46 protein-coding genes and 2 pseudogenes (1 of these 48 running past the window's edge) are annotated in these 57671 nt (G+C 38.7%); 28 read left to right on the top strand and 20 right to left on the bottom strand.

The annotated features are described in order from the left end of the window. Nucleotides 1-164, bottom strand: the start of a protein-coding gene (locus ACFILD_RS05895) for a TlpA disulfide reductase family protein (protein ID WP_273790090.1). Its footprint begins 532 nt before the window's first position; only the first 164 of its 696 coding nucleotides appear in the window; the start codon lies at nt 162-164; the stop codon falls past the left edge of the window. A 32-nt stretch (nt 165-196) separates the two neighbouring features. Between ACFILD_RS05895 and argH the strand changes: the two genes are divergently transcribed. From argH to ACFILD_RS05865, 6 genes are all read left to right on the top strand, one after another. Next, nucleotides 197-1597 (top strand): argininosuccinate lyase, encoded by a 1401-nt coding sequence (gene argH, locus ACFILD_RS05890; RefSeq protein ID WP_273790089.1) that lies wholly within the window; start codon nt 197-199, stop codon nt 1595-1597. A gap of 51 nt (nt 1598-1648) precedes the next feature. Then, entirely contained in the window at nt 1649-1828 is a 180-nt protein-coding gene (locus ACFILD_RS05885; protein WP_375637319.1) for an LPS translocon maturation chaperone LptM, read from the top strand. 8 nt (nt 1829-1836) lie between these two features. Then, a complete protein-coding gene (gene lysA / locus ACFILD_RS05880; protein ID WP_375657998.1) occupies nt 1837-3117 on the top strand; it encodes a diaminopimelate decarboxylase in 1281 nt (426 codons plus the stop codon). 126 nt (nt 3118-3243) lie between these two features. Then, complete coding sequence (locus ACFILD_RS05875; RefSeq protein WP_375664882.1) at nt 3244-5673, top strand: TIGR02302 family protein; 2430 nt, start codon at nt 3244-3246, stop codon at nt 5671-5673. Nucleotides 5674-5895: 222 nt separating this feature from the next. Then, nucleotides 5896-6666 carry a class I SAM-dependent methyltransferase gene (locus ACFILD_RS05870; protein WP_273790085.1) on the top strand — a complete coding sequence of 257 codons (771 nt, stop codon included), beginning with the start codon at nt 5896-5898 and terminating at the stop codon, nt 6664-6666. A 280-nt stretch (nt 6667-6946) separates the two neighbouring features. Continuing rightward, complete coding sequence (locus tag ACFILD_RS05865; protein WP_375630682.1) at nt 6947-7078, top strand: DUF4102 domain-containing protein; 132 nt, start codon at nt 6947-6949, stop codon at nt 7076-7078. Nucleotides 7079-7578: 500 nt separating this feature from the next. Here the strand turns inward: ACFILD_RS05865 and ACFILD_RS05860 are convergent, their stop codons facing one another. From ACFILD_RS05860 to tsaD, 3 genes are all read right to left on the bottom strand, one after another. Further along, nucleotides 7579-8259: a response regulator transcription factor gene (locus tag ACFILD_RS05860; RefSeq protein WP_273790084.1), complete on the bottom strand. Its 681-nt coding sequence runs from the start codon at nt 8257-8259 to the stop codon at nt 7579-7581. 894 nt (nt 8260-9153) lie between these two features. Further along, entirely contained in the window at nt 9154-9588 is a 435-nt protein-coding gene (locus tag ACFILD_RS05855; RefSeq protein ID WP_273790082.1) for an EVE domain-containing protein, read from the bottom strand. A 586-nt stretch (nt 9589-10174) separates the two neighbouring features. After that, nucleotides 10175-11269 (bottom strand): tRNA (adenosine(37)-N6)-threonylcarbamoyltransferase complex transferase subunit TsaD, encoded by a 1095-nt coding sequence (tsaD, locus tag ACFILD_RS05850; protein WP_375664881.1) that lies wholly within the window; start codon nt 11267-11269, stop codon nt 10175-10177. A 286-nt stretch (nt 11270-11555) separates the two neighbouring features. On the opposite strand from tsaD, the gene ACFILD_RS05845 reads away from it, so the two are divergent. The 4 genes from ACFILD_RS05845 (at nt 11556) to ACFILD_RS05830 (ending at nt 16984) form a co-directional block, all read left to right on the top strand. After that, nucleotides 11556-12740, top strand: a complete 1185-nt coding sequence (locus ACFILD_RS05845; protein ID WP_375663351.1) for a COG4223 family protein — start codon at nt 11556-11558, stop codon at nt 12738-12740. 11 nt (nt 12741-12751) lie between these two features. Continuing rightward, nucleotides 12752-14311 carry a heme biosynthesis protein HemY gene (locus tag ACFILD_RS05840; protein ID WP_375637327.1) on the top strand — a complete coding sequence of 520 codons (1560 nt, stop codon included), beginning with the start codon at nt 12752-12754 and terminating at the stop codon, nt 14309-14311. Nucleotides 14312-14457: 146 nt separating this feature from the next. Further along, complete coding sequence (locus ACFILD_RS05835) at nt 14458-15204, top strand: glutamine amidotransferase (RefSeq protein WP_273790078.1); 747 nt, start codon at nt 14458-14460, stop codon at nt 15202-15204. 793 nt (nt 15205-15997) lie between these two features. Then, nucleotides 15998-16984: a DUF2125 domain-containing protein gene (locus tag ACFILD_RS05830; RefSeq protein WP_375664880.1), complete on the top strand. Its 987-nt coding sequence runs from the start codon at nt 15998-16000 to the stop codon at nt 16982-16984. A gap of 1310 nt (nt 16985-18294) precedes the next feature. On the opposite strand, the gene ACFILD_RS05825 is transcribed toward ACFILD_RS05830, so the two are convergent. Further along, entirely contained in the window at nt 18295-22959 is a 4665-nt protein-coding gene (locus ACFILD_RS05825) for an NAD-glutamate dehydrogenase (RefSeq protein WP_375664923.1), read from the bottom strand. 311 nt (nt 22960-23270) lie between these two features. On the opposite strand from ACFILD_RS05825, the gene ACFILD_RS05820 reads away from it, so the two are divergent. The 4 genes from ACFILD_RS05820 to rpsP all read left to right on the top strand — a co-directional run bounded on the left by ACFILD_RS05820 (nt 23271) and on the right by rpsP (nt 26471). Next, nucleotides 23271-23927, top strand: a complete 657-nt coding sequence (locus ACFILD_RS05820) for a carbonic anhydrase (protein WP_273790076.1) — start codon at nt 23271-23273, stop codon at nt 23925-23927. 230 nt (nt 23928-24157) lie between these two features. Further along, a complete protein-coding gene (gene ffh, locus ACFILD_RS05815; protein WP_375659824.1) occupies nt 24158-25726 on the top strand; it encodes a signal recognition particle protein in 1569 nt (522 codons plus the stop codon). Between the two features lie 24 nt (nt 25727-25750). Then, complete coding sequence (locus tag ACFILD_RS05810; protein WP_273790075.1) at nt 25751-26080, top strand: chorismate mutase; 330 nt, start codon at nt 25751-25753, stop codon at nt 26078-26080. A gap of 16 nt (nt 26081-26096) precedes the next feature. Next, nucleotides 26097-26471 (top strand): 30S ribosomal protein S16, encoded by a 375-nt coding sequence (gene rpsP, locus ACFILD_RS05805; protein WP_273787601.1) that lies wholly within the window; start codon nt 26097-26099, stop codon nt 26469-26471. A gap of 136 nt (nt 26472-26607) precedes the next feature. Here the strand turns inward: rpsP and ACFILD_RS05800 are convergent, their stop codons facing one another. Beyond that, nucleotides 26608-26823: a DUF1674 domain-containing protein gene (locus ACFILD_RS05800; RefSeq protein ID WP_375664879.1), complete on the bottom strand. Its 216-nt coding sequence runs from the start codon at nt 26821-26823 to the stop codon at nt 26608-26610. An 83-nt stretch (nt 26824-26906) separates the two neighbouring features. Between ACFILD_RS05800 and htpX the strand changes: the two genes are divergently transcribed. The 3 genes from htpX to ACFILD_RS05785 all read left to right on the top strand — a co-directional run bounded on the left by htpX (nt 26907) and on the right by ACFILD_RS05785 (nt 31175). Then, nucleotides 26907-27953: a zinc metalloprotease HtpX gene (gene htpX, locus ACFILD_RS05795; protein WP_375664878.1), complete on the top strand. Its 1047-nt coding sequence runs from the start codon at nt 26907-26909 to the stop codon at nt 27951-27953. Nucleotides 27954-28000: 47 nt separating this feature from the next. Continuing rightward, nucleotides 28001-29365 (top strand): RsmB/NOP family class I SAM-dependent RNA methyltransferase, encoded by a 1365-nt coding sequence (locus ACFILD_RS05790; protein ID WP_375662792.1) that lies wholly within the window; start codon nt 28001-28003, stop codon nt 29363-29365. A gap of 64 nt (nt 29366-29429) precedes the next feature. Then, nucleotides 29430-31175: a heparinase II/III family protein gene (locus ACFILD_RS05785; protein WP_375643052.1), complete on the top strand. Its 1746-nt coding sequence runs from the start codon at nt 29430-29432 to the stop codon at nt 31173-31175. A 930-nt stretch (nt 31176-32105) separates the two neighbouring features. Here ACFILD_RS05785 and ACFILD_RS05780 read toward each other — a convergent pair. The 3 genes from ACFILD_RS05780 to ACFILD_RS05770 all read right to left on the bottom strand — a co-directional run bounded on the left by ACFILD_RS05780 (nt 32106) and on the right by ACFILD_RS05770 (nt 35729). After that, nucleotides 32106-32258, bottom strand: coding sequence for a DUF1127 domain-containing protein (locus ACFILD_RS05780; RefSeq protein ID WP_273790070.1), 153 nt, complete (start codon nt 32256-32258; stop codon nt 32106-32108). A gap of 349 nt (nt 32259-32607) precedes the next feature. Then, a complete protein-coding gene (gene purH, locus ACFILD_RS05775) occupies nt 32608-34227 on the bottom strand; it encodes a bifunctional phosphoribosylaminoimidazolecarboxamide formyltransferase/IMP cyclohydrolase (protein ID WP_375659682.1) in 1620 nt (539 codons plus the stop codon). A 719-nt stretch (nt 34228-34946) separates the two neighbouring features. After that, nucleotides 34947-35729, bottom strand: a complete 783-nt coding sequence (locus ACFILD_RS05770) for an SURF1 family protein (protein WP_375664877.1) — start codon at nt 35727-35729, stop codon at nt 34947-34949. Between the two features lie 297 nt (nt 35730-36026). Between ACFILD_RS05770 and rpmB the strand changes: the two genes are divergently transcribed. From rpmB to ACFILD_RS05755, 3 genes are all read left to right on the top strand, one after another. Beyond that, a complete protein-coding gene (gene rpmB, locus ACFILD_RS05765; RefSeq protein WP_273787609.1) occupies nt 36027-36344 on the top strand; it encodes a 50S ribosomal protein L28 in 318 nt (105 codons plus the stop codon). Nucleotides 36345-36465: 121 nt separating this feature from the next. Next, nucleotides 36466-37149: a VUT family protein gene (locus ACFILD_RS05760; protein WP_375662793.1), complete on the top strand. Its 684-nt coding sequence runs from the start codon at nt 36466-36468 to the stop codon at nt 37147-37149. A 1143-nt stretch (nt 37150-38292) separates the two neighbouring features. Next, on the top strand, nt 38293-38487 hold the full coding sequence (locus ACFILD_RS05755; protein ID WP_375630741.1) for a HaeIII family restriction endonuclease: 195 nt from the start codon (nt 38293-38295) through the stop codon (nt 38485-38487). Between the two features lie 48 nt (nt 38488-38535). Here ACFILD_RS05755 and cobT read toward each other — a convergent pair whose 3' ends face one another. The 3 genes from cobT to ACFILD_RS05740 form a co-directional block, all read right to left on the bottom strand. Continuing rightward, entirely contained in the window at nt 38536-40431 is a 1896-nt protein-coding gene (gene cobT / locus ACFILD_RS05750; RefSeq protein ID WP_375664876.1) for a cobaltochelatase subunit CobT, read from the bottom strand. A 14-nt stretch (nt 40432-40445) separates the two neighbouring features. Next, nucleotides 40446-41426: a cobaltochelatase subunit CobS gene (gene cobS, locus ACFILD_RS05745; protein ID WP_273790065.1), complete on the bottom strand. Its 981-nt coding sequence runs from the start codon at nt 41424-41426 to the stop codon at nt 40446-40448. 201 nt (nt 41427-41627) lie between these two features. After that, the gene (locus tag ACFILD_RS05740; protein WP_273790064.1) at nt 41628-42248 is read right to left on the bottom strand and encodes a J domain-containing protein; all 621 of its coding nucleotides are present in this window, start codon (nt 42246-42248) and stop codon (nt 41628-41630) included. 124 nt (nt 42249-42372) lie between these two features. Between ACFILD_RS05740 and ACFILD_RS05735 the strand changes: the two genes are divergently transcribed. Continuing rightward, complete coding sequence (locus ACFILD_RS05735) at nt 42373-42645, top strand: BolA family protein (RefSeq protein ID WP_375622119.1); 273 nt, start codon at nt 42373-42375, stop codon at nt 42643-42645. A gap of 18 nt (nt 42646-42663) precedes the next feature. Here the strand turns inward: ACFILD_RS05735 and ACFILD_RS05730 are convergent, their stop codons facing one another. After that, complete coding sequence (locus ACFILD_RS05730; RefSeq protein ID WP_375630711.1) at nt 42664-43632, bottom strand: tyrosine recombinase XerC; 969 nt, start codon at nt 43630-43632, stop codon at nt 42664-42666. 3 nt (nt 43633-43635) lie between these two features. After that, complete coding sequence (locus tag ACFILD_RS05725; RefSeq protein ID WP_375630713.1) at nt 43636-44457, bottom strand: SapC family protein; 822 nt, start codon at nt 44455-44457, stop codon at nt 43636-43638. Between the two features lie 131 nt (nt 44458-44588). Between ACFILD_RS05725 and rimM the strand changes: the two genes are divergently transcribed. The 7 genes from rimM to ACFILD_RS05690 all read left to right on the top strand — a co-directional run bounded on the left by rimM (nt 44589) and on the right by ACFILD_RS05690 (nt 50704). Then, nucleotides 44589-45146 (top strand): ribosome maturation factor RimM, encoded by a 558-nt coding sequence (gene rimM / locus ACFILD_RS05720; RefSeq protein WP_375637343.1) that lies wholly within the window; start codon nt 44589-44591, stop codon nt 45144-45146. Nucleotides 45147-45429: 283 nt separating this feature from the next. After that, a complete protein-coding gene (gene trmD, locus ACFILD_RS05715) occupies nt 45430-46128 on the top strand; it encodes a tRNA (guanosine(37)-N1)-methyltransferase TrmD (RefSeq protein WP_273790059.1) in 699 nt (232 codons plus the stop codon). Between the two features lie 209 nt (nt 46129-46337). Next, nucleotides 46338-46778, top strand: a complete 441-nt coding sequence (gene rplS / locus ACFILD_RS05710) for a 50S ribosomal protein L19 (RefSeq protein ID WP_273790058.1) — start codon at nt 46338-46340, stop codon at nt 46776-46778. Between the two features lie 474 nt (nt 46779-47252). Next, complete coding sequence (sdhC, locus tag ACFILD_RS05705) at nt 47253-47654, top strand: succinate dehydrogenase, cytochrome b556 subunit (protein WP_375662794.1); 402 nt, start codon at nt 47253-47255, stop codon at nt 47652-47654. Between the two features lie 18 nt (nt 47655-47672). Continuing rightward, nucleotides 47673-48059 (top strand): succinate dehydrogenase, hydrophobic membrane anchor protein, encoded by a 387-nt coding sequence (sdhD, locus tag ACFILD_RS05700; protein WP_273790057.1) that lies wholly within the window; start codon nt 47673-47675, stop codon nt 48057-48059. A gap of 6 nt (nt 48060-48065) precedes the next feature. Continuing rightward, nucleotides 48066-49910 carry a succinate dehydrogenase flavoprotein subunit gene (gene sdhA / locus ACFILD_RS05695; protein WP_273790056.1) on the top strand — a complete coding sequence of 615 codons (1845 nt, stop codon included), beginning with the start codon at nt 48066-48068 and terminating at the stop codon, nt 49908-49910. A gap of 14 nt (nt 49911-49924) precedes the next feature. After that, entirely contained in the window at nt 49925-50704 is a 780-nt protein-coding gene (locus tag ACFILD_RS05690) for a succinate dehydrogenase iron-sulfur subunit (protein ID WP_273790055.1), read from the top strand. Between the two features lie 1234 nt (nt 50705-51938). Here the strand turns inward: ACFILD_RS05690 and ACFILD_RS05685 are convergent. The 6 genes and pseudogenes from ACFILD_RS05685 to ACFILD_RS05660 form a co-directional block, all read right to left on the bottom strand. Further along, a pseudogene (locus tag ACFILD_RS05685) lies at nt 51939-52744 on the bottom strand (integrase); the annotation flags it as partial. Between the two features lie 1121 nt (nt 52745-53865). Continuing rightward, nucleotides 53866-54927 (bottom strand): P-type DNA transfer ATPase VirB11, encoded by a 1062-nt coding sequence (gene virB11, locus ACFILD_RS05680; RefSeq protein WP_273790054.1) that lies wholly within the window; start codon nt 54925-54927, stop codon nt 53866-53868. Continuing rightward, nucleotides 54902-56059 (bottom strand): type IV secretion system protein VirB10, encoded by a 1158-nt coding sequence (gene virB10, locus ACFILD_RS05675; RefSeq protein ID WP_375659826.1) that lies wholly within the window; start codon nt 56057-56059, stop codon nt 54902-54904. The genes virB11 and virB10 overlap by 26 nt, the downstream gene beginning before the upstream one ends. After that, nucleotides 56059-56868, bottom strand: a complete 810-nt coding sequence (gene virB9 / locus ACFILD_RS05670; RefSeq protein WP_273790052.1) for a P-type conjugative transfer protein VirB9 — start codon at nt 56866-56868, stop codon at nt 56059-56061. The genes virB10 and virB9 overlap by 1 nt, the downstream gene beginning before the upstream one ends. A 13-nt stretch (nt 56869-56881) precedes the next feature. Further along, on the bottom strand, nt 56882-57583 hold the full coding sequence (locus ACFILD_RS05665; protein ID WP_273790051.1) for a virB8 family protein: 702 nt from the start codon (nt 57581-57583) through the stop codon (nt 56882-56884). After that, nucleotides 57580-57671: pseudogene (locus ACFILD_RS05660) on the bottom strand (TrwH protein); the annotation flags it as partial. The pseudogene ACFILD_RS05660 and the gene ACFILD_RS05665, both read right to left, overlap by 4 nt.

Raw genomic sequence — 57671 nt, 5'->3', positions numbered from 1 at the left:
TTTATTTCTTGTGCTTGTGCTGCTGAAATGAAATTGAAAAGAAAAAACTCTCTTTTGGTATCGTAGTTTATGGTTGCGTATAAACTCAATGCAATGATAAAGAATGCAAGGGAAAGTTGCCTTTTTTTATTGTTTTTTTTGCTGATGAAAATTTGAAAAATCATAATTTTGTCCTTTGGATGGGTGTTTTCAGAATATGACAGATGAGAAGTTAAAGAACCAAATGTGGGGTGGTCGGTTTGCGGCAGGCCCTGCTGCAATTATGGAAGAAATTAATGCTTCTATTGATTTTGATCAAAAACTTTATCGACAAGATATTGAAGGTTCTCTTTCTCATGCAGCTATGTTAGCGCAAACGAAAATCATTTCACAATCAGATTATGAAAAAATTGTTCATGGTTTGAAACTTATTCGCCAAGAAATTGAAGACGGTAAATTTGTTTTTTCACGAAAGCTTGAAGATATTCATATGAATATTGAAGCGCGGCTGAGCGAATTGATAGGTCCTGTAGCTGGGCGTTTGCATACGGCGCGTTCACGCAATGATCAAGTTGCTGTTGATTTTCGCTTGTGGGTACGTGAAGCAACGCAAAAGATAGCACAAGCTTTAAAAGGATTGATAGAGCAATTACTTATTCGCGCAGAACAACATGTTGATACCTTTATGCCAGGCTTTACGCATTTACAATTGGCTCAACCCGTAACATTGGGTCATTATATGATGGCTTATGTTGAAATGTTTGGTCGAGATTTATCGCGGATGCGTGATGCTCTTGAGCGAATGAATGAATCGCCTTTAGGAGCGGCTGCTTTAGCGGGGACAGGCTTTCCAATTGACCGTTTTATGACAGCAAAAGCGCTAGGCTTTCGCGAACCTACACGCAATTCAATTGATAGTGTTTCAGATCGTGACTTTGCATTGGAATTTTTAAGCGCTGGCGCTCTTTGTGCAACACATCTTTCACGTTTAGCAGAAGAAATAATTCTTTGGTCAAGTGAACAGTTTTGTTTTATTCATTTATCAGATGCTTTTTCAACGGGTTCGTCTATTATGCCACAAAAGAGAAATCCTGATGCGGCAGAGTTAGTACGAGCGAAAGCAGGTCGATTGAATGGTGCGCTTATGGGATTGTTAACGGTGATGAAAGGATTACCGCTTGCTTATTCAAAGGATATGCAAGAAGATAAAGAATATGTGTTTGATGGGGCTTTGAGTTTGGAATTATCACTAGCAGCAATGACAGGGATGATTGCTGATTTGAAAGTGAATAAAAAAGCCATGAAACAAGCAGCGGATTTAGGGTATGCAACAGCTACAGATTTTGCTGATTGGCTTGTACGCGAATCAGAGATTCCTTTTCGCGAAGCACATCACATCACAGGGTGTGCTGTGGCATTGGCAGAAAAAAAACAGTGTCGCCTCCATGATTTATCATTAGATGAACTTCAAGCAATTTGTCCTGATATCAATGCGACACTTTTTGATGTTTTGACCGTTGAAAAATCTGTTGAAAGTCGCAAAAGCTTTGGGGGAACAGCGCCTTCAGAGGTTTTTCGGCAAATTGCGTATTGGAAAAAGCGTCTCGTGAGCGCTTGAGTGATTGTATTTTAAAGGTAAAAAAGAGATCGAGATGAGGAAAGAGGACAGATGAAAATTATATTAAAGGGGGTGATGATTGTCCTTTTTGGGGGCTTGGGTATCGTTGGGTGTGGGCGTAAAGGGTCATTAGAGTTACCTCCTTCAACAGGAGTGAATTCTTCACAAGGAACTTTTGTTCCTCAAGGCAAAACAGATAAACCTTTTATTCTTGATAGGTTGATACAATAGGGATTTTTATGCGTTTTTTTTCTTATCATCAGGGTGTGCTCCACGCTGAAGGTCTTTCGCTTTTGGAACTTGCGCGGAAAGTTGAAACACCTTTTTATTGTTATTCAGCTAGCGCAATCGTTGCACATTTTAAAGATTATCAGAATGCATTTCATGATATGCCGAGTTTAATTGCTTATGCGGTTAAAGCGAATTCCAATCAAGCGGTTTTACAACTTTTAGCTAACAATGGAGCGGGAGCTGATGTGGTCTCAGAAGGGGAATTACGGCGTGCACTTGCTGTTGGTATTCCTGCGCAGAATATTGTTTATTCTGGTGTTGGTAAAACAGTGAAAGAAATAGATTTTGCTCTTGCACAAGATATTTATTGTTTTAACGTTGAATCAGAGCCAGAACTTGAACAATTATCGGCGCGGGCTGCTGCGCTTTCAAAAACGGCTCGTATTTCTTTACGTATTAATCCTGATGTGGATGCTAAGACTCACAAGAAAATTACAACAGGTAAGTCTGAGAATAAATTTGGTATTCCACTGTCTTTGGCGGGTGATGCATATAAAAAAGCAGCCCAATTGCCCGGTCTTCATGTGTGTGGTGTTGATCTCCATATTGGCAGTCAAATTTGTGATTTAAAACCGTTTGAAGATGCATTTGTTATTGTTGCAGATTTTGTGCGTCAATTACGGAATAATGGTTATGCGATAACCCATATCGATATTGGGGGCGGGCTTGGTATTTCTTATGGTTATGAGCAGCATCCAGTACCTTCTCCTTTTGAGTATGCAGCACTGGTAAAGAAACATATTGCGCCTTTAGGGATCAATATTATCTTAGAACCTGGGCGTAGTATTGTTGGTGAGGCTGGTGTGTTGGTGACATCGGTTGTGTATTTAAAAAAGGGGGAAGGACGAAATTTTGTTATTGTTGATGCGGCGATGAATGATTTCATGCGTCCAACGCTTTATGATGCGTGGCAAAATGTAATGCCAGTGAAAAAAACACCAGTAGATGCCCCTCTGATTAATGCTGATATTGTTGGTCCTATTTGTGAAACTGGTGATTATTTAGGCTTGGAACGTTCTTTACCAGTGTTGAAAGCGGGTGATGTTTTGATGTTAACAGGAGCAGGGGCTTATGGCGCAGTGATGGCAAGCACTTATAATAGTCGACTTTTGGTGCCGGAAGTTTTGGTTCAGGATACGCGTTATGCAGTCATTCGTCCACGCCTTGATTATGCACAATTGATAGGCTGTGATCATATTCCAGATTGGATTGAGCCCAAATTAGATTGAGCATTATTAAATATTTTGGGTCTTATTTTTACTAAACTTTGATGAAACAATTTATTTTCTAGAAATTGTTTTGTATGGGGTTTATGATCTTAATGCACCACGATAAAAGGGGATAAATGCTTGTTTATGAAAAATAAAAACATCAAAGGTTTTGCAATGAAGCTTTTGTGTGTGCGCATTTTGATGTGGGGGATCCTTTCATTTGAACGGATGTGGGTACGGTTGTTGCCATTTTTCCTCGTTCTTAGTCTCTTTTGTTCGTTTAGCTGGTTGGGACTTTTTGGCATTTTGGGCTATTGGTCACATTTGCTCTTACTTGGGGTTATACTTGTTTGTGCTGGGGCGAGTTTGTTTTTTCTTATTCGTTTTCGGTTTCCCACAATGCGGGAAGTAAATTGCCGCCTTGAACGCGTCAATGATCTTAGACACCAGCCTTTGAATATTCAGACAGATCGTTTATGTTCTGAAAATGATGAAGATTTTAGTGCTGTTATTTGGCGTGAACATCAACGCCGAATGGCAAAGCAATTATACCATTTAAAAACTGGATTTATCTCTCTTAATAGTGCGGATTATGATCCTTTGGCTTTGAGGGCTTTGTGTGCTCTTCTTTTTGTGTGCGCTTTTAGTTTTTCTTTTGGTTCACAAGGGGGGCGTTTGGCTGATGCCTTTGATTTTCGTCCTGTCGTTGATGAAAAACTCATGCGGATTGATGCTTGGGTAACACCCCCAGCTTATACCGGTGTGGCACCGATTTATTTGACAAAAGATGAGAAAACACAACTAGAAATCCCTGAAGGGAGTAATGTTGTTGTGCGTGTTGTCAATGGAGCTGGTATTACAGTAAAAGCAAAGTCTGTAGAAGATGGGAGGGAAGTTTCGTTTTTAGAGAAAACGGAACAAACAGCTTTGAATGATCCAATCGTTCATTTTGAAACACATTTAAAGCATTCAATAAATTTATTTGTATCATCACGTCGTAAAAAACAGCAGTGGCATTTGCAGATAATTAAGGACAAGCTTCCGACAATTCATTGGCTGGAAAAACCAGGGAGGATTTTAACGGGATCGTTGGAGTTACGATATGTGGTGGATGATGATTATGGTGTGACAAAGGCTTTTGTTGAAATAGAGCCTTTTCTTCCTCAGAATAAAAGTGCTTCTTCTCTTTATAATGCTCCGGAAATAGAGCTTCTTCTTCCGCGTGGTGGAAAGGGGAAAATGCGAATGGTGCAGGATATATCAGCGCATCCATGGGCAGGTTCGCAAGTCAAAATTACTTTGGTGGCAGAAGATGGTGCGGGGCAGAAAGGGCGTAGCAAAACTTTTGTTATGATATTACCACAGCGTGTTTTTTCGAATCCTGTTGCACGCGCAGTGGTTGAATTGCGTCGTCTATTAGCGCTTGATGCTTCTGTGAAAGAGCGTGTATTGGATATGCTTTCTGCTTTGCTTGTGCGTCCAGAAAAGGGGTTGCAAAATGCATCGCATTTTATTGTTCTACAAAGTGCGTGGACAAGACTTTCTTTAGCACAAACAGACGAGGATTTGCGCGATGTGGTGGATTATTTATGGCAAATTGCTTTGGGTATTGAAGATAATCAGCTTGAATCCGTGCAAAAAAAGTTAAAACAAGCACAAGCTGCTTTACGTGATGCACTGCGTTACGGTGCTTCAGCGGCAGAAATTGAACGGCTTATGGCAGATTTACGTCAAGCTATGGATGAGTATATTCGTGCTTTGGCTGAAAAAGCACCGGATAGTCAAGTTTCTAAAAATTCTAAAAGCTCAAAAAGTCCTAATCTTTCTGAATCTACATTACAAGAAAAGCTAAATTTAATTGAGGAAATGGCTAAAACGGGCTCTTCTTTAGCAGCTGAACAACTCTTGGCGGAAGTTGAACAGACGCTTGATCATTTGCATGTGCAAAAAGGCAATCAAAATGAGGGAGAAAAAAGCCAATCTGCACAAATGAAAGAAAAGATGGACCAGCTTGGAGATTTAATGCGTCGTCAGCAAGAAATTCTCAATGAAACACATCAGTTAGAGATGGAACAAAAACGCGGAGAAGATGTGCCAGAAACACAAAAAAAATCTTTAAAAAAACGTCAAGCTGAATTGCAGTCTGAATTATCAACATTAGAAAAAGAATTATCAGAACAAGGATTTGAAACAGGGGGCGCGTTGAAAATGGCAGAAGAAAAAATGAATTCTGCGGAAAATGCTCTTGATAATGGAAATCATCAGGTATCTATACAAAATCAGTCTGATGCTTTGGAATCTTTGAGGCAAGGTGCACAAAATGTTTTGAAAAAAATGCGCGAAACACTCAAAGAAACGGGAGATGATCAAAATGCTGATTCTGGTCCTAAAGATCCGTTAGGACGTCCACTTTCTTCAAAAACAGATGAAGAACAAGAAGGCGAGGCACTACCACAAGAAAGTGATCAAATGCGTACGCGGCAGATTTTGGATGAAATTCGCAAACGTCTTGGTAAAGAGCATCTTTCAGAAGAAGAAAAAAACTATCTTGAAAGATTGCTTCATTTTAATTAACCAGTGTTGGCTTTTTTCTTAATTGATGTCAAAAACAGTGTATGAAGAACCTCTATGGAGTTCATCTCCCAAAAAATGATTAAAGCGCTTGTAAGGCAATAATTATCCTGCTGTACTGATTTTTTGATCATTTAAGTTTAAAATATGAAATATTAAAATGTTCGCTATTGCGGAAAAAGAGCAGAAGTCCATATAAGTTTGGTATATGAAAATCTGTAATGTTTGAAATTTGTTTCTACATGGTATGTTGAGTTGGATATCGTTACGCTGAAAGATTTTTATGCTTCTGCACTTGGGCTGCGTGTGCAAAAGACGCTGTGTGACCAATTGAATTTATGGTGGCCTGATCTTACGGATAAACGGATTATGGGGTTGGGTTATGCGCTTCCTTATCTTTCTACATTGCGTGAACGTGCCCAACAATGTTTTGCTTTTATGCCAGCTTCTCAGGGTGCTTCGCCTTGGCCTTGTGCTGAGCAAGTTGCTACAGCGCTTGTTTTTGAAGAAGATTTGCCACTTCCTGATGCGTCAGTTGACTGTATTTTATTGGTACATGCATTAGAATATACAGAAAATTCGTTTGAAACGTTGAATGAAATATGGCGTGTTTTAGCACCCAATGGCCACTTGATCGTTATTGTACCTAATCGCTCTGGCTTTTGGGCGCGCAATATTACTACGCCTTTTGGTTATGGCGAACCCTATAGTCGGCAACAAATTACTCGTTTGTTCGAAAAAACAAATTTTGTTTCTGGGCCAATACAAGAAATTGTACATTATATGCCCTCTACGGGTTATGTTTCGCGGTTGTTCTCATTTTTTTATGAGCCATTTGCACGCTATCTTTTGCCTTATTTTGGTGGACTCTTAATGTGTCAGGCACAAAAACGTGTTTATCAGGGTTTGCTCGTACAGCGTCGTCAGTCGCGACGTATTTTTATTCCTGCGTTATCACCACAAGTGCGAAATATTTTAATTTATAAAGATAATTAATCATTTTGCCATTGGCATAAGAACCGCAAATATAGAAGGATTCTCTTATTTCAATTTTTTGCATTTACAATTAAAAAATATTCTTTTGTACATTATATGTGGAATTGGCATGTAAATAAAAAATCTCAAGTATCTATATACCGAACCATATTTCATGAATAGTGGAAACATTTTAAGAGAAAAAATGCTGGTATCTTCGTAAGCATAAAAATAGCAGAGTCCAAGGGATCTTGCATAATATGGTTCATGGTGGTTAAAAACTGTACAAGGAAGGATTAAAATGCTTCTTATGAACCATCTCTCAAGTGTCAAGGGCTCCTCTGCAACATTGAAATCTAACAAAGTGTGTGATGGTGCCGGCTTGTTCTTTTATAAGGGTAAAGATGGTGGTGCTCAGTGGCTTTATCGTTAGGATAAACATTTAGCGTTATATCATTAATTATACAACCTCTTAAGAGGAGATAAAATCATAAAGAATGGAGGAAAACTATAAAGATAAAAAACATCTCTCAATTTAGGCTAGTGAATATGAGATAAAGCATTGCGTGGAGCGGTTTTTCTGAAAAAAATAATCATAAATAGCACTCATCTAAAGATGATAGTTATGATCAAGAATGTTGCTAAAAGGTATCACGATTATTTATATGCGGAACATATTAAAAATTTTAGAAAGAACAAAAGCATGTGAAACAGAAGTTACAAAGTATATCGTGAGGTTTGAAAGCATTTTTGTTTCTGGTTCTCATGTTGAATATTTCGTTTTTTATTCATAATGTTATATATTTTGTTATAAGAGTGCAGATAAGAGTAAGTTTTATGTAATAGCATTTGAATTATACGCAAAGTTTTTTTCATCTCGTTTCTGTTTTCATTTAGGATATTAAAATTATTTTTGAAACAGTAAATCTCGAATTAAAGATTTAAACGGTAACCATTTTGATCTGTCATGAGAATTTGTGCATTGGAGGGATCGTTTTCGATTTTTTGTCGCAAACGATAGATGTGGGTTTCTAAAGTATGGGTGACAATATTTTCATTATATCCCCAAACTTGTTCTAACAATGTTTCACGGCTGACAATTTTATCATTGGCATAATAGAGACATTTAAGGATCGCTGCTTCTTTTTCTGTGAGACAGATTTTATTGTTGCATTGATCAAGAAGAAGTTTTTGTCTTAGTTTAAAAGTATAGGGACCAATATGAAAGGTTGCGTCTTCATTTTGTTCATATTGGCGCAACTGTGCTCGAATTCTCGCTAATAACACCGCAAAGCGAAAGGGTTTTGTCACATAATCATTGGCGCCTGTTTCAAGATCTAAAATATTATCGCAGTCTGTATCATAATTCGTTATCATGATAATGGGGGCACGAAATCCTTGGGAGCGTAATTGTTTAACTGCTTTGCAACCATCAAGATCAGGAAGTTGAAGTCCCAAAATAGTGAGATCAATATTTTCTTCTTGGATTATTCTCATTCCCGCTTCTGCTGTTTTTGCTTGGAAAATTTTAAACTCTTGATGCATTTGCAATTGTTCTACTAAAATGGGGCGTAGATCATCGTCTTCAACGATTAAAAGAGTATAGTGGTTCATGTTGTTCCTTATAGGCATGTTGATGCACTGATTGGTATAGTTTCATGAAAAATGAGATTTCATGCAAGAAAAATTAAAAGAGAAAAATTAAAAAAGAGCGCTTCTAAAAAATAAACTTTTATAATTTCTAATGGTTGCTTGCTGAAAAGAAGGTATTCCGTCTGCAGAGTATTTTACGTATTGGTTGGAAGCGTTTTTTATGTTCTAGAACGTGTTTTAGCTATTGAGTGTCATCATCTTTACGCTTTATGGAGAAACAAGCTAGCACTATCATTCACTTTGCCAGCTCGTGGGTGTTGCGGACAGCCCTTGGCACTTGAAACGATTCATAGGAGGAATTTTTAGTCCTTTCTTTCACGGTTTTTATCCATATGGGACTTTCTCCGCTTGTAATGTGCAAGCAAATAGCTTTTGATTGATTCAATATAAACAGGTTGGGAATGAGAGAATCCTGCGGCATGAGGCGCACTCGTCCAACATGCAAAACAATGAACACGCAATATGATGCGTTTTTTAAGCGTGAAGAGAATTGTGCAACACCTAGCACATATGCACTGTTTAGGAGAACTTCACGATCGTTTTTATTGTTTTTATCCACGTTCAGTTTTGTTTTTTTGTTGCATTTGTGTGTGAAGGGGGCTGTGTGTTATGTTCGTGGTGGTGCTTATTATAATCGTTGAGCAAGCTTTGCCTTTAGCAATGCCGAAAAGATGCATCATAAAGAGGTTTTTTGTGTAATTTGGAAGGAGACTGTATTGAGAAAGAGTGCAGGATAAAAAATATCATATTTATGCATTTAGCATAAGAATACCTCAACAGAAGGATGTGTTGAGCTTATTCTTCTGCGCTACGAAGCATCTTTTTATATGAGTTAATGAATAAAAAACTATTGTTTTAAGATAAAAGCATTTCCTCCTTAAGGTTGCCCATCAAACAGACTTCTTTCCATTCATCTTCTGTTACGGGTTGCACTGATAAGCGGCTAGCTTTGACCAGCACCATATTTGCTAGTTTGGGATTGGCTTTAATTTGTTTTAATGAAACAGGTGTTGGCATGTCACAAAGTGCACGGATGTCCACACATTCCCAGCGTGGATCAGAGCTTGTAGAATCAGGGTGCGCTTCAGCACATATTTCTACAATTCCTACAATTTCTAAACCTTTATTTGAATGATAAAAAAAACCTTTATCGCCATATTTCATAGCACGCATATTATTACGGGCTTGATAATTGCGTACACCATCCCATTGTTCGCCATTAACTCCTTTTTTCTTTTGCATCTCCCATGACCATTTATGGGGTTCAGATTTAAAAAGCCAATAAGCCATGAGTTCTCCTTTTTCATAGATTGTTATGCATTTTTATAAGTATCTTTGTAATACCATCAACGATGATTTTTAAAATGGGGTAAAGAACGGCTATTATCTTTTTTTTCTTGTTTCAAAATAGAGAGACGCGCTCCATTGATATTTCATGTTGTATAAAGGTATTTTGCTCTTTTCTTATCTTTTCAGCTATGGTTTGAAATGCGGTCACTATAAGAGTTTTTGGGAAAAAATGAAGAAAATTGGTTCTAAAAAGCTTTAAGATTACAATGATAATGAAACGAATGAATGGTCAAAGATGAAGAGGTCAACGAATGGCATTCATATCTATGCTTCGTGGGAGAGAGTAGATCTTATTATGCTGTAAAATACCGTCATTTGAAATGTAATGATATAAGGCAGTTTTTTGAAACATGAAGGTTTTCAGAATATGTGGTGAATATTTAGGTTTACGTGTCGAGCTTTGGGTTAAGTGAATTGTGTGAGTGGGAAGCAGGTGGAAGCTGCTCGATAGAGAATTCGGGCTATCTATAGACCGGATTGAGTAGAAATCTTCGTTCTTTAAGGTGTGTGTGGGACGTCAATTTTATTATGCTTTTGTTCCACGGCGTCCCATCCCGATCAAGGGCGCGGCGTTTTCATCTAATGGCCAGCGTGAGCGGGGTGCAATGTCAAGAGAGCTTGTTTCTCCTCGTGCGAGTTTTTGTGCACCGGCAAAAGCAATCATTGCAGCATTATCGGTACACAAGGAAAGAGGAGGGGCTATAAATTCAAAACCATGTTGATGGGCAAGGTCTTGCAACGTAGAGCGAATGGCTTGGTTTGCGGCAACACCGCCTGCGACAACCAAAGCAGGAGAACGCTTTTCTTGATCATGAGAGAGAGGATATTGGTGGGCAAAGTGTTGTAGGGCTAGGTGAATACGATCATGTACTGTATCGGTCACGGCGGCTTGAAAACTTGCAGCAATGTCTGCAATATCATTTTCTGTAAGGGGAGCTATGGCTGTTGCGGCTTGTCGAACAGCAGTTTTTAGTCCGGAAAAAGAAAAATCTAACCGTTTTTCACCTTTTAAAGGTCGTGGAAGGGGAATGCGATTTTTATCACCAAATAAAGCTGCTTTTTCAAGTGCTGGTCCACCAGGATAGGGAAGACCTAAAAGTTTTGCAGTTTTATCAAAGGCTTCTCCTAATGCATCATCAATGGTGGTTCCTAAACGTTGGTAGTTGCCTACTCCATGAACAATGATTGTTTGTGTATGACCTCCTGAAACTAAAAGTAATAAATAAGGAAAGCTGACGTTGTGCGTTAACACAGCTGTTAAAGCATGTCCCTCTAAGTGATTTACCGCAATAAATGGTTTGCCAGTGGCAAGAGAGAGTGCTTTTGCGCTCATAACGCCTACCAACAATCCTCCTATCAAACCAGGACCACTGGTGGCTGCAATGCCATCAATATCTTTTAATTTTGTATTTGCTTCTGTTAGTGCTTGCAGAATTAAATGATCAAGAACTTCAACATGGGCACGAGCAGCAATTTCAGGAACAACACCGCCGTAAGGTGCATGGTGATCAATTTGACTCCAAACAACATTGGAAAGAATTCGGCTGTTTGATTCATTGTTATATTCAATGACAGCTGCTGCCGTTTCATCACAACTTGTTTCTATTCCCAGCAGACGCATTTTAAACAAAACCTTATATTGAAGCTTCTTTCTTGCGTGCGTACCATGAACAGAAAAAGATGGAAAGTATTTCTCTTAGAATTGTTTTTTCTATTTCTTTGAATTTTATGATATCGTTGATTAAAAAATAAAGCTGTATTTTCGAGTATAAAATGCAAATGTTTTTTTAAAAACTTGTCTATTAAAGGCGATACTTGTAAATATTATTGAGAAAAGCTGCGTTTTTAAAACTTTTTTCATTTTATTATTTTATCATTAAAAAAAGTGTGCACGAAAAGTGACAGAGATGGTCGATTCTTCAAAACCAAAAGTTAAACCACATTATGCTGGTACGCGCCGTAAGAAACCAGTTATTGAACATGAAGCTGTTCCCCATGATTCAGAGGAAAAAATCCACAATTCTGTAGAATCTCATGCGCGAGAAAAACAGAATATGCAAGGTCAGGATAAAAGTCCCTCTAGTACAACTTGGCTTTTCTTATCCCTTTCTGGGATTTTGGGAGGATTCATTGCTTTGGGAATTTTTATGGGGCTTCAATGGGCTGGTTTTTTTCCTTCTCCTTTTGTGGAAAATTCTGCTGGAGGAGAAAAAGCTTTGCAGATTGCTGAAGCCGCAAAAAGTCAAGGTGAAGACACAAAGGAACAATTGAGGCGGGTCTTTCAAGAAATCGATGCGTTAAAAACAGAGTTGTCTTCTTTTTCATCACAACAGTTTAAAACAACGAAAAATGATGAACTATCGAAAGAAGAAAGCAAAAAAGCTTTTGCGATTTTAGAGGAAAAAGTAAAAGCTCTTGAAGAAATTGTACAAACTTTTGTTAGAAAGTCGAAAGAGATAGAGACGGCTTTGTCTGTTGGGCAGAGCAATGCAAATGATCTTGCTGCGTTAAAACAACAGTTAGAAGCACTACAGGAAGAAACTGCTGTTAAAAATAGTAAGAAAAAAGAAATAGATACCGCGCTCTTTACTGCAATTAGTTCATTAAAAAATGCTGTAGAGCGTGGTGGATCTTATAATAATGAATTAAAGCTATTACAACAATTATCGCCTTCAATTAATGGACTTGATGTGTTGCAAAAAACAGCTACTGTGGGTCTTCCAAGTTCAGCACAACTTTCAGTTGATTTTGCTCATGTTGCCGATGCAATTGTTGGTACGCAAAATCTTGTTGCGTCAGATGCTGGTTTTTTTGACCGAATTTTAGCGTGGATAAAAGGGCTCATTGTTTCGCGACCGATTGGAAATGTTGAAGGGACAACGCTGGAGGCTATTGCGGCACGCATGGAAGTTGCCATTCAAGCTGGTGATTACGAAAAGGCTTTGAGCGAATGGCAATCATTGCCTCAAAGTGCAAAAGATGTTTCAATGGATTTTGTTAAGCAGCTTGAAAGACATATTGCTATTCAACAGTTGTTGCAGCAATTGTTATTGTCTGTGCAACAAGGATCTTTTAAAGCAACAAAGATGTAAATAGGCCCAAGATGATACGTGTTTTTATTTATATTTTTGTTGTTTGTATCCTCGGTTTAGCTTTCACGTGGGTTGCTAATCACAATGGTATTTTTGTTCTCACATTTTTGCATTTCAGATTTTCTGCTTCATTTCTTACAGTGTTAAGTGTGCTTATTTTGTTTTTTATAACGCTGGTGCTTTTATGGTGGTTATTATCTTTCTTTTTTTCCATACCGAGTGCTCTTTCCAATTATTTTTATAAACGCCACCAAAAGCGTGGTTACGAAGCTCTTTCAAAGGGGATTCTTGCAACTTTTGCTGGTGATAGTATGGTTGCGCAAAAAATGGAAGCACGGGTTGCTAAATATCTTGCAGGAAAACAAGAGCCATTGGTAAAACTCTTACAGGCGCAAACCTTGTCTTTACAAAATGACTCTGTTCGCGCCATCGGTCTTTATGAGGAGATGAGAAAGGAAGATCCGACAAAACTGGTTGGACTTTATGGTTTGTTTCGTGAAGCAATGAAGAGTAAAGCTTATGAGGCAGCGCAACAATATGCCGAAGAGGCACTGACCTTATCGCCAGCACTTTTATGGGCGCATAAGGCGGTGCTTGATCGGTTAAGTGCTGAAGGTAAATGGGATAAGGCACTTACTGTTTTTGAAAGAACGCAAAAAGCTCTCCCGCGTTCTGCTCGCGCGACTCCAGAGCGGCAGCATATACAGGTTTTACTACTAAGTGGGCAGGCACTTTCTTTGTTTGATACACATCCTGTACAAGCACGTGAAGCTATTTTGAAAGCCCATAAATTGGCGCCTGATTTTGTTCCAATAATAGTTATTGCTGCTGATATTCTTTATAAGTTAAATGAAACGCGTAAAGCGGATAAAATGATTATAGCGGCTTGGCAAAAGAATCCTCATCCTGATTTGGGGACGCTTTATCTTGAAAGAGAAGAAGGAGCCATTGGGCGATTGAAAAGGGCTAAGACACTTGCTTCTTATAATAAAGATGCATTTGAGTCGGCTTTCCTTATTGCTAAAGCAGCTTTGGATGCTGGTGAAACAGCATTAGCAAGAGAGAAGGCACAAAAAGCATTACAATGTCATCCACGGGAAAGTGTTTATTTATTGTTGGCAGATATTGAAGAGGCACAGGGAAACAATCAAGGTGCTGTGCGTCAATGGCTTTCTTTAGCACTTCGTGCTGAACGTGATCCAGTATGGATGTGTGATGGGTCCATTTTTTCTTCTTGGTCAGCGGTTTCTCCAATCAGTGGACGTTTGGGCTGTTTTGAATGGAAGGCGCCTCCCTGTATGCCTTCTCTCACATTAGAGGCGGACAATATTGTGCCGAAAAAGCAAGACAAAGAGTATGTTATGGGAAAAAGTGATGATGTTGAAGATAAGAAGCTTGAAAAATTAACACCTATAGATAATTCTCTTTTGCATAATGCGCAGGTGGAGAAACAAGATATAAAAGAACAAGATGTAAAAATGTTCAGTCAAATTCATTTAAATGTTGATGATCCAGGGGTTAAAACAGAAGAAGACACATCTTTATCGAGGAAAAAGTTTCGTTTATTTTAAATTGCACCAATGTGATAATACGAATGTTTTCTCAGAAGAAACAATTGACCTAGAAGAAAAAATATCGTTAGTCTTTTCCAATAAAATTATTCTCTTATGCTTTAAAAATAAAGTTTTGCTTGGTAGCAGAGGTGATTGGTTAAAAAATGTTTTTAAATCAGAGATGTCTTGATAAAAAACAAAAAAATAACAAACCAAGGATTGCTGTCGTTATTCATCGGCGGTCTACCTATACTGGTCGTTTGGGAAAATTTTTACAACAAAAAGGTTTTGTTCTTGATATTTATCGTCCTATTTTTGGACAAAAACTCCCTGATACATTAGAGCATTATGCCGGTGTTGTTATTTTAGGGGGGCCGATGAGTGTGAATGACAGCGAAGCTTATATTGGTGAGGAAATTGATTGGATTTCGTTATCACTAAAGGAAAATAAGCCTTTTTTGGGTATTTGTCTTGGAGCACAAATGTTAGCGCGAAATCTAGGGGGGCGCGTTGGTACAAGAAGTGATGGGACTGTTGAAGTCGGCTGGTATCCACTAGAAGCAACCCCACAAGGGAAGGAATTGATGAATTGGCCAGAAATGGTCTACCATTTCCATGATGAAGGTATTTATGATTTACCGAAAGAGGCAATGCTTTTGGCAACAGGGAATACATATCCTACACAAGCTTTTCGTTATGGAAACAATGCATGGGGCTTGCAGTTTCATGCTGAGTTTACACGCGCTATGATGCGGCGTTTGGTCGTGCGTTCGGCACATAAATTGACTGAAAAAGGTGCTCAACCTGCTTGTGCACATTTGAAAGGTCGTTTAATCTATGATCGAGCTTTGAGCCAATGGTTTGAAAGCGCATTACACCAGATTTTTTGTACACCGCCCGTACTTGTGTGATTATTGACAACGCATTGATTTATATAAATAATTTACTGTTTTGCATATTGAATGAGAACCCCGAATATCGTAAGGTTTTCTCATTCCAAACCTGTGTATGTTGACTCAATAAAAACCTCTTGCTTGCTGTCACAAGTAGGGCTGGCGTGTGGGCAAAAACTGTATAAGAAAAGACTAAAAATGCTTCTTATGAACTGTCTTAAGTGCCAAGGGCTATCGCAAAATTGTGGGGGTAGCCAAATATAATGATGGTGCTGGCTTTGCTCCTCAATAAGCGTAAAGATGGGGGTGCTCAATGGTTTTATCGTTAAGAAACACTATTCATTATCATTTTTTGTGCTGTAAAACAGTATGGTTTAAGGCAGAGGTAGAAAATCTATGTAAAACTTTACACATGAGGTGTTTTTTGTTAAAGGGTGTAAAGGTTTTTTTAAGAAAATCTTGTTTGTTGAGCTTATGAGATACTGTACTTTAGAACGATGTATAGGGACTTCTTGAAGTGACCAGTAGATAAAATCCGGTCGATTAAGAAGTTGGATTGTGTATAAACTGACCGTGGTTGGGAATCTTTATCCTTTTTAGGGTGGGGAGGAAGTTAAGAGATAAAGAAAGTTTGAATATTGTCTAAATCCTTTCAAATACCATCATCACAAAAAAGTTTTTCTTTGAGTTATTTAATTTGTGGGCTCTTTTGTCTTGCTTTGGTATTTATTTATAGCGCGCTCTGGTTTTTTTTTCACGTAAAATAGAAGACTATGTTTCTGATATATTCACAAAAATATCTTCCCATAATATGGCGGCGGTATGTGAGAATGTGCACAAGGATGGTTATCCTTTACGTGTCGGTGTTGTTTGTGACAAGTTTCAATTTTCTTGGCCTTTACATGGGGTTTCTTTATCGACGGGGCGTTTGACAGCTGGTGCACCAATTTATGCACCTCATTTGGTCGAGTTTAATGTTCATTCCCCTGCATTAATTGTTTTTTCTGGAAAAACTTCCATAGTATCCAGTTGGCGCAATTTGATGATTGAAACAGAACCTTATTGGAAAACGGGTAAGACATTGAAGTTTATAGCTGAAGGGCTTGAGATTTCACCTTTTTCTTCTTCCCTTGAAGGTCAAAAGCTTCAAGAAGCGTTAGGAGCACAAACGACAGATAAAAAAACGACACAAGAAAATATTGAAGATCAGGCATCTTTGCAAAATACGCATAACGTGATTATTCAGCCGTTAGAGCCAAAAGAAGCTTCCCCAAAAATAACGGCAGAATTTTTTCGACTTGATCTTAAACATGAAAAGAATGATTTATCGGGACATATAACTTTTGACGGTTTTGATGCTTCTCCCTTTTTAAAATCTTCTTTTGTTGATATTCCTAAAATTGATGGCAATTTGAAATGGATTTTAAATGATGCCTCTCTTCTGTTTGAAAATGAAGGAAAAAATTGGCAACAGCGATTGTATGGAAAAAGTGGACTTTTAAAGCAAGGTGAATTGACTTTTCATACAGGTGGTGCAGTGCGTATTAGTGGACCTTTTTCTTTTGATGATGAAGGATATTTGACAGCAAAATTTGAACTTGTCCTTATTCAGTCTATGAAGCTTCTTGACACTCTGCAGCGCTTATTTCCCACGCAAACCAATAATCTTCAAGCGTTATTTTTTATTTTAGGTGCTTTGCCTAAAAATGCGGACGGCGCTCCCGTTCTTTCCTTGCTCATTAACAATGGGTGGGTAAAATTAGGCTTTTTAAAACTTGGTCGTCTTGCTCCGCTTTAGGTGTTGTACCAAAGCCTTTTTTAATTTTTACCACAAAATTTCGATTTTTTCTGATTTTCATACTTTTTTGCAATTTTAGAGTGTCAAAATCTATTTTAACAAAATGCGTATTTAATGGTAAAAAAAATAGCTATAAAAATAAAAAATTACCACCTACTCCTAATTCGTCCAACCTCTTTTCACTTAGTACAAAATCTTATATCAAACTACATATAGTAACAGTGTTTGTATGGAAAAAGTGGCATTTTAAAGTATGCTGAATTGCCTTTTTATACAGGTGGTGTGGTGCTTGTTAGGAACCTTTTTCTTTATATATGGAATGAGTATATTGCATATATCTGTTTGGGAGTAACCTCTTAAAACCAGTAAATAGCCTAGTTGGAGGAGAATATGAAGTTGTAAAGGGAAAAATCAACATCCATCTTTACTGTCATTTTTTATTCGATTTTACGCATTTCAAAAGCAGTTACAGTTATATCATTTTAAATGATAGATTAAGCTTATCCTTTTATTTCTGATGTTTTTTAATGAAGCCATGTGTCTTCCACGTAAAACAGAATATATTTGTATTGCATATTTACGTATTTGTTTAAAAAAATATTTCTCAGTGCTTCTTATTTCCGATGCCGCCTATGAATGGTATAACGATAGAGCCATTAAGGGCTACCATCTTTTCGGTTATGGAGTAATAAGCTGGGGCAACACCATCATATTATATTTGCTAACTCCAAATGTTACTGCGGATTTTGGCATTTGAGGCGGTTTATGAGGGGCATTTTTAGTCTTTTCTTTACTGTTTTTATCTATTCGGCTTTCCCATTTGCAATATGCAAGGGGAAATGGGGTTAATTGATTGAATATAAACAGATTTTAAATGAGACAAATTTAGAATATCGGGTTATCAGTTATCATAAAAATGATAAAATTATGATTGTAAATCAATATATTATATTTTTATGATGAAGGATATTTGACAGTAAAATCTGAATTTATTTTTTATTTTGAGTGCTCTGTCTAAAAATGCAGGATAGGGCTTTCGTTCTTCCCTTGCTGATTAGTCATGGGGGGATAGAACGGAGCAAAAGCTTAGCTGTTTTGTACTGCTTTTAAGTCTGAAAGTTTATGTTTTTAGGGTGAGAAATCAATCCTGGTGTTTTTTTTGAAATTGTTGCAAACAGTTCTATTGTGATAAATAGCGAGATTTTTATTGTTGGTGTTATGTCTAAAATGCAAACTTCTGCTCTGTCTTAGTTGGTTTGTCGTGGTGGTGGGATAGAACGGGAGATTGAGTGGGTCATTTTGTATTTGCTTTAGGTTTGAAAGCCAATATTTTGAAGTTGAGAAATCAATCCTGCTGCAAAAGTAAAACGAGAAATATTGAGATCATTTTCAATAAGGGCGCTAATGCGGTTTGTAATGTTGTGAATATGATCTTCTTCTGTTTTTTTCCAAGTGTCAAAAGGATCTTTTTTCTTTCCATAATTTTTGAGGATTTTCATAACGATTTGCCGAAAGCTTTCAGAAACATTTTCTTTGGCTTGGCTTAAAGCCATACTATCATAATAATCTACTACAGGGATTATACGACTTGCTTCGTTAATGCGGTTTATACGAATGATTTGCGCAAGTGAAAAGTAGATCTCTGCGGTTTTAATAAGATCACTGTTGCTTTTTTTTGCAATTAAAGAAATATCACAGATTGTTGAAGCAGCTTCCAAGAGAGCTAATTGTTTCGCTAATGCTTTTGGTGCTCCCTCTTCACTGTAGTGTAATGCTTTTTCTTCAATCTTTTGCTTAATATCGTTGTCGTGAGAATGCATAAGCTCTTTTTCAATAACGCTACGGGCTTGCTTTATTGTTTTTACAATTTCTTCTAATGGACGTGAGAGATCTATGTTGTGCAAACCCCAATTGGTTGTTTCAAAGAGCATTGGGGTCATTGCTGCGTAGAATTTATTTTGGACAAGACCGGGTATTTTATTATCAAGCTTATCAATTTGCTCAGACAATTGAGGAATTTCGAAACCATCGCGGATAGCAATGAAAACGCGAATAATATTTTCAGTCTTTTGTTCTGTTGCATCGTGTAGTCTATTAACAAAAGTGGGGCCTCCACGATTTACAATATCGTTGGCAATCAGCGTTGCGATAATATTACGACGCAATTGATGGTTAATAACTTCCTTCTTAAAATTTTCTTGAATTTGGGTTGGAAAATAGTTCAGCAAGGTTGTATTGAAATAGTGATCATCAACAATGGGGCTATTAGCAATTTCTTCTTTTAAGGTCAATTTAGCATAGGCAAAAATAACGGCGAGTTCTGGACGGAGAAGACCTTTGCCTTGGGTTGTTCTTTGTCGTAAAATTTGCTCATCAGGGAGTATTTCAACTCTGCGATCTAGAAGCTTTTTTTGTTCCAAGTCGTGCATAAAGCGTATTTGATAGGGCAAATCAGCAGTGCTCTGGTTTTCCGCCAAAGAAAGCGCAAGAGGTTGTAGATAATTGTTGCGCAAGACGAGTTGCTCGACTTGAGGCGTCATTTTTTTCAAGAGCTTATTGCGATCTTCGCGGGTTAACGTTTTGGCACGTAGTGCTGATGCAAGAACAATTTTGAGATTGACCTCAATATCAGAACAATTAACACCAGCAGAATTGTCAATGGCATCCGTATTGCATCGACCACCATTTGAGACATATTCAATTCGTCCACGTTGTGTAACACCAAGATTAGCCCCTTCGCCAATAATTTTTGCACGCACTTGTTCTCCGGTAATGCGTATTGCATCATTTGCACGATCACCTACTTGGGCATCGTTTTCTGTTGCAGCACGGATATAAGTACCAATGCCACCGAACCATAAAAGATCAACAGGGGCTTTGAGAAGAGCAGAGATAATTTCAAAGGGTGTTCCTGTTTGTTTTTCGAAACCAATGGCTTGTGCTGCTTCAGGTGAGAGAGTAATGGTTTTTTCTTTTCGTGAGAAGATACCACCGCCCTTTGATAATTTGCTTTGGTCGTAATCCTGCCAGCTTGAGCGAGGCAGTTTGAAGAGACGCGTACGCTCTGCATAGCTTTCGTCTATGTTCGGATCTGGATCAATAAAAATATCGCGGTGATCAAAAGCGGCAATCAATTTTGTTTGTTTGGAAAGCAGCATTCCATTGCCAAAGACATCACCAGACATATCGCCAACACCGACACAGGTGAAGGGCGTTGTTTGAATATCGTGATTAAATGATTCTCTAAAATGTCTTTTGACGGCTTCCCATGCACCTTTAGCTGTAATACCAATGTCTTTGTGGTCGTAACCTGCTGAGCCTCCAGAGGCAAAAGCATCATCGAGCCAAAAGTGATTTGCTTGGCTGATGGCGTTGGCTGTATCAGAAAAAGTTGCTGTTCCTTTGTCTGCCGCGACAACAAAATAGGGGTCAGGGTCATCATGACAGATGACATTATGGGGAGAACTTATTTTGCCGTTAATCAGATTGTCTGTGATGGAGAGCAAAGCTGTGATAAAGTCTGTATAAGCTTGTCGTGCTGCTTCTATGATGACAGCACGGTCATTTGTTTGGGGAAGCCGATGGGGATAGAAGCCACCTTTTGCACCTGCAGGAACGATAACTGCATTTTTAACTTGTTGGGCTTTGACTAAGCTAAGCACTTCGGTGCGATAATCTAATGCACGGTCAGACCAACGAATGCCGCCACGAGCGATAGGTCCAAAACGCAAATGGACCCCTTCAACTTCTGGTCCATAAACAAAAATTTCTCGGTAAGGTCGCGGTTCAGGCAAACCTTCAATCTGGCGTGGATTTAATTTGGTGGCTAAAATACGCCGTGGATTTCCATCAGGAAGAGGCGTAAAGGCATTCGTTCGTAAACTCGCCTCGATAAGGTTACAATAACGGCGTAAGATCAGGTCATCATCTAAACCAGAGACTTTCCGTAATTTTTCTTCAATGCGCTTTTGAATAACTTGTTGGTTTTTTTCCCGTTCTTTTTCTGTATGGCTTTGATGAAATTTTAAATGAAATAAAGCATAAAGATCTTGGGTAATGTCAGGATATGCATTTAAAGTTTGGGCAACGCGATCTTGCGAATAAGGAATTCCAGCTTGTTGGAGATAGCGCCCATAATGGCGCAAAATAACAATTTCATGCCAATCAAGCTCAGCTGTTTGTGTGAGAGCATTAAAGCCGTCATTATCAGCATTTTGTGCCCAAATGGCTTCAAAGGTTTCGGCGTGTTTTTGCCCGTCTTTTTCAAAATCGATACAGCGCTGGAAAGTACTTTCCAGCTGCATATCATGAAGATACACAGAGCGCCCATTGCCATCTGGTAATTCAAGGGTTTGTTCAGCAATAACGCGAAACCCCATATTTTCAAGGAGTGGTACACGTTTGGAAAGGGCAAGAGCTTCATGGCGGTGAAAAAGCCGAAGAGAAATGTACTGTTTTTCTTTGTTTTGTGCGTGATAAAAGATAACGAAAAGGGGCTTTTCATCATGAAGACTTAGAATATGTCCGGCATCGTTAATAGCGTCTTCAGCTGAAAATAAATCACGATAGCTGTTGGGGAATTCACTGGCTAGACGTGTTTGTTGCTCTGTTATTTTCTGGGTAAGAGCGATGGCTTGAACCCTGTCTTCCCAACTTCGTGCAATCGAACGTACATGTTGTTCAAGTGTGGAGCGCTCATGAAGGGGAACAGTTTCGTTTCCTTTGCGATGGATGATATAATAGACACGTATAAGGGTGCTTTCCAAAAATAGCGGATAAGATTCAAAAAAGTCACCTTTATAAAGCTCAACAAAATGTTCGCCAACTTTTTCACGCAAGCTGCTGCTATATTGGTCACGCGGTACGTAGACAAGGATAGAAACAAAGCGTCCAAAAGAATCAGTGTGGGCAAGAACCCGTAAACGTGGGCGCTCATCTAATTGTAGAATAAGCTTAGTGTTTTCTGTCAATGTATCAACATCAGAGCGAAACATTTCATCTCTTGGATAGGTTTCTAAAGCACTGATGAGTGCTTTACCTGAATAATCGGCGTGATTGTGTCCAAGACGTTGAATAATAGTTCGGGCTTTTTCTTTTAAGAAAGGAATTTGCAAAATAGAACGTGTATAAGCTGAGGAGGTAAAAAGCCCTACAATGCGTAATTCTCCACAGAGTTGGTTTTCTTTATCAAAGATTTTAAGACCAATATAATCGAGCCAAACAGAACGGTGAATTTTGGAGCGGCTGTTCGCTTTTGTCACGATAAACAGATTATCGCTTTCCATGAAGGATAAAACTTCTTGAGGAGGTTCTTTCATGCTTTTATCGTCAACAATATGAATAGAAGCATCCGTGAGTATACCAAGTTCAATATTACTGGCTGTAAAGGATTTTAGGGGTTTTTGGTCTTTGATGAAGTTGTAAGTGCGCATACCAAGGAAAATGAAATTATCGTCCATTAGCCAGTGAAGAAATTCAATAGCTTTTTCGCCTTCTTGTTTGTAGTGTGGGGGAAGACTTATTTGGTAGGCATGAATCTGCTTTTCAACTTCTTCAAGCATAGGTTTCCAGTCTTGTACAGCAGCATTAACCTGTTCAAGAACTAAGGTGAGTTCATTTTCAAGTTTTTGTATTTGCTGTTTGTTTAATGACTCGATGTGAATTTGCATCAGACTGATGCGTTTTCCAGAAGCACAATCAATAATGGGGTGTGCAATCAAATAGATATGGTTTTTGTGTTGATTAAAAACATTTAAAATAGAATCGAGAAGAAAGGGTTTGTTATCATTGACAAGCGTGATAACGGTTATAGGTCTGTTACTACGGGTTAAATTTTGCTCAAAGCAGATGGTATTTTTTCCCGTCTGATGGAGATTAAAAGCTTTTACCGCGATGGCTGTGGCTTTTTGAAGTTCTTCATTTTCATAATAAGCAATATCTTCTTTATCGGTTTGGGCAAAAAGGATTTGTTCTATTTTATCTTGGGTGTTTTTTGTCTCTGTTTTTTTTGTTGCAACACATTCACTCTCCCTTTTTGCTCTTAAGGGGTCTTTAATTAAAAGCAGACCATTATATTTTTTATATACTGTAACACCTTCTTTCTAAAGAAAATAGCTCTTTATTTGGAAAGAATGAGTTTGTTTTTGCTATTTTTTAGTAATATTTTGCACTTTAAAGAAATATTTTGCTTCAAGGAAAGGGCACTTTTAGTATTTTTGTATGTTAATAGTTTGTTTTTTAAAATATACAAAATAAAAGTAAAAAAAGAAGCAAAAGTAAAGAGAGAATGGCGCGTTTACCAGAAAGACTTTTAAGTGGTTACCAAAACTTTATAAACAATCATTTTTTATATAAAATAGCAGATTATCAGCAATTGGCGATTGAGGGGCAGAAACCTGAAGTTTTGGTCATTGCTTGTTGTGATTCGCGTGCAGTACCAGAAATGATTTTTGATGCTAAGCCAGGGGAAATTTTCACCCTGCGCAACGTGGCGAATGTGGTTCCTCCTTTTTCTCCTGATGACCAATATCACGCAACATCAGCAGCTCTTGAATATGCTGTGCAATTGCTTGAGGTGAGACATATTGTCGTTTTTGGTCATGCCCATTGTGGAGGCATTCGTACTGCTCTTAATGAGACATATAAATCTTTATTATCAAATGATTTTATCGGTCAATGGATAAGTCTCTTAGCACCAGCAGCAGAAATCGTTTTGAATAATAAGTCGCTGTCTTGGCCAGAAAAACAGACGGCATTAGAGCAGCTTTCTATTCGCCATTCGTTGAGAAATTTAGAGACGTTTCCGTGGATTAAGCTTCGCAAAGATCAAGGTTTTTTGACATTGCATGGGGTTTGGTTTGATATCTCTAGCGGAAAATTATGGAGCATGGAACAGGAAACAGGTTGTTTTATGCGTGTTGAAGTTGAAAGTTTTGAAGTATAGTATTTGTTGTTTTTATTTCTTCGTATAAAAAGATATTTTATGATAAAACTTGACAAAGCTGGGGTTTTATTGTTTGAAGGAGCAAGCTTTCAGTGACAAAATTAACTTGGAGCCACCGACTGAGACCCCAGTTTAAGGGTATAAAGAGATCTCAGAGGTCAACATCCGACGGCGCGATGCGTTCTCGGATGCTATTTTGGTTTGTTTGTTATGCAACAATGAGGTAAATGATGTTTGAATCCTTGCAAGAGCGACTTGGTTCTATCCTGTCTCATTTGACGGGACGTGGCGCTTTATCGGATCAGGATGTTGTAGAGGCGCTGCGTGAAATTCGTCGCGCTTTATTGGAAGCTGATGTTGCTCTTGATGTTGTGCGCTCTTTTACCGATAGAGTTCGGGAAAAAGCTGTTGGGGCCGAAATCGTTAAATCAATTAAACCAGGCCAAATGGTGGTTAAAATTGTTCATGATGAATTGGTTCATATTCTTGGAAATGAAAGCGTTCTGAGTGATTTAAATGCACCAGCTCCAGTTGTTATCATGATGACTGGTTTGCAAGGTTCCGGAAAAACAACTACAACAGCAAAGCTTGCAAAACGTTTTACTGATAAGCACAATAAAAAAGTTCTCATGGCGTCATTAGATACACGCCGTCCCGCTGCACAGGAGCAATTGCGCCAATTGGGAGAGCAGGCAAAACTTGCAAGCTTGCCTATTATTGCGGGTCAGCTGCCCGTTGATATTGCATCACGTGCCGTGCAGGCTGCTAAATTAGGTGGTTATGACGTGCTTCTTCTTGACACAGCAGGACGTAATCATATTGATGAAGCTTTGATGCTCGAATTGGCTGAAATTAAAGCATGTTCCCTTCCTCATGAGATTATGTTGGTGGCTGATAGTTTGACGGGGCAAGATGCCGTTCATCTTGCTCGTTCTTTTGATGAGCGTGTAGGGATTACGGGGATTATTTTAACACGGATGGATAGTGATGGGCGTGGTGGCGCTGCTCTTTCTATGCGTGCTGTTACAGGTAAACCAATTAAAGCAATTGGAACTGGTGAAAAAATAGATGCTTTAGAAGAATTTCATCCCAGTCGTATTGCTGATCGTATTCTCGGAATGGGGGATATTGTTTCTTTGGTTGAAAAAGCTGCTGAAACAATGGATCATGAGAAAGCTGCTGCTTTTGCAAAAAAAATGCAAGCCGGAAAATTTGATCTGAATGATCTTGCAGAACAGTTGCAGAAAATGAAAAAACTGGGTGGAATGGGCGGTATTATGGGCATGTTGCCAGGAATGGGGAAGGTCAAAGATCAGATTGCGGCTGCGGGGTTTGATGATCGTTTGTTTGATCGTCAATTGGCCATTATTTCATCTATGACACCCAAAGAGCGGGCGAATCCAGAGCTTTTAAAACATAGCCGCAAACAACGAATTGCTAAGGGGTCTGGTACGACAGCGGCTGATATTAATAAACTTTTGAAGATGTATCGCCAAATGGCTGATATGATGAAAGCCATGGGTGGTAAAGGAAAAAGTGGTTTTATGGGAAAGATGTTGGGAGGCCTTGGTTCCAAAATGGGTTTTGGTGGTATGGGAAACTTGGGAGGGGATTCTCCAGCTATGCCGGATTTGTCGGGATTGGATCCAAAGCAATTCTCAACGCTTCAAAAGCAAATTGAAAATGGTAATGGAGGGAAGCTCTTGCCCGGACTTCCCAAGCGTGGACCTACTTTTCCTGGTCTTTCCAATGGCATTGTCGATGGGGGAAATTTTCCTCAGCATCCTAAGAAAAAATAAGATGTAAAGAGGGAAAGGAATATAATGCAGGAAACAGTATTAAACGAATTGGCACATTTACGAGCATCCATTGATAATTTTGATGCAACTTTGATTCATATCTTAGCAGAGCGGTTTCGTTGTACGAAAGCTGTTGGGCGCTTAAAAGCCCGTTATGATTTGCCTAAAGTAGATCCTCTGCGTGAGCAATATCAGGTAGCGCGTTTGCGGCAATTGGCTATGGATAGTGATCTTGATCCTGATTTTGCTGAAAGATTTTTAAAATTTATTATTAAAGAAGTTGTGAGTCATCATGAAGTTATTGCTGAAGAGCAAAAAACAAAAAAAGTCAATTTAAACGAAAGCCAGAGCTGACAATAGGAGATAAAATATGGCATTGAAAATTCGTTTGTCCCGTGGAGGTTCAAAAAAACGTCCTTACTATCATATCGTCGTTGCAGATGTTCGTAGTCCGCGCGATGGGCGGTTTCTTGAACGTGTTGGTGCATGGGATCCAATGTTGCCTAAAGATGGACCGAGGGTGAAACTTAATGAAGAACGTATCCAATATTGGCTTGGGCAAGGGGCTCAACCAACAGATCGCGTTTTACGGTTTTTAGATGCAGCTGGCTTGAAAAAGCGTCCAACTCGTAATAATCCACATAAAGGTGAACCGGGTAAAAAAGCACAAGAACGTATAGCAGCAGCAAAGCAAGCAGCAGAAGAAGCAGCGGCAGCGGCTGAAGCAGAATCTGCTTCAGCATAAGAAGCATGATTGTTTAATCAATGTGTTTTTAAAAGCTTTAGAAAAATAAATATTATCCGTTTTTGTCTATCAAAAACGGATTTTCATTAAAAAGCTGCTTGTTTAAATTGCGCCGTTTTTTTTTAAATCAATGGTTTTAAAAATCAATGGCGCGGCCTTTAATTTCCCAGTCTCCATAGCGGGAAGGGTCTTTGCCGCCGCGTCCGCCGTTTTCTAAAGGTTGTTCTTTTTTTGCTGCGCGTTTTCGTCTTTCTTCAGCTTCTTTAAGGGCGCGTTGTGCTGCGGGAGAAAGAGATTGCTGTTTAACGAAAGTTGCATTTTTTTTGCTTGTTTTCTCATCTTTTTTATTCATTTTACACCTATTCCATTGAAGAAGCAGAAAGAAAACACCATCATATAGTATTGATTGACTTTTATCATGGAGTTTTTTGAGTAATGAATATAATGCGTACAGCTATGCTTTTGGCTTTTTTAACTGCTCTCTTTATGGGAGTTGGTTATCTTGTTGGAGGGGGCGGTGGCATGGTCATTGCTCTTTTGATGGCAAGTGGTTTAAACTTTTTTTCTTATTGGAATTCAGATAAAATCGTTTTACGCATGTACGGGGCGCGTGAAGTTGATCAGCATTCAGCACCAGTTTATTATAAGATTGTAAGCGATTTAGCACAAAAGGCTTCTCTTCCTCAACCAAAGGTTTATGTTATTGAGAATGCACAGCCAAATGCTTTTGCAACGGGACGTAATCCGCAAAATGCAGCTGTTGCTGCAAGTACTGGGTTGTTAGAGCGGTTAAGCGCTGAGGAAATTGCCGGCGTTATGGCGCATGAGCTCGCACATATTGAGCATCGTGATACGTTAACAATGACTCTGACCGCAACGATTGCAGGGGCAATTTCAATGCTTGGTAATTTTGCTTTCTTTATGGGAGGACAGCGTAACTCTTCAGAAGGTTCTCATGGCGCTGGGGCAATTGGAGGATTTATTGCATTGCTCGTGGCGCCTTTTGCAGCGATGCTGGTGCAAATGGCGATTAGTCGTACACGGGAATATGCTGCGGATCGGAGAGGGGCTGAAATATGTGGTAATCCTTTATGGTTGGCTTCGGCATTGCGTAAGATTGCTGATGGGGGACGTGGGGTATATAATGAAGAAGCAGAGCATAATCCAGCAACCGCGCATCTGTTTATTATTAATCCTTTGAGCGGTGAGGGAGCGGATAGTCTTTTTTCGACACATCCAGCAACTGCAAATCGTATTGCTGCTCTTTATCAGCAAGCAGAAGAGATGAAAGGGGCTCTTGCCAAAAGTGTGGGATGGAATAAAGAAGACGCTATACATGAAAAAAGCAGCGGGATGAACTATGGAGATTTTCATAGTGGTCAGGCTCATGCATTAGGTGAGAAAGAAAATAGTTCTTTTCAGCGTGTTACAAAACGTCCTTCTTGGCTTCGTTATGAAAATTCAAAAAGATCTCGTTCATAGAATTATTGAGGGAGCTCTTGAGAAAACTGTGATATAAAGGTGGTGGTTTGAAACACAAAAAAGCGGGGCATGTGTCTGAAAAAAATGTTCCAGGATTAGCTGTTCGACAGGTGTGTGTGCGTCTTTTGGGGGCGGTAGTTGATAAGTACACGCCTCTGTCTGGTTTGACGGATAATGAACACGGACATCCACAATATTTGAAGCTTTCACAACGAGATCGTTTGTTATGTCGGGCTATTTTAACAGCTTCATTGCGTCATCGAGGGCAGATTATGGCGGCTCTCTCACGCTTTTTGGTGCGTCCTTTGCCTTCACAAGCACTTTCACTTCAGCATCTTTTGCATATCAGTGTTGCACAAATTCTTTATCTTGATATTCCCGATCATGCGGCTATTGATTTAGCTGTGCGTGTGGCGAAACTTGATCCTCGAATGCGCCGTTTTTCAGGGGTGGTGAATGCTCTTTTGCGCAATGTTGCACGTGAGGCAGAGCCTTTACGTCAACAAGTTCCTACCATTGAAGGTGTGCCAGCGTGGTTTGGACAGCTTTTAATATCAGCTTATGGAACAGAAAAGGCACATCAGATTATCGCAATTCAAAGTGTGGAACCTCCTTTCGATTTGACAGTGAAATCTGATAGTGGTGGATGGGCTGAAAGGCTTGGCGGTGTGGTATTGCCCAATGGTTCTGTTCGATTGAAGCGTCTGGAGTGTTCTGTTTCTGATTTACCAGGCTATCGTGAAGGGTCTTGGTGGGTCCAAGATTTTGCAGCAGCTTTGCCTGCTTGTTTACTTGGGAGTATTGAGGGTAAACGCGTTGCTGATCTTTGTGCGAGCCCTGGGGGAAAAACAGCACAATTGGCTTTGCAAGGGGCAGAGGTGACAGCAATTGAGCTTTCTGCTAACCGCGTAAAGCGTTTAAAAGAAAATATGGAACGGCTTCATTTTTCAGTTCACATTTGGCAGGGCGATGTGAGAAATTTCTATCCCACACAGCTTTTTGATGCAGTTCTTCTTGATGCTCCTTGTTCTTCTACAGGAACAATCCGTCGTCATCCGGATATTTTATGGACGAAATCGAGGGAAGATATCGTCAAGTTAGTGGCGTTGCAATATGATTTGCTTGTCGCAGCAATTTCTTTGGTAAAGGAGGGGGGACGGATTGTTTTTTCCAATTGTTCATTGGCAAGAGAAGAAGGTGAAGATCTTATTGAAAAAATTTTATCGACACGCAATGACATTGTTTTAGACCCTATTTATCCAGAGGAAATGGGAGCACTGGAACATTTGCTTTGTGGGGGGATGTTACGGACAACGCCTGCGGATTTTTGTCATAAAAATTTTGATGCTGAGAAAACCGTATTTTTAGGAATGGATGGTTTTTTTGCTGCGCGCTTACGAAAAATTGCTTAATTAACGCTTCATTTACAAAAATGGTCGAAATTGTATTTGATTCAGCATAAATGGAGATAAAATTTTGGCGGTTGCGGTAAAAGCTCCTCAGGTAAAAGTGGCAGCCTGTATCGATACGATACAGAATGTTATGCGGCGTTTATGGGTTGGACCATTGTTTCGTTGGCGGTTTTCAGGGTTTCGTCCTCATAAAATTTTAGCGCATCCCATGGATTTGCATGTAGCTGATCCGATGATGGCGCATGAATTTTATCATGGTCGTTTTGCTTTTGCTGGTCACATTGTTCATTCTGGTGCTGTTTCTCCGTTTTCATTGGTTCCACCAACGCTAGAATGGGAAGCGGCTCTACATGATTTTCATTGGTTGCGCCATATGGAGGCAGCAGGAAGTGATTTAGCTTCTGCACATGCACGCTCTCTTTTAGAAGACTGGTTTGACCATGCTGGTAAGAAGGTAAAAGGGCTTGCTTGGAGTGATCCTGTTGTGGCGCGGCGCTTGATTTCATGGATTTGTCATTCGAAAATGTTGTTAGAAGGGGCAAGTGAACGGTTTGAAAAACGCTTTTTACGTGCACTTGGTTTGCAATTTCGTTATTTGCGCGTAACAATTTGTAGTATGGAGCACAATGATCAACGTTTACAAGCAGCAGTGGCTTTGACATTCGCATCTCTTGCTTTGCCTGTTTCAGCGGCAGTGAAAAAAAAGGTACAAACCACACTTATAGAGGAGCTTTCCCGTCAAATCCTAGTTGATGGTGGGCATATTTCCCGTAGTCCTGTTATTTTGCTGAATTTGTTATCGGATTTATTGTCGTTACGGCATCTTTTTATGCGTAGCAATGAAACAGCACCCCGTATTTTGATTGATTCTGTTGAGCGTATGTTGCCAGCTTTACGATTCTTTATCCATGAGGATCAAACGTTGGCCCATTTTAATGGGGTTGGTCCCCTTGTATCGGAACGGTTATCATCACTTTTGGAGCTTGATGAAACAGGAGGACATCCTTTTAGTTATGCCCGTTATTCAGGATTTCACCGCTTAAAAGCCAATCAAACAACAGTGCTTGCAGATACAGGAAAGTTTCCACCCCGCTCTGTAGCACAGCAGGCTTGTTCGGGGTGTTTGTCTTTTGAAATGTCTTCACAAGGGCACCGTTTTATTATCAATACCGGTGTTAATCCTGATGGGCGGGAAGATTATCGACATTTAGGGCGTGTTACTGCAGCACATTCAACAGCTACGCTTAATGATTGTTCAGTAGGTGCTTTTTATCATAAAAAGAAAAATGGCGCGCCATTTTTGTTTGATGGACCAACAGATGTTCAAGTGTGCCGTATAGAGGATTCAGAGAAGACGGGTTTTATTGCGAGTCATAATGGTTATATGCGACCCTTTAATCTTATTCATGAGCGTGGTCTTATTTTGGCGACAAATGGAGATATGATTGAGGGTTTTGATCGCTTTTTTATGCCCAATAAAGGGGGAAAGAGACACAAGAGTGTGCAAAATGAAAAAAATCATGTTGCTGTTCGGTTTCATCTTCATCCACAAGTTGAAGTTAACTATGATGGCAAACGTGTATGTTTAACCGTAAAGAATGAGAACGTGAAGAGCGAACAAGTATGGTATTTTATATCGCCTGACGCAGATATTTGTCTTGAAGATTCGATTGATTTTGCAGAATTAACAGGTCCACAACGGACACAACAGATTGTTTTATATTTTCGTCCAGCATTTCAGGAAAAAGTTCGTTGGCGTTTTATCCGTAAAGCGTTTGATAAAAAATTAGAACATTATTCCAACCCATAGTATATTGCGTTTTATCTTGCGTGTCGCAAAACATTATCGTTTATTGTGGTAATATTCTCAAAATTTGAAGATCATATCAATTTTATACATGAAGAGTTTTGTTAGAGTATGGGTTGGATGTTTTTAGGCAAGGTTTGCTCATAGAATCTCATGAGGTGATGCTAAAAGGGATTGGCTCCAGAAAAAAAGTTTTTGGAAAGACCATTGTTGACAGATGAGTACTGGTTAAGGATCTTCATATCTTTAAAGATATGGAGAGAAAATTAAGCCGTTGCTTATCTTCGATAAGTTTTTAAGTGTGCTGTTGGGATCAATATTTATCTCTGAGAGAGTTGCATTAATAGGGCTACACTCCTCACGAAAAACAGAGCGCTATTGTATTGTATATTCACGGACTTATTTTAAAGAAAAATTCCTTAATGCTTCCAAGCCTATTTTGCGACGATGCCCGTGATGGGTATAACGGTAAATCCATTAAGCACCCCCCATCTTTATGCTTATGAAGGAGCAGTTCGGCACTATCACACTATTTATCAGTGCCCAATGTTTGTAACAGTTCTTGGCACTAGAGATGGTTCATAAGAGGCATTTTTAGCCTTTTCTTAATAGTTTTTATCCATACAGCTCTCCCCGCTTGTAACGTGCAGGCGAATGGTTTTGGTTGATTCAACATACATAGATTTTAAATGGAAGAATCTCACGGTATTCGGAGTTCTAATTCAATATGAATAACGCTAAATTATCATTATAAATCAAATGTTGTATATCACAGAAACACTGAAAATTTGAGAAACAATACACAGCAATGGCTGAGAAAAACAACTCTTCTGCTCTTTATTATTATTATACTACAAATGAAGGCGTAATAACAAATCACAAAATGCACGCTTTTTCAGAGCAAAGCATTCTCTCAAATATCTCAAACAACTTTCATAAAGATTTACGCGAATAACGTCGTGCAATTGAATCAATATCACCTCGACAAATTCCAAGATCGCTGAGTTCATATGTTGAAAGACGACTTAACGCATTAACGGTTCGACGATAACGGCGCCAATTACTATAAAAACGTAGAATATTCATATCCTCTACTCAAACTTTTCATTACACTCTTTAGTTTAAGAATAGAGCATATTACTAAAAAGAGTTGTGTTATAATATCATAACAGGTATGCATCTACATACAAGATAGCATCCCTTTAACATTTTCCTCATGTGAAAGGGCAACCATTAAAAATATCAACAAGAACAATATTCTTTCCCTAAACAATGGCTAAATTATGTGCATTTTCTTCGGTGATAAACTTCTTCACGTGTAGATTCTTTGGATTGAATAACTTCTTCCATTTCAATAGTTATCAATAGTTATACGATGATTATGAAAAATTCCTTGAAACATTTGTCTTATACGAAGAGGGAATCAGCAAAATTATTAATGGCGGAAGTGTCGTGTTCCTGTAAAAACCATTGCTAAACCCTGTGCATCAGCAGCGGCGATAACTTCTTCATCACGCATGGAGCCTCCTGGTTGAATAATTGCTGTTGCCCCTGCTTCAGCTGCTGCTAATAAACCATCTGCAAAAGGAAAAAATGCATCTGATGCAACAACAGATCCTTTTGTAAGGGTTTCTGTTAAGCCTGCTCTTTGCGCACTTTCTGCTGCTTTACTTGCAGCAATTTTTGCTGAATCGATGCGGCTCATTTGTCCGGCTCCAATTCCAACTGTTGCGCTATTTTTCGCGTACACAATAGCATTTGATTTAACGTGTTTTGCTACACGAAAAGCAAATTGAAGATCACGCATTTCATCTTGAGTTGGTGCCCGCTTTGTCACTACTTGCAATTTAAGATCATCCACCACCACGTTATCACGTGATTGCACTAAAATGCCTCCTGCAAGTGTTTTCGCAAGAAGTCCTCCACAGCGTGGATCAGGAACTCCACCTGTAATGAGCAAACGAAGATTTTTTTTCTTGGCAATAATTTCACGTGCCGCCATTGTGGCATCAGGAGCAATAATCACTTCTGTGAAAATTTTAACAATTTCTTCAGCACATTCTTCATCAAGGGTTTGATTTAAAGCAACAATTCCACCAAATGCCGATACATTATCACACATAAGAGCTTTCAAATAAGCGTCTTTCAAATTTTCTCCTTCCGCAACACCACAAGGATTGGCATGTTTAATAAGAGCGACAGCAGCGGTTTTTTGCGGATCAAATTCTGCCACAAGCTCAAAGGCTGCATCTGTATCATTCAGATTGTTATAAGAAAGCGCTTTGCCTTGTAAAAGTTTTGCTGTTGCAATACCAAAACGTTTTTCATTATTGCGATAAAATGCTGCCTGTTGATGTGGATTTTCCCCATAGCGCATAACACTTTCAAGATGACCGGAAAAACTCTGCCATGATGGAATTTCAATTTTTAAATCCCGTGCAAACCACGTTGCTATTGCCGTATCATAGGCAGCGGTGTGTGCATAAGCGCGCATTGCTAGCTGATGACGCATAGATAAGCTTAAACATCCATTATGCTGCTTTAATTCAGCTAGAATCGAATCATAATCTTTTATCGCTGTTACAACACCGGTATAAGCATAATTTTTTGCCGCGGCGCGAATCATCGCCGGTCCACCGATATCAATATTTTCAAGAATCGTTTGCCCATCGGCTCCCGATAGGATCGTCTCTTCAAAAGGGTAAAGATTCACCACCAAAAGATCAATTCCATGAATGCTGTTCTTTTCCATAGCTTCCCTATGGCTAGGATCTTCTCTTACCCCTAACAAAGCACCATGAATCAAAGGATGGAGTGTTTTTACACGCCCATCCATTATTTCAGGAAATCCGGTAACTTCAGCAACATCTTTTACGGGTAAACCAGCTGCTATGAGGGTTTTTGCTGTTCCTCCTGTTGAAATTAATTCAACATTGTAAGTAGCATGAAGGGCTTGTGCAAAAGCAACCACACCCGTTTTATCAGACACAGAAAAGAGAACACGACGAACCCGATGAAGATCAGGTATGGGAAAATTTTTGGCAACAACACCCATAACAGAAGCCTTAAAAATGAAAGAGTTAAAATTCTAGTAAAACACGCTTATACGTTTATAGCATAAGCCTTTAGCAAAATACACTGAAAGGATAAACTGTCTTTTTAGAATATAGGATGCTCACCTTTTTCTATTATCCTGTAAAAACCTCTCATTTGAGGTGTGGTGATAGGTATAAAAGTCGCGTTGAGAAATTAAATGTTTTTTTTGTTGCTTATAACTCAACATCTCATCTTCATAGCAGTTGTGAAACAAAAAATGCCTCCGTATGTTCTCTGCTATATTAGCTTTTATACTATATGAAGGCGAAAGTATTGCGTATATCAATTGGAATAATCTCTGAAATGGGAAACAATCTAATGAAACAAGAATATAAAATTATAAAGGCAAAAATGAGTGCCTATCTTTCCTATCATTTTTAAATTTGGCTTTATGTTTTTCAAAAGCGTTTATGACAATGTTTTTTAAGAGTGAATTTTTTATAGAGTGGAGATAATGCATTGCTTCACATTTTTGGGCATTACATTTTTAATGAATAAACCCTCGTTTTATGATGATTTTTTAAAGAGTGTCGCGTAAATCTTTTGTGAATGGTATAAAGATCTATTGTATGCCTATGATCTTTATTTAACAAAGGCGCAAGTTGGTAGATTTTATTCTCTTTATCAGTTTTCAAGATTCTAAAAATTTTTGTTACTTGAGATGTAAGAGGTATTTTTTTAGTTTTTTTGCCGTAGCAGAAAAAGAAAACCTCCTAACACACCAGCAGCTAAAATAAACCACGTGATTGCATAAACGAGATGATTATTTCGAAAATGAATAATCGTAAGACCAACGACGGGAAGATTTGCTTGTGGAGATGTTTTTCTGGCATCAATGAAATAAGGAGCAACAGTGGACAAACCAAGTTTTTGTGCCATAGCGGGGAGATCGCGCGTATACCATAAATTCTTGTCAGGATTATTTTTACGCGGGAAAAATCCATTTTTTTCACTCATGCGTAATAAACCTATAATCATTGTTTGTTCTGTGTCCGTGGTAGAATTTTGCTGAGATGAGGCATTTGTATGCGATTTCTCTGAGTTTTGAAAATTATTACGTTCATCCATGGGGATAAAGCCACGGTTGATAAAGATCAGTGTATTATCAGCAGTTTGTAAAGGAGTCAAAACCCAATAGCCTGTAGTATTTTGAGCGGCAGCAGTGACTAAAATATTTTTATCTGTTAAAAATTTTCCTGTGATAACAACAGGTTGATATTCATATTTTTCAAAAGTAACATCTGACCATTGATTTTTTTTGGGGGCTTTTATGGGGGGTAAATGAATGCGCTGATTAGCACTGGTGATAAGATTTGTTTTCCAGTTTAACCGTTGTACTTGCCATATACCTAATGCACTGAAGAGAAGAAAAAAACAAATACATAAAGTTCCAAATAAAAAATAAGAAAAACGGCAAGAATTTCCCTGAAGCTTTGTCATGGGGGGCCCTTTTTTGCTCATGATTTATGCTTCCTTTCGGGACAATAGGCTTTTATTCTAACATGGTATGTATTTAAAAAAAACATTTTGTACGCTTTTTGGCGGAATTTGCACGTCTTATTGAGGAAAAAGATGAAAAATGAGCCCGTAAGAGATGAAAAAGGTTTTATAAAAGACTTGACCTTTTGTTGTCGACCCCCTATTAGAAAGAAACTTCCCAATGATGCCCGTTCAAGGTTGCATTGCGCGTGTTTTGCGTTCATTGTGTCCTTTGGGTATGGGGATTTGAAAGTTTCTTAGAGTTTAAGGGTGAAGTTTATGTCTCGTGCATGTGAATTGACAGGGAAAACGGTTCTGTATGGTAATAATGTTAGCCATGCGAATAATAAGACACGGCGTCGTTTTTTACCAAATCTTTGCAATGTGACATTGATTTCAGAGGTGTTACAGCAAAGTTATCGCTTGCGTATTTCAGCAAGTGCATTGCGTTCTGTTGAGCATCGTGGTGGCCTTGATGGTTTTTTAGTTAAAGCAGATGATAAAGAGTTGTCGCAACGTGCGCGTTTGCTAAAACGCCAAATCATTAAGAAAAAAGCTGAGCAAGAAGGTGAGCAAAAGGCTGAACAGGCAGCGTAATTGTTAGCGCCATTCTTTTTGGTTTATTAACGCTTTGATTTCGGTTTTCTGTTCTAGAAGTTAAGTTTTTTGCAGGTTGATCGTTTCATTTTATTTGGTTCCATATCCCAGGTTAAAAAAAATGTCTTCAAGCGGTCCTTTATTAGAACAGCAAAAGAAAAGGTATGTTGTTTTTTCTATTTTTGCAATGTGCCTTGCTGTTACGGCTTCTAATATTTTGGTTCAATATCCTGTCTATTGGTTTGATTTAAATGAGCTGTTGACTTATGGGGCTTTTACCTATCCATTTGCTTTTCTGATCAATGATTTAACCAATCGTTTTTATGGTCCATCTGCGGCGCGGCGTGTGGTTTATGCTGGTTTTTTTGCGGGGGTCTTTGTTTCTTGGATATTGGCGACACCACGGCTTGCCCTTGCTTCTAGTTTTGCATTTTTATTTGGGCAACTCCTTGATATTGTTGTTTTTACTCCTTTACGACGTAAAACATGGTGGAAAGCACCTTTAGCAGCAGCGTTGGTTGGTTCAGCTTTGGATACAGTGCTGTTTTTTGCTCTTGCTTTTTCTAGCTCGTTTTCTGTTCTTGATAAGATAACAGGGTATGCTGATAGTTCACTGGTGGAGAGTACTGTTTTGGGAGGGATAGGCATACCAGTTTGGCTATCGCTTGCTTTTGGTGATTTTTCGGTAAAAATTATTATGAGCCTGTTGATGTTGATTCCTTATGGGACAATTCTTAATATTGTAAAGCTTCCTCTTTATCAAAGTCATTCAAAGGATGATTCTTCTTTTGTTTGTCACAAATAATGATTTTTGTCTTTTTTTCATGAAGCCAAGAAAATTGTACGCTATGCTTGGTGTGGCACGTTATTTATAATGGATACTTTATCATTTGCCAACTTAAGTAAGAGTTCCAACACAAAACGCGTTTTTTATTTCAAAATTCTCTTGTGAGGAAAAGATAAAGTCATTTGTTTGAGAAGGGGCTAATATACTTTTTACAAATGATTAAATGTGACAGAAATTGCAACTGATGTTTATTAATAGATTGATTTAAAATGATAACTTATATTTTTCATTTGAGTGAAAGAGCTCAATATCATAAAATTTTACGCGTTTTAAATACTCTTATATTGAGTTAATAAAAATCATTTGCTTGCCTATGTTATAAGAGGAATTGGCGTGCGGACAACGTCATTTGAGAAAGCAATACTCTTATGAAGAGCTTTAATGTAATAGAAGTGCAATATTAGGCGCTGGAAGTATATTGATTTATCTTAAAAACATTGGAAGCTTGAAAGTAGGATTTTGCTTTTGGCTTGTAGCTTGTAAAGTAAAGGATGATTCTGGATTTTGCATTATGCCATATATGGGCGCTGTCGTGAAATAAGCTTGGAAGCAAGGAAGAATGTTTCTTTAAAGTAGGAGTGCGGATAAGATATATAATGGTGTGTTCTTTTTCGTGAATGAAGTAATATTCTTTTTTTCGTGTTTTTCTTATATTTTATGTGAGTAAAGATTTTTTCTTTTATCTAGGAGATGGGAGCTTATGTTGATAGATCACCCGTGGTGAGTACTGTTTTGGGAAGGTTAGGAACAGGTTGGCTCTCGCTTGCTTTAGCGATTTTTCGGCAAAAATCGCTATGAATCCATTTATGCTGATTCTTTTATAAAATAATTCTTAGTGTTTAAAATATCCTCTTTGGATGATTCTTTTTTTGCGTATAATAAATACAACTTTTATCTTTTTGTGTTACTGAAGGTGAAAGTCTATGCATTATATTTTCTGTGAGAGCAGCACTTTAGAGCTATGTCTAGTGGAGATATTTTTCTATATACGTGTATTTCAATATTTAAATATAATGAAATAACACAAGATCGAGACAAAAACGGGTAATTATTCAGTCTTTTAATTTGAATGGCACTCTGGGATATGGACGTAAATGAAAAATTCCAAGAAAAGTTTTATCAGTTGCACTAAAACCAGAAAGTAAAAACAAACTCATTATAATTTTTGAAGATGGTTGGAGCATTTCTTTTAGGATTCATAATGCATCCAGTAAAGTAGAAGCTTCTTTAAAGTTCGATATTCAATTTGTGGGATTATCTTCTCAGGTTGTTAGTCATCAAATTCCGATGGTTTAATGATAGAGATAATTTTTTAAATGTAATCGTTGCTGATTTAAGGCAGGTTTATTTCTTATGAAAATGAGTCCTTTTATCACTAAAAAGTATTTCTAATTGTTTTGTTATGGCGTCGGCGAGTTCTTCAGCATTCATAATTGTTACAGCACGTTGATAATAACGTGTGACGTCATGACCAATTCCAATGGCAATGAGTTCGATAGGGGAGTGTGTTTGGATTTCTTGAATCACTGCGCGTAAGTGTTTTTCTAAATAATTGCTGGCGTTGACCGATAGTGTCGAATCGTCAACAGGAGCGCCATCAGAAATGACCATGAGGATGCGACGTTGTTCACGCCGTGATAAAAGGCGTTGATGAGCCCAAATCAAAGCTTCTCCGTCGATATTTTCTTTTAATAATCCTTCTTGCATCATCAAACCTAAATTGCGTCGTGCGCGACGCCATGGGGTATCAGCACTTTTATAGATGATATGGCATAAATCATTGAGGCGTCCAGGATTATGGAGTTTGTTTTGGGTAAGCCATTGTTCGCGCGATTTGCCCCCTTTCCAAGTTTTGGTGGTAAAACCTAAAATTTCAACTTTGACACCACAACGCTCAAGAGTTTGTGCCAAAATATCAGCACAACTTGCAGCAACGCTAATGGGGCGTCCGCGCATTGAGCCAGAATTATCAATGAGAAGTGAAACAACTGTGTCCCGAAATTGGGTGTTGCTTTCCATTTTAAAAGAAAGGGGTTGCATGGGGTCAATAATTAGACGTGGAAGCCGTGCTGTATCAAGATATCCTTCTTCAAGGTCAAAGTTCCAGTTGCGATTTTGTTGCGCCATCAAGCGGCGCTGGAGACGGTTTGCTAAACGTCCAACGATGTTTTGGAGATGATTGATTTGCTTATCAAGATAACGGCGTAAGTGATCTAACTCGTTTTCAGAACAAAAATCTGTTGCTTCCAAAATTTCATCAAATTGACGGGTGAAGATTTTATAATTGCCAAGTCTTTCCATTTGTTCCGAATCAGAAAAAAGGTGTTTGGGTTTGCTCGGCTTTTCTTGCCAAGGTCCATTTTTTTGCTCGCCGTCATCTTGATCATTGTTGTTTGATTGTGTCGCTTGTGTTTTTCCGTCATCTTGCACATCACTTTCTTGTTCAGTGCTGGTTTGTTCTTCACTTTGAGCGTGTTTTTTGTTTTTACTCTCTTCTTCTCCTTGGTCTTGAGGTTCACACGCATTTTTTAATTTTTTATTGTTTTCACTGTTAGAAGCTTCAGCTTGTTGCACTGTCATTTTGAGTGTAACAAGCATTTGGCGAACAATCTGTGCAAAATCTTGTTGGTTGTAAATATGATGTGGGAGTTCATTGAGTTCTGCTGCTGCTTTTTGTTCGAGTTCTTGACGCCACAGTTCTAAGACAGGACCGGCTTCTCTTGGAGCTGCGCGCTTTGTTATTTTTTCACGCAATAAAAGTGCAATTGCTTCTTGGATGGGGGCTTCACTTTGGTTGCTAATCTTATGATAATGGGCTCTTTTGTATTTATCGGCGAGCATGATATCAAGATTTTTTGCAAGCCCCTCCATGGCTAAAGTACCAATTGCTTCAACACGTGTTTGTTCTAAGGCATCAAAGACAGCACGTGCTTCTGATTCTAGTGGAGAAAATTGCATGTGAATGCGGTTATCATGCCATGCTTTGCGCAGAGCCATGGAATCACCTAATCCGCGAGTAATGGTGATGTCTTTATTCGTTGCGTATTGAGGTAATTCTGGTAAACGCGCGCAACTTTCGCTTAAAGATGGTCGGTTATGACTAAAGGAAACTTCAAGGTTGTTTGTGCCTGCAATTGCACGCATACAGGTGGAAAGTGCTTTTTTAAAAGCTTCAATATTAAGAGTGTTGTTGGAAGAATCTTTTGCCGGATTTTTGTTGTCGCCAATATCGGTAGCCATGAGTGACAGATTCCTTAAGGCGAAACACCATGAATAAGTGATTCGGGAAGCTCTTGTCCAAAGGCGCGTTGATAAAATTCTGCAACAGTGGCACGTTCGAGTTCATCACATTTATTGAGAAAGGTTAATCGGAAGGCAAAGCCGACATCTTGAAAAATCGTTGTATTTTCTGCCCAAGTAATGACGGTACGTGGACTCATGACAGTTGAAAGATCTCCATTGATAAAAGATTGGCGTACCATATCAGCAACATGAACCATTTGTGAAATTATCTTTTTTCCTTCAGTCGTTTGAAAGGATTTGACCTTTGAACAAATGATATTAACCTCTTTATCATGGGGTAAATAATTGAGTATCGTAACAATAGACCAGCGGTCCATTTGAGCTTGATTGATCTGTTGGGTACCATGATAGAGACCAGTTGTATCACCAAGACCAATGGTGTTTGCTGTTGCAAAAAGACGAAAGGCTGGGTGTGGAGAGATGACTCGGCTTTGATCAAGTAAGCTTAGTTTTCCAGAGGTTTCAAGAACGCGTTGGATGACAAACATAACATCGGGACGCCCCGCATCATATTCGTCGAAAACAAGAGCAATATTATTTTGATAAGCCCATGGCAAAATGCCTTCTTTAAATTCAGTGATTTGTAAGCCATCTTTTAAAACGATAGCGTCTTTTCCTACAAGATCGATACGACTTACATGACTATCGAGATTAATGCGAAGACAAGGCCAATTGAGACGTGCAGCAATTTGTTCAATATGCGTTGATTTCCCTGTACCGTGATAGCCAGAAACCATTACACGGCGGTTGAAGGTAAAACCTGCGAGAATCGCTAAAGTTGTTTGCTGATCAAAAAGATAATCAGAATCGATATCAGGAACATGGGAACTTTTTGTGCTAAAAGCAGGGACTTTCAGATCTGTTTCAATATGAAATAGATCGCGAGCACAAAGTGTAATATCGGGCAAATTTTCAACGGTAAGATTTGTCATTATGTTTCTGGAAGGGAGAGGATGCTATTTATTCATTAGAAACGATACAAGAGTTAGAGTATTTATGCAATGCTCTATAATGAGAGCCTTAGATATTGAAGAAAGATTTTTTACGTATTCTATAATGTTTTGCAAAAAAAGTAACATTTTGCGCAAATAATGATGGTCTAAATGAAAATAGACTCATATAAGCGCATGTTTTCAGCACAAACCAGACTTTTTTAGCAAATTATAAGCATGTAAAACATCACGAAAGCGCTCTTCTGAAGCACGATTACCACCATTGGAATCAGGATGGTGCTTTTTTACCAACTCTTTATATTTCATTTTGATGTCTTCTGCTGAAGCGTTTGCCTGTAGTCCCAGTGTATCAAAAGCTTTTGCTTCTAAGGGCTTTAATTTTCGTGAGAATTTATTGCTTGAATGCTGCCCAGTAAAAAGCGTGAAGGGATCGCGCATACGATTTTGATAGGCAGCTGTTCCAGAGCGAATCTTTGCATAATTAGCGGCTGTTTTTTTCGATGTACCATTGCTCAGATCTGTAGGCCATGTCGGACGATGTCCTGTGAGAGCATCCTTTTGAAATTTTGCGATATCTTTATTGCTAAGACCAGAGAAGTAATTAAAATTTTTATTATAGGCGCGTACGTGTTCAATACAAAAATATAAATATTGTCCTTCGTGATTTCGACCTGCTGGTGCTTTATGGGCCCCTGTTTTTTCACAACCTTCCCACTGACACTGTTGTGCTTCTGGCTCAGCGTTTTGTTTTTTATTTGAGCTTATGCGAATTGAATCGAATAATTTAGATGTTATTGTCATATTATTGGTTTATGCAAAATTGATTAATTTTACAAGAATTGACTTTTGAAAAATTTGTTTTCACACTTATTCTATTATGAAAAAGGTGTATTTTGGCACGTTCATTTTGTTTGAGGAATGAAAAATGTTTATAGAAACAATAATCCAGAGAAAGCTTCAGGATGCTTTTCATCCGCAAAAGCTTGAAGTGATTAACGAAAGTCATCTTCATGAGGGGCATTCTCATAATGAACATGCTTTTGATGGTAAAGGAGAAACACATTTTCGAGTGAAAATTTTATCTTCTTCTTTTTCTAATATGACACGCGTAGAAATACATCGAGCGATTTATAAAGTTTTACAAGAAGAGTTAGCTACTTGTGTCCATGCTTTGGCACTTGAGGTTGAAACACTCTAATTTTTTGATGAGACACTTTTAGGAACGGGGATGGGCCTTTTGATAAATTTTTAACAAATGGTCTGTATCGACATGGGTATAGATTTGTGTGGTGGAAAGACTAGCGTGCCCAAGAAGTTCTTGAATCGTGCGCAAATCTCCCCCCCGTGATAAAAGATGGGTGGCAAAAGAATGGCGCAGTGTATGAGGCGTTGCAGTTTCTGGTAAACCAAGGCTTGCTCGTAAGTTGCGTACAGTTTTCTGAATAATGGCGGGCTGTAGGGGACCGCCTCGTGCCCCGCGAAATATGGGTTGGTTATCCACTAAAGGATATGGGCAACATTTGAGATAATTTTGTACAGCTTCGTAAACAATTTTGATGAGAGGAACAAGGCGTGTTTTTCCACCTTTTCCTGTTATAAATAAACTTGTTTTTTCAGGATCAGAAAATTGTTCTGGTGTGAGGCTTAAGGCTTCTGATATTCGCATTCCACAGCCATAGAGAAGCATGAGGACAGCCGCATTACGAGCGCTAATCCAAGGTTCATTTTCTAGCTGGTTTTCTTGTTTGACTATGTGAAGTGCTGATTTGATCGCTAAAGGTTTTGGGAGCGATCTTGGGTGTTTGGGGCTTCGGATAAGTTGAGCCGCCGGAACATTGACGATTCCTTCACGTGATAGGTACTTGAAAAAAGAACGGATGCCTGCTACTCCGCGGCTTAAAGAACGAGCACTTACATTGTTTGTACGCCGATAAGCAAGATAAGCACGCAAGTCACTGATGCGTAAATGAGCAAGATCTGTAAGGGTTGGTGTATGACTTAAGTGTTGACAGAGAAAAGACAAAAATTGCCGCGTATCACGTTCATAGGCTTGCACTGTTTGTGCTGACATACGACGTGTTTGGGTAAGACACTCTAACCAATTTTTCCTTGCGTTTAAAATTGCATGGTCTGCTGGAATGAGAGGAATATTTTCATCTTTTCTCTTGTCGTTTTTGATAGGCATTATCTAGTTGAGAGTTTCTTTCTTTTTAGATTTTTCATCGTTAGAATGACCATTCTTGTTTTGGGGTTGCTCTTCACGATTGATAAGTTGCTTTTCACCTTTGAGAGAGAGTATTTTCACAAGATTGTGCGTTGACATCAAATGCGCAAAAATTAATCCTAAAAAGCCATTTTTATGAAGTTTGGCAAGTTGGCTTGCTGATAATTTATTCAATTTTTCTTCATCAACAACCCAAAAATGTTCTAATTGAGCTGAGAGACCTTTATCGTTTTTCACATTGATAGATTTTTGGCTTAGAAGATCCATTTCTACAAGAGCATCAATAAACTCAGAGGTTTTTTCCATAGCGATTTTAAAACTTTCAAGAAAACGAATACGTTCTTCCATAAAAGGAGAAATAGAGCCGTCGGAATTAAAAAGTTCTGTTCCTGCAACTTCATTAAACATACCTGACTGTTGATCAAAGCAAACAGAAAGTTCTTTTTCATTGCTAATTTGTGCCAAAACAAAAGGATAGCGACGGACAAAAGCAGGAACATAAGTATTATTTTTCCAACTTTTATCAGAAGCGATATAGTCATTTTCGTCATTAGAAAGGCCGACAAGAGCTGCGGATGTGTAGTGCCGTTTTTTTTGTTCATCTTCGGCGCACATAAATAAAATAGGATAGTCTAGTGCTGCTTGAAAATATTCAGTACTTGCTAAAGGAACCCAGTGAGTATCCTTGGCAAAAGACATATCACTTGGAGGAGCAAATTTTAGATTTTTATGGGAAACTTTGTTGATTGGCGTGATATCTTTGTAAAATAGCATAATATTTGCCATAAGACTTTCTCCTTTATTAATTTGTTTTTGTTACCAAGAAAGGTCTTTTAGAAGATTGTCTCATATGGCAACAAGATTGAATAGAAAACTATAAGATTGAAGGGTTCATTTTTGAGAGATAATATTTTCGTATGAAGTATAATAAAGAAAAGCTTAAAAATAAAGTCTATCTTGCCATTATTGGTATGCCTCATGGTATAAAAGGAGATGTTTTTGTTAAAATTCTAAGTGCTGAGCCACAGCGTTTTAAGTTTTACAGCACTCTTTATGATGATATGGGGCGTTCTTATGAAATTATAACTCTTCGCATACAAAAAAATAAGGCGATTGTACGTTTTAAAGGGATAGAAAATCGTAATGCGGCTGAGTCTTTAAAAGGTATTCGCCTTTATGTGACGCGTGATCAATTAATTGATGATTTGATGGAGGATGAGTTTTATCAAGTCGATTTAATAGGCTTGTGTGTCCAAGATTGTGGGGGAAAAATCTTAGGTGAAGTGTGTGGTTTTTTTAATTTCGGGGCTGGTGATTTGCTTGAAATACGTTTGAATACAGGTAAAAGAGTCCTTATTCCCTTTAGTAAGGCGGCGGTACCAGAAATTTGTATGGATTCTGGTTTTCTTGTTGTTGATCCCATGGCCGCTGGTTTAATTGATGGGGGAGACAATGATAAAAAGGAAATAGCTTGAATCTAAAAATAAAGATGAAGGAAAAAATAACAGATAAATTTCGTCAATAAAAAGTGGAATGTGTGGAAATATTAAAAATGCACTTTTGAGCAGATATTGTAAGCACTTTATCTCGAAATAGTTCTGAATTTTTAGAGTCTTTTTTAGTGCAAGTATTTAGAAGGATCGTATTGAATAAAGCGCAGATCAAGGAGATTCAATTTAACGCTATAGCGTTAAAAATCTTGTTTGTGCTATTTTTGCTATTAAGAGTCTGTTTAAGAAAATAAGGATGAGAAATAAAATGAAGTTTCAGGCGCGCGTTTTAACCCTTTATCCTGAAATGTTTCCTGGTTTTTTAGGGTATTCTTTAGCAGGGCAAGCTTTAGAGCGCGGAATTTGGTCACTGGAGACGGTACAGATTAGGGATTTTGCTTTAGACAAACACCATAGCGTTGATGATAAACCTGCTGGTGGGGGGGCGGGTATGGTAATGCGGGCGGATGTATTGGCGGCGGCTCTTGATTGTTGTCCACAGGATTCGCCAAGATTGTTGATGAGTCCACGTGGGCGCCCTTTTGACCAAGCTTACGCGCATAGCTTGGCTCGTGATACGGGTGTAACGTTAGTTTGTGGACGTTTTGAAGGGGTTGATGAGCGAGTCATAGAAGCACGAGAATTAGAAGAAGTTTCTATTGGTGATTATATTCTTTCAGGGGGTGAAACAGCCGCATTGGTTATCTTAGATGCTATTATACGTCTTCTGCCTGGAGTGATGGGGAATGCAGCTTCTGCAAGGTGTGAAAGTTTTGAAAATGGCTTGCTGGAACATCCGCAATATACACGCCCTTCTCTTTTCGAAGGGCGGGGTATTCCGCCTGTATTGCTCTCAGGTCATCACAAAGCGATCGCAGATTGGCGTCAAAGCCAAGCCGAATTGTTAACACGTCAACGTCGCCCTGATCTTTATGCGCGTTATGATAAAAATCATCAGAAAACTTGATTCATATGATAAGGTAGTGTATTGCATGGCTCTCTTTTTAGAGAGTTTTTTATAAAAGGTTTTCTGTAGTTCCAAAATTAAAATGAAGGAATGGTGTATTCGCTCCTGTGTAAGACATAGCCTAAAGAGCTCTTTATTCTTAATAAAGGCTTTTTTGGTAAGAGTTGAGCGCTCTGACTGTTCGATAAAGAACATGAAGGATAAAAGAAATGAATATTATCGCACAACTTGAAGCTGAACAATGTGCAAAAATTGAAGAAAAGCGCCAATTTCCAGCCTTTAAGCCAGGAGATACAGTTCGTGTCATGGTGCGTGTGACGGAGGGTACGCGGACGCGTGTTCAGGCTTATGAAGGTGTTTGTATTGCACGTTCAGGCGGTGGGTTGAATGAGACCTTTACAGTGCGCAAGATTTCTTATGGTGAAGGGGTGGAACGGGTGTTTCCTGTTTATTCTCCGTTGATTGAAGGTGTTGAGCTGGTGCGCCGTGGTAAAGTGCGCCGTGCAAAACTCTATTATCTTCGTGGTTTGAGAGGTAAAGCTGCGCGTATCGCTGAAAAGAGAGATTATCGGAAAAAAGCTGAAAAGGTTATTGAGAAAGTAGAAGCAGCATCTGTCAGCACAGATGTTGAAAAGAAAGTTGCTGAGTAAAGATTATATCAGCTAAACTTTATGCAAAAGCGGCTTTATGCCGCTTATTTGTGTCTTTCGTGATTCGTTTTGCCTTTTAAAAGGCTTGGAGGGGACATAAAAATGTTTAATCTATCAATTTTTTCCTCTTTTTATCCTTAATCATGGGTGCAATTTAAGATACCATTGCATATATCATGGATACTCAAAAGGATAAGTTTAATCTGAAAAAATGCCTGTTTATATTTGAGAAAAGATGTTAGACCTTTGACGTGAAGATAAAATTGTATTAGATTAAAGCAAGTTTTGCGGATCATATCCGTGGAGTAATCGGTTTTTTTATGCGTGACCTTTAATCCGTTATTTGAGACAACCGACCTGTAGTATCGGTATCTTGAGATGCCAAACAAGTGAAAACGAGAGAATATATTTAGTCGTTTTGCGCGAACTTTCTCGTTCATTGCGGTTGCAGTAAAAACCAGGTCAGGATATTTTATGACAGAGACAACTAGGATAAAAGAGCGCCCTCGTTCCCCTCATATAAGTATTTATCGTTGGACAATTACTATGGCTATGTCCATTGCACACCGCATTACGGGTATGGCACTTTATATTGGAACGGTTTTTCTTGCTGTTTGGTTAATTGCTATTGCGTGCGGGGAGGAGGCATTCAGAACGGTCCACGAGATTTATAGTTCTTGGTTTGGATTGTGTATTTTGTTTCTTTATACTTTGGCAGGGGTTCATCACATGGTTGGTGGTGTTCGCCACATTGTTTGGGATCTGAAACCTTGCCTTTTGGCAAAAGAAAAGGCAACAGTCACTGCTTGGGCGACAGTGTTTATTTCTCTTATTGTTACTTTTGCGATTTGGATTATTGGATATACCGTTGTTTAGCTGGGGGTGAAAAGAGATATGAAAAAAGATTTTCGAACGGAACTTGGAAAAGTACGGGGGCGTGGCAGTGCTCATGAAGGAACAGAGCATTTTTGGCTAGAACGTTTGACAGGGTTTATCAATCTACCACTTTTGATATTTTTTATTGTTCTTATTCTTTCGCTTGTGGGAAAGGACTATAGCATTGTGCGTGCAAGACTTGCACATCCTATTGTTGCTATTTTGATGGGATTGATGACTTTTTCGGTCCTTTATTATATGAAACTTGGTATGCAAGTGGTGATTGAAGATTATATTCCACGTGAAGGTTTCCGGATATTCTTTTTGACGTTAAATATTTTATTTTGTTTTCTCATAGGTGGTATCATTATTTTTTCTCTTTTGAAAATTGCATTAGGGGGTTAAACAAATATGGCGGGTACAGGATCATCTCTGGGCGCTAAAGCAGGTAACGCCCCTTATCGCACTGTAGATCATAAATTTGATGTTGTTGTTGTTGGGGCAGGTGGTGCAGGATTACGTGCAACATTGGGTATGGCGGAACAAGGATTAAAGACAGCTTGTATTACGAAGGTTTTTCCAACGCGCTCACACACGGTTGCAGCACAAGGGGGAATTGCTGCATCGCTTTCAAATATGGGACCTGATAATTGGCAGTGGCATTTATATGATACCGTGAAAGGTTCTGATTGGTTGGGTGATACCGATGCAATGGAATATTTGGTGCGTAATGCTCCTGCTGCTGTGTATGAATTAGAACATTATGGCGTTCCTTTTTCGCGGACGCAAGAAGGCAAAATTTATCAGCGTCCTTTTGGTGGACATACGACACAATTTGGTGAAGGTCCACCTGTTCAGCGTACTTGCGCAGCCGCTGATCGTACAGGCCACGCCATTTTGCATACGCTTTATGGACAAAGCTTAAAGCATAATGCGCAATTTTTTATTGAATATTTTGCACTCGATCTCATCATGACGGATGGGGTTTGTACGGGGGTTGTGGCATGGAATCTCGATGATGGTACAATACATCGTTTTTCTGCTAAAATGGTTGTTCTTGCAACCGGTGGTTATGGACGCGCTTATTTTTCCGCGACATCGGCGCATACCTGTACGGGTGATGGTGGTGGAATGATCGCACGTGCTGGATTGCCACTTCAGGATATGGAGTTTGTGCAATTCCATCCGACAGGGATTTACGGTTCTGGCTGCTTAATTACAGAAGGAGCTCGTGGTGAAGGAGGCTATTTAATCAATTCTGAAGGCGAACGCTTTATGGAGCGCTATGCACCTTCCTTTAAGGATTTGGCTTCACGTGATTTGGTTTCGCGTTGTATCACACTTGAAATTCGTGAAGGACGTGGTGTTGGACCTAAGAAGGACCATATTCATTTGGTTCTCAACCATATTGATCCTGCAATCTTGCACGAGCGTTTACCGGGAATTTCGGAATCAGCTCGGATTTTTGCAGGTGTGGATGTAACAAAAGAGCCTATCCCCATCTTGCCAACGGTCCATTATAATATGGGTGGGATTCCTACCAATTACTACGGGGAAGTTCTCAATCCAACGGCTGATTCGCCTGATCGTATTCAACCAGGGCTGATGGCGGTAGGAGAAGCAGGATGTGCTTCTGTTCATGGGGCTAATCGCTTGGGGTCAAATTCATTAATTGATCTTGTGGTGTTTGGTCGTGCTGCTGCCATTCGCGCGGGGGAAGTTATTGATCGGAATGCAGAAATTCCACCCCTCAATGAAGAAGCTGTTGACGAAATTATAGCGCGTTTTGATCGTTTACGTTTTGCACAAGGGGCGATACCAACAGCTCTATTGCGTGAAAAAATGCAGCGCACGATGCAAGAAGATGCGGCAGTATTCCGTACAGAAGATTCTTTGCAACAAGGATGTCAGCGGATGAATAAAATCTGGGGGGAATTGTCGGATCTCAAAGTCACAGATCGTTCTCTGATATGGAATTCTGATTTGGTTGAAACATTAGAGCTTGAAAATCTCATGGCGAATGCAATCATGACTGTTCATTCTGCCGAAGCACGTTTAGAAAGCCGTGGCGCTCATGCTCGTGAAGATTATCCAGAGCGTGATGATAAAAACTGGCGTAAACATACGCTTTCACATTTGTCAAAAGAGGGTAAGGTGACATTATCATATCGACCTGTCCATGTGGACCCATTAACATCTGAAGCTGATGGTGGGATCGATTTAAAGCGCATTGCACCTAAAAAACGGGTTTATTAAGGGGAGAATGAAATATGGTACAAATTAAGCTTCCCAAAAACTCTCAAGTAAAACCGGGAAAGGTTTGGCCTAAACCTGAAGGTGCTACAAAGCTGACGGAATTTCACGTGTATCGTTGGTCGCCTGATGATGAGGAAAATCCTCATTTAGATACTTATTATGTGGATCGTTCTGCTTGTGGTCCTATGATTCTTGATGGGCTTTTGTTTATTAAAAACCATATTGATCCAACTTTGACACTTCGTCGATCTTGCCGTGAAGGCATCTGTGGTTCATGTGCGATGAATATTGATGGAACCAATACATTGGCTTGTACCAAAGGTATGGATGATGTAAAACACCCCATTAAAGTCTACCCTTTGCCTTCCATGCCGGTTGTTAAAGATTTGGTTCCTGACTTGAATCGCTTTTATGCGCAACACCGAGTTATTGAGCCTTGGTTACAAACAGTTTCTCCTGAACCTGCAAAAGAATGGTTACAAAGTCACTCCGATCGCCAAAAAATCGATGGTCTTTATGAGTGTATTTTGTGTGCGTGTTGTCAGACTTCATGTCCAAGTTATTGGTGGAACGGTGATCGTTATTTGGGTCCCGCTGTTTTGCTTCAAGCTTATCGCTGGATTGCGGATTCACGTGATGAGATGTGTGGTGAACGTCTTGATAATTTAGAAGACCCTTTCCGCCTTTATCGTTGCCATACGATTATGAATTGTGCGCAAACTTGTCCAAAGGGATTAAATCCAGCGAAAGCGATTGCTGAAATTAAAAAACTCATGGTTGAACGCCGCCTTTGAAAATTTACTGATTGATGAAAATAAAGCGCAAGGTGGAAAATTGTATCTCCTTTTAGCAATTAAATCTCTAAAAGAAGATCGGCTGCTTATGGGGGCGCAGTAGCTATAATCATTCTAAAAGTGAAGTAATCCCTAAAAAGTTAAGCAATTCTTGCAATGGCTGAGCAGAAAACTCATAGTTGAATATTATCTTTGAAAACTGACCTTTTAACGAACAGTAAAAAGAAAAATAGAAAATTGTGCGTGTTTTTTGTGCCTCTTTGAGGCTTAATCTCTAAAAATTTATTGGCTTCTATGAGGCGGTTAGCATAGTTATTATTGCCTTTAAAAAGGCAATAGTCTTTTGGGTAGACTATACTTTAAATAGCGTTCTATGTAAAAACAATAAAATCAATATGTTATGTGTTTTTATTTTTATTAAATTATTATCATAATTTATACTTTGATGCAGATTCAATTAATCATTTTTTATAAAAAATGATAACTCTGTATAAATATAGAACAAAAAATAAATGCTGATACAAATATTAAACGCATGTAAATTATTTAAATGAAATACACAAGAGTGATTATTATGACAGTTCGTCATTTTACGACACATTTATTATAATATCGAAAACATTGCTAATATTCATGGATTAGGAATTTTTGATAAAAGCATTATATATAAAGGTCATATTTTTTATTTTAAAGATTTTATTGTTAATCGCATTAAAAAACAAAATTTATAGTTTTTTCCAAAAATTTAGAAAACGCTAGTGAGAATTCTAAGAACACGTGTTGCGAATGTGGAATAGGGATGTTTATAGGTTCGTTTGAGTTGAATGAATTCAATCATCAAAGAAAACATGTTGTGTTTTTATGAGTTTCATAGGTTTTGATTTTATATGTTTTTATCTATAAAAAATAGAGGTTTCTAGGTTTAGGTCTCATTTATTATGTTAGGGGATTTCATTTTTTCTTGTATATATGCTGAAGAAAGTTATTTAAGCAGTAAAAGTGTTTTTTATTTTATTTTTTAGCATAAAAGGTATTTCTTAACATGAAAGAGAGGTGTCCAAGTATTAACGGTATAATCGGTCATTGTTTTGATATTTATTCTGTTGTGCTGTAAAACACTATCTTATTTAGGATGTGGTAATTAAAGTGGTTAGAAGGTGAAATCTGCTAGGCGAGGAGGCGGATAATTTGCAGCTCAGTGCGTGTAAAAAGCTTCACCCTTTGAGGTGTGATAGGTGGAGTCTGTTAGCCAATTACGTAAACTAGAGCGAAATTTACGTGGACAGGTTTTCAGACTAATCTCTCTTATATATTGTGATAGGAAACTCACATTAATAAGGACCACGACCGGTTGCAGAAAAAAGAAATCATTGCGAAAAAACAAGCACGCTTGTTTTAAAATTTTTAATGCTTCTGATCATAAGGGTATGCTGAAATCTCCTGTAGTATTACGCAGACCTTTTATATTCTCAAGCCAAGAATTGTCCATATATCCCCTTCAATCTGATTTTCACGAATTGATGCAAGGGATGGTAGAAACCTCTGTAAGAATAAGCAGACGCAAAGCCAGTTGTATCATTATTGTTGCTTTGCAGAGTGTTTGATAAAAATCTGGAACATTTCTCCAATTCATTGCCTGTTCATTAATGACTTTATGGCGTTGTTTTTCTAAAAAAGCTTTTGCTGTTGCAGCTTTTACTTATCAGATGGGAGTTAAGAGTATTACGTATCTCTCGTTGGCGTAATCTTTGAAATCGGTATACAGCCTCCTAATTTGAGGAGAATATGAAGCTGTAAAGGTGCAAACCAGTTTCTATTTTGCCGTCATTTTTTAGTTCAGTTTTATGACTTTCAAAAGTATCTAGAGTAATGTCTTTTAAATAATAGAGATTATGCATTGCTTCACGCTTTTGTTTCTCTCGTTTTTTAATAAGATCACAATCCTTATACAAAACAGAACGCCCCAACCCAAATACACCTGGCTTGTCAATTTATGCGCTTGTTTTAAAGAAACCTTTCTTTAAGGAGCCCCCAGCTCATTTCGCGACAGTGCTCGTGGATGGTATAATGGTAAAGCTCCGATGAATAATATAAAATTTATAGAGCATCTCCATTTTTACACTTCATAAAAGAGAAAGTTGGGTGCCATTAGACACTTTGCAAACTCCCAATGTTGCGACAGTTTTTGGCATTTTGGATGGTTTATAAAAGGTATTTTTAGTGCTTTTTTGTACAGTTTCATTCTATACGGCTTTATTCGCTTGTAATGTGCAAGAGCATGGTTTTGGTTAATAGACAGCTTTGAAATGAGAGAATCTTACGGTACTAAGATCTTTTATCCAACACGCAAAATAATGAACACTCTTTATAAATCAATGTGACGTGGCTTAAGAAGAGGGATTGTATATCTGTGCTTTTAGGAATTTTTGCTTTTTGAGGTGCAGAGAAGAGAGCAGGAATATTCAGAGAGTAGAGCTTACCTGTGTAGTCTATGGATATCCTCTTTAGGATGGGGACATAAGCTACGTGATATGGTTAGCAAAGCTTGCTTAAGAGAAATTTAGTTGTTTACGAACAGCCGTAGGTTAAGAATCTTTCTTCGTCCGAAGAAGACGTCGATATGCCACTATACTTTTTATTACCAAATAGAATGTGGTTTATGGATGCTAAATCGAAATGATAGTTTATTTCGTATGAGGTTTTCCGTATCTGGAGATTGTTTGGTGAAAAAACATATTTATTAATCACTTGAAAATAGCGCTTAGAATTTTTAAACGATAAGTTTTGGTCTTGATTGACGATAATTATTTATTATGATTGAAAGGACCTGTTTTACGAAGCTTTCATTGATATGCGAATCAAAATTTCTTCTTTTCTTTTGTTGAAATATTTATTTTATAGCTATTTTTTTGCATTAAACATACTTTTTCAAAAGATAAATGGGAAGAATGATCAAAGGTAAGAGAATAGAGAGAGCCTTATGTATAATTTGGTTTTCTCGTAGAGTTGTTGTCTATTAACTTTTTTCTTCTTTTATTCATGAAGAGTGTAGAAGATCCATTGGAAAAGAAAAGAGAATAGGAAAAGTTAAATAAATAGCCGTAACAATTAGTTACGGCTATTGTTTGTTTGTATCATATTACCGAGAGAGGAAGCTCCCCTTAAGCGATTTTTGATTTAGCAAAAATTGGGTCGTAAAAGACTTCAGAGAGTTTTCTATCTTTAAAGAACAACACTACGTCAACTGTTGTATAGAGAACGATTTTTATCATTTCTAACTCGAGTTGCCGGCCAACTTCTGATCTTTTAATCAAGGTGGCACATCGTTCAAATGTCTGCAAAGCGCTGTTGGCATGCGTCGTTGTAATCGATCCGGGATGGCCAGTGTTGAGCGAATTGAGATATTCCCATGCTTCATTGCCTCGCAATTCAGCGAGAAAAATTCGGTCGGGCGACTGACGCATACACGCATCTAGACACTCTTCAGCTGAAACACGGCCTACATTGTTACCATAAATCATATGTACATGATTGGGATGATTGGGTAGAAAAAGCTCATGAACATCTTCAATTGTGATAATACGCTCCTCTACAGGAACCTTTTCAATTAAAGAGCGGGCAAATGTTGTTTTACCAGATCCTGTTTTACCTGCAATAATAATGTTGCGTTTGTGAAGGACGCATTCTTGTAAAAATTCAAGAATTTTTCCATCACGTTTATGTTGCAAAAGTTGAACTTCAAATGGTTCCAACCGTGTGAAGTCCTGCTTCGATAACAAGTTATTGGCTTCTTTTGCTGAAGGCTTATTAAAACTTACATCAGAAAAATCGTCAAATGCCCCTTCTTCTTTGAGTTCTTCTAACGTCTTAACTACAAGAGAATGTTTACGAATTACAAAGGAAAGAGCACCATCAACAACAGCTGGTGTTTGTATAATTGTACCACGTTGTCCACCAGGCAAGAGCACATAATTAATACTTCTGGGAGCCATACCGTTATAAACGATAATAGCTGTAATAAGCGTTTGCAAAAAAGTGGTTGTTAACTCTGGTACGCTATGTACTTGCCAACCCTTAAAGCTTTTCGTCCATACTTCATAGGGGCGGCAAATCGATAATTCAGTGATCGTGGGATCTTCTAAGAAACAATCAAGCGGTTGCAGAAGCTGAAAAACTGCTTGATCTTTCTGTATCGGGTTAACGTGTGACGAGACTGTAGACATTGCTGAAATCCAGATCACGAGCAACAAAAATATTTACTCGTTCGCCTTGGTTTTTGTAAAGTGTTGGTGTGATATTGATGGAATTTTGAAGAACATCGATTGCTATAGATTCAGCATTCTGAGCATCTTTATTTTGTGAATTCTCTTTATTTTCTTTGCTGCTTTTATTAACTTTTCCTCTTACCCATTCTCCTAAATCACCGATAATGCTTACCATAATTGCACTACCAAATCTCTCCCAAAAATGTCTGTCAACCCAGCCACCAATACCCGCTTCACCTAGAGGACCTGTGCCTGGTGAGTCAAGATTGACAACAACACCAGAAGGCGTTTCGATGCGTAACCATTGCACAAACACGCGCGTTTGTCCTTGTTGTATGCCACTTTGGTAAAAACCAACGACTTTAGAACCACGGTCAAGCAAAACAACACGTCCACTTGTGGAATAAATATCGCGTGTTAAATAGCACGTCGTCATTCCGGGTTGTGATGTAATGATCTTTGTTTCTAACGTACAATCTATTTGCGTTCCTTGTGTAATCAAAAAGTCACGGTTACGAAGTTGCATCGCATGTGATTGACCTAAACGTACGGGCTGAAGGTTATCAAATAATACGCCATTACCTGTATCATTATTCGATGCTTTATTATTCGTATCTGTAGATCCTTCGCTACCACCGTTGTTAAGGCTAGAACTGAGCATACGTTTGCGTGCTAATTCTTCAGAATCTTGGAGCATATGTGGAGGAATGGCTGTTTGAAGAAGCTTACTCAAGGCCGGTGGAATATCTAGGTTTGAATCTTCTATTTGTGTTGATTTTTCTGCTTCTTCTACAGTCTTTGGCTCTTCTATAATCCGAGGGACGTAGTTTGGTATAATTTGCTGTACTATTTGTTGTGGTTTTTCTTCCTCAACTTCCACGGTATTACGCATTGTAAAAGCTTTCCAAGTCAATGCAATCGGTATCGTTACTATGACAATAAGTCCTACCACTAACAATGCACGGGTACCTGGAATTGTCGGACGACGTTCAGAACCTAGTTCGGACCCTCCATAGGCACCTTCAATATGTTTTTGCTCGACGTTGTCCAGTTTTGTACCTTTTCCCTCTCCTTCCTTATTGTCAAACATCATTTTCCTCCTTTATTGATACGATAAACCACCGAAGATACTGTCCCTGTTGTGTTTGGTACGCCGCCATTGGGGTCATAGGCTTCATTAAAAACAGCTAGAGCGCGTTTACCAAGCCGTATGAGCCATTTAGGATTGACCTTATGAACGGCGATAATATCATTAGAACTGCCGATAACGGTGCGTGGTATTAAGCTTTCATTGCCTTCAGCATCTACGACATAAATCGATGGCATATCCATGTTAGCGGGAAATTTGAAATAAGTAATGCGCCCATTGTCCCAAGCATTTATCGGAGCAATATCTTGGTGACCGCTCATGGTATAACTGAGATTATAGCCGTTGACGCTTTGGTGAAAACCACGTTCAATCGCAAGGCGTCGATTGTTTTCTTCTGACTTTTCATCGTTTGAATCGGGATAATGGAAAGCCAATTCATAAGTTGATCCCGCACGGTCATTCCGAAACTGTAGTCGGAATTTGTAACTCCGTTTGTCAGTTACAACGATGAGATTGGTATTGGCAAGCTCTGCTTTTGGTTTAATAAAAATATGCCGCCCTTTATGAGCAAAGGCATAGGCTTCAGAATCGCCAAAGGCATGAGTTATATACTGTTCACCTTCTTCAAGAATAATATGTGTTGCCACACCAAGAACTGTTTCAATTTGAACCACATCGGCTTCGTTATATGTTATATAGCGAATGCGGTGATCATATTGTGAATTTGATGGACTTTTGAGCGCCTGCACAGGTACCGTATAAAGAGAAGAAAACGAAGACAATAGAACAACGAACGCAAGTTTTTTCATAACAATCAATTCCTTAATCATTCAACAGTATTTCTGGGTCAGAACGGTAACTTGTTACTTGAAAACCAAGGGGGTTAAGCAATCGATCAGATGATTTCATGGGTGCACCGATATAGGTGTAACCAATTGTTGCAATCTGGTGCTGCTTTGGTCCAGTAGCAGCACCGTTGCTGTCAAGTTGCTGAGTCGTAAAACGTACAGTTGCTTGACCGAGTCCATTAGGCTGGATTGATCGTACTTTAACTGTGATACGTGCTTTGTTGGAAAGCACTTTGTCCCGTGCATTTTCTCCATCATAGATTTTATAATATTCTTGTTGAACAGATGCCGCACTTAAAAGTGCTGTTGTGTCATAGTTCAGTTGAATGGTATCGTAGTCGTAAGTTTCGCGGTTAAGCACATATTGGTTTAGCCAATACCTATCTACAACTTCACCATAGCTTTCTTCGTGTTCACGCATGATTGAGATAACATCAACTGCACCCGTCGTATTATCAACGCGCAATACTAAGGGAGTAGGAGCTGGTTGAGAAAATCCAACAACTCCACATATCATACCGAATAAGCCAAAAAGACCCACAGTACTCGCGACACGCCATGCCGTTCTGCGCGACCTTATAAATTCATTGATAAGATCACGTTCTAAGCCACGGCTTTCTTCGTAATAACTTCTAAGTTGTTCGGCTTTCACTGGTTTTGCTTGTTTTGTTTTCATCTGTCTCCTCGCTTGATTTCGGCAGGGATTGTTTTATTAATAGGCACCCGGTTCCTATCATTTGGCTGTTTTAGCTTTGGTGCTAATA

Source organism: Bartonella sp. CL162QHHD, assembly GCF_042195435.1.
Taxonomy (GTDB): domain Bacteria; phylum Pseudomonadota; class Alphaproteobacteria; order Rhizobiales; family Rhizobiaceae; genus Bartonella.
The sequence above is the reverse complement of the archived record's forward strand: the minus strand, read 5'-3'. Positions and strand labels throughout refer to the sequence as shown.

Bases quoted from the DNA above. Each gene is read 5' to 3' on its own strand.
- ACFILD_RS05885 (WP_375637319.1), top strand. From the start codon at position 1,649: ATGAAAATTATATTAAAGGGGGTGATGATTGTCCTTTTTGGGGGCTTG.
- ACFILD_RS05760 (WP_375662793.1), top strand. From the start codon at position 36,466: ATGTCTTCAAGCGGTCCTTTATTAGAACAGCAAAAGAAAAGGTATGTT.
- ACFILD_RS05735 (WP_375622119.1), top strand. From the start codon at position 42,373: ATGTTTATAGAAACAATAATCCAGAGAAAGCTTCAGGATGCTTTTCAT.
- rplS (WP_273790058.1), top strand. From the start codon at position 46,338: ATGAATATTATCGCACAACTTGAAGCTGAACAATGTGCAAAAATTGAA.
- ACFILD_RS05845 (WP_375663351.1), top strand. From the start codon at position 11,556: ATGGTCGATTCTTCAAAACCAAAAGTTAAACCACATTATGCTGGTACG.
- rpsP (WP_273787601.1), top strand. From the start codon at position 26,097: ATGGCATTGAAAATTCGTTTGTCCCGTGGAGGTTCAAAAAAACGTCCT.
- tsaD (WP_375664881.1), bottom strand. From the start codon at position 11,269: ATGCGTCTGCTGGGAATAGAAACAAGTTGTGATGAAACGGCAGCAGCT.
- ACFILD_RS05665 (WP_273790051.1), bottom strand. From the start codon at position 57,583: ATGAAAACAAAACAAGCAAAACCAGTGAAAGCCGAACAACTTAGAAGT.
- ACFILD_RS05690 (WP_273790055.1), top strand. From the start codon at position 49,925: ATGGTACAAATTAAGCTTCCCAAAAACTCTCAAGTAAAACCGGGAAAG.
- ACFILD_RS05860 (WP_273790084.1), bottom strand. From the start codon at position 8,259: ATGAACCACTATACTCTTTTAATCGTTGAAGACGATGATCTACGCCCC.
- ACFILD_RS05875 (WP_375664882.1), top strand. From the start codon at position 3,244: ATGAAAAATAAAAACATCAAAGGTTTTGCAATGAAGCTTTTGTGTGTG.
- rpmB (WP_273787609.1), top strand. From the start codon at position 36,027: ATGTCTCGTGCATGTGAATTGACAGGGAAAACGGTTCTGTATGGTAAT.
- cobT (WP_375664876.1), bottom strand. From the start codon at position 40,431: ATGGCTACCGATATTGGCGACAACAAAAATCCGGCAAAAGATTCTTCC.
- ACFILD_RS05830 (WP_375664880.1), top strand. From the start codon at position 15,998: ATGGCGGCGGTATGTGAGAATGTGCACAAGGATGGTTATCCTTTACGT.
- htpX (WP_375664878.1), top strand. From the start codon at position 26,907: ATGAATATAATGCGTACAGCTATGCTTTTGGCTTTTTTAACTGCTCTC.
- ACFILD_RS05770 (WP_375664877.1), bottom strand. From the start codon at position 35,729: ATGAGCAAAAAAGGGCCCCCCATGACAAAGCTTCAGGGAAATTCTTGC.
- trmD (WP_273790059.1), top strand. From the start codon at position 45,430: ATGAAGTTTCAGGCGCGCGTTTTAACCCTTTATCCTGAAATGTTTCCT.
- ACFILD_RS05840 (WP_375637327.1), top strand. From the start codon at position 12,752: ATGATACGTGTTTTTATTTATATTTTTGTTGTTTGTATCCTCGGTTTA.
- lysA (WP_375657998.1), top strand. From the start codon at position 1,837: ATGCGTTTTTTTTCTTATCATCAGGGTGTGCTCCACGCTGAAGGTCTT.
- virB9 (WP_273790052.1), bottom strand. From the start codon at position 56,868: ATGAAAAAACTTGCGTTCGTTGTTCTATTGTCTTCGTTTTCTTCTCTT.
- sdhC (WP_375662794.1), top strand. From the start codon at position 47,253: ATGACAGAGACAACTAGGATAAAAGAGCGCCCTCGTTCCCCTCATATA.
- ACFILD_RS05800 (WP_375664879.1), bottom strand. From the start codon at position 26,823: ATGAATAAAAAAGATGAGAAAACAAGCAAAAAAAATGCAACTTTCGTT.
- ACFILD_RS05725 (WP_375630713.1), bottom strand. From the start codon at position 44,457: ATGGCAAATATTATGCTATTTTACAAAGATATCACGCCAATCAACAAA.
- ACFILD_RS05835 (WP_273790078.1), top strand. From the start codon at position 14,458: ATGTTTTTAAATCAGAGATGTCTTGATAAAAAACAAAAAAATAACAAA.
- argH (WP_273790089.1), top strand. From the start codon at position 197: ATGACAGATGAGAAGTTAAAGAACCAAATGTGGGGTGGTCGGTTTGCG.
- ACFILD_RS05780 (WP_273790070.1), bottom strand. From the start codon at position 32,258: ATGAATATTCTACGTTTTTATAGTAATTGGCGCCGTTATCGTCGAACC.
- sdhA (WP_273790056.1), top strand. From the start codon at position 48,066: ATGGCGGGTACAGGATCATCTCTGGGCGCTAAAGCAGGTAACGCCCCT.
- ACFILD_RS05865 (WP_375630682.1), top strand. From the start codon at position 6,947: ATGCTTCTTATGAACCATCTCTCAAGTGTCAAGGGCTCCTCTGCAACA.
- ACFILD_RS05855 (WP_273790082.1), bottom strand. From the start codon at position 9,588: ATGGCTTATTGGCTTTTTAAATCTGAACCCCATAAATGGTCATGGGAG.
- ACFILD_RS05730 (WP_375630711.1), bottom strand. From the start codon at position 43,632: ATGCCTATCAAAAACGACAAGAGAAAAGATGAAAATATTCCTCTCATT.
- ACFILD_RS05740 (WP_273790064.1), bottom strand. From the start codon at position 42,248: ATGACAATAACATCTAAATTATTCGATTCAATTCGCATAAGCTCAAAT.
- cobS (WP_273790065.1), bottom strand. From the start codon at position 41,426: ATGACAAATCTTACCGTTGAAAATTTGCCCGATATTACACTTTGTGCT.
- ACFILD_RS05820 (WP_273790076.1), top strand. From the start codon at position 23,271: ATGGCGCGTTTACCAGAAAGACTTTTAAGTGGTTACCAAAACTTTATA.
- sdhD (WP_273790057.1), top strand. From the start codon at position 47,673: ATGAAAAAAGATTTTCGAACGGAACTTGGAAAAGTACGGGGGCGTGGC.
- purH (WP_375659682.1), bottom strand. From the start codon at position 34,227: ATGGGTGTTGTTGCCAAAAATTTTCCCATACCTGATCTTCATCGGGTT.
- rimM (WP_375637343.1), top strand. From the start codon at position 44,589: ATGAAGTATAATAAAGAAAAGCTTAAAAATAAAGTCTATCTTGCCATT.
- ffh (WP_375659824.1), top strand. From the start codon at position 24,158: ATGTTTGAATCCTTGCAAGAGCGACTTGGTTCTATCCTGTCTCATTTG.
- ACFILD_RS05810 (WP_273790075.1), top strand. From the start codon at position 25,751: ATGCAGGAAACAGTATTAAACGAATTGGCACATTTACGAGCATCCATT.
- virB11 (WP_273790054.1), bottom strand. From the start codon at position 54,927: ATGTCTACAGTCTCGTCACACGTTAACCCGATACAGAAAGATCAAGCA.
- virB10 (WP_375659826.1), bottom strand. From the start codon at position 56,059: ATGTTTGACAATAAGGAAGGAGAGGGAAAAGGTACAAAACTGGACAAC.